The sequence below is a fragment of the Nonomuraea sp. NPDC004186 genome (genome assembly GCF_053603495.1).
On the sequence record NZ_JBSGFQ010000027.1, the window covers coordinates 1 to 57,671 of the forward strand.

Below are 57,671 nucleotides of genomic sequence, written 5' to 3' on the forward strand. Positions count from 1 at the left end.
CTTCTGGACGTCTTCCGCCGCTGAGCCCGAGCCCCGCCGCCCCCCCCCCCCGGCGCGCCCGGCCGGTAGGCGGTTGACACCGCCACACCTTCACCACGAAACTCTCCCGAAACACCGCAAGGTGCGTACTGTAAACGTTTACGGGAGCGGTTGATGCGCAAACCCCGCTGGCTCGCCGTGCTCGCCGTCCTGGCGTCACTGACCTTCCTGGCCGCTCCGGGCGAGACGGAGGTACGGGCGGGCGGCACGCTGGCCGCCGGCTCCGCCCCGTCGCGGGCACTGGGCGAGAACATCGCCTTCAACGTCTACCTGCCCACCGGCTACGACCGCGGCACCGACCGCCACCCCGTGCTCTACCTGCTCCACGGCCGGGGCGACACCATGCAGGCGTGGACCCGGGTCAAGACCCTGCTCGACGACATGATCCGTACCAGGCGCATCCCGCCCGTCATCGCCGTCATGCCGGACGCCCCCTGGAGCGAGCGTGGCAGCTGGTACGCCGACTCGCGCTACACCGGCGCCGACCTGCCGGGAAGGCCGGTCGAGACGGCCCTGACCAGGGACCTGGTGGCGTACGTGGACGCGACGTACCGTACGGCGCCCATCAGGGAGGCCCGCCTGGTCGGCGGGTACTCGATGGGCGGCGCGGGCGCGCTGCGGTTCGCGCTCGCGCACCAGGACCTGTTCAGCGCCGCCGCCGTGCTCAGCCCGGCCGTCTACACGCCGCTGCCGCCGTCCGACTCCTCCGCCCGCGACTACGGGGCGTTCGGCAAGGACGGCGAGAAGTTCTCCGACGAGGTCTACCGGGAGCTCAACTACCCGGCCCTGCTGCCGAAGCTGGATCCCGACCTGCCGGTGCGGCTGTTCGTGGCGGTCGGCGACGACGAGTACGCCAACCCGGACCCCGCCGACGCCCGCCACGACCTGGACTTCGAGTCCGCCGCCCTCTACAACGCCGCCCGGCGCTCGCCCGCGCTCTCCGCGCAGCTGCGCGTCCTGGACGGCGGCCACGACTGGACGGTGTGGGAGCCCGCCTTCGAGCAGGCCATGGCCGAGCTCGGCCCGGGCCTCAGCGTCACGCCGCCGACCGGCCTGCCCGCCCCGCTGTACGGAACGGCCGGCCCCGACTGGGCCGGGGGAGTGGCGGCCCACGCGGACGGCTCCCTGACCATCGGGTACGCGGCCGGCGGGAACGCGGTCCTCACCCGCGTCGGCGGCTGGACCAAGCAGCTCGGCACCGCGGCCGACGAGCGGTTGTACGGTGTGGCGGCCCTGCCGGACGGCGGTGTGCTGGCGGCCGGCTATACCAAGGGCGACCTGGACGGGCGGCACGCGGGCAACACCACGGACGACGCGTTCGTGGCCAGCCTCGACGCCGGCGGGGCCGTCCGCTGGATCACGCAGTTCGGCGTGCCGGGCGTGGCCGACCGCCTCTACGGCCTGGCCGCCGCGCCCGACGGCGGCGCGTACGTCGTGGGCTACACCAAGGGCGCGCTGGACGGCGCCAACGCCGGTGACAAGGACGCCATCCTCGCCCGCCTCACTCCTGGCGGCGAGGTGTCCTGGATCCGCCAGTACGGCGGCGCGGGCGAGGACAAGGCCTACGGCGTCGCCGCGGACGCCTCGAACGTCTACGTCACCGGCGGCGCCGGTGCCGCTCTACCGGGCACGACCACGCCCGGCGGCTGGCTGGCCGCGTTCGCGACGGACGGCACCAGGAAGTGGGCCGCCACTGCGGGCGGCACCGCGAGCGACCGGCTGAACGCGGTGGCCGTCACCACCACGGGCCTGGCCGTGGCCACGGGCGGCGTCGGCGGGGACGGGTACACCGCCGCCTACACCAGCCAGGGCAAGCAGCGCTGGCAGCACACCCTCGCCACCCCTCTTGCCGAGGCCGGCGCCGCCGTGGTCCCGCTCGCGGGCGGCGAGGTCGAGGTCGCCGGCTACACCCGGGGCCGGGTGAGCGTACAGGCGGGCGGCGCCGACGTCCTGACGCTGCGCCTGGACGGCAAGGGCCGGCAGCGCGCCGCGGCCCAGCTCGGCACCGCCAGGGACGACGGCGTGGACGCCTTCGCTGAGCCCAACCTGTACGCGACCGCCACCCCGTCGGGCGAGATGGCGATCACGGGCCTGACCTACGGCGTCCCGAAGGGCGGCGACGCGCCGGGCAACGGCGACGTCTTCCTCGTCAGAACGTCACCAGCGGATCCCCGATGAAGTCGGCGATGAAGTTGACGAAGAAGAAGCCGAAGAACAGGAAGTTGAGCACGAGGATGACGTAGTGCCACGGGCGCGGGCGGGCCGGGCGCGGCAGCTTGCTGTTCAGGTACATGAGCAGGAACGGGTAGATCAGCGCGCCCAGGTTCGACATGTTGGCCGACCACTCCACCAGGCCGACCGGCAGCGACTGGAAGATGATGATCGAGATGAGGACCAGCAGCAGGATCATGAACGGGTAGTAGAACCGGCGCGGGTCCCCCGCGATCAGGGCGCGCAGGCGCGGGCTGGTGGCGTTCGCCGCGTCGGTCGCCACCCGTACCATCGCCTCGAAGATGCCGAGCTGGGTGGAGAAGAGGATCAGCACGCCGATCACGAGCGCGGCGTAGAAGCTCACCTGCCCGTACTGGTCGCCGAGCGCGCTGGCCACGAACGTCGGCACGTTCGCCCGGGTGGGCTTCTCCCCGGCCATCGTGACGGCCTGCGCCATGAGGATCGTGGGTAACAGCATGCCGAGGATGGCTCCGACGAAGAACACGCCCCACATGTCGGTCAGCAGCAGCCGGTACCACCTGCGCCACAGCCCCCGGTTGAGCTCGTCGTCGGGGAACGTCACGCCGCTGGCCAGGATCTCGCGCCGCTCGCCGCGCAGGCCGGAGATGTAGCCGACGCGGTAGCCCATGCCGTAGCCCTTGTCGCGGTAGTGGCCCATGACGTACCAGTTCAGGCCCGAGGCCAGCGCGGTGAACCCGGCCAGGGCGCCGAGCTGCGTCGCCGTGATCCCGGCGGGCGGGGCAGCCGGGGTGAGGAAGCCGCGGATGCCCTCCCACCACTGGCTGAACGGCACCACGAGCAGGTCGACGGCCAGGAGGGCGAGGAGGATGGTGCCGACCATCAGCCAGTTCGCCAGCTCGAGCGCGCGGCTGACGCGCTTGGCCCCCGCGGTGATCAGGAACACCAGCACCAGCAGGCCGATGGCCCACCAGCGCGGCTCGAGGTCGTCGGCCGCGGGTGGGACGCCGTGGACCAGCGCGTACACACCCTGACCCGCCGACGCGGCCCATCCGCCCGCGATGAACGCGAAGATCACGATGAGCACGGACAGCGGCACCCAGAGCGGCCACCCCGGCGGCACCCGCCCCCAGCCGACCACCGGCGTCTCGCCGGTGGCGAGGACGTACCGCGAGCACTCGACGTTGTAGAACGTCTGCAGCAGCGCCGACACGACGATGACCCAGCCGACGCCGACGAATCCGTACTGGCCCACGTTCAGGGGGCCGAGCAGCCATTCACCGCTGCCGATGGAGATGCCGAGCGCGATCAGGCTCGGACCTATGGCGTACTTGAACAGTTCCTTGGTGCCGATCTTGGAGACCTTGAAGACCTCTTCCGGCGTGGGTAGGTCGGTGACTTCGAGATCCGGTCGGCTTACTCCGAGTGGGTGCGACATCTCACTGCCTCCTGCCGCCAGAGTGATCCTCTACTTGGTCGTCTACAAGACCCAAATGCATACAGAATGCGGAATGCCGAACCACGGGGCCATCAGGGTTGTGGGGATACCGGTCGCTGACCCCTGACCCACAAGCCCTGGTTCCTGGCTTCCAAGCCTTTGCTCTCGAAGCCCTGAGCCATAAGCCCTGGGTTCTGCTTTGACCCCCCGGGCTTGCGGTCAGGCGTACTGCAGATCGGCCCGGACGATGCGTCCGTCGGAGACCGTGAAGTCGTAGTGCGCCCGCCACCCGCCGGATCCCGCGGGGGCCCAGTGGACCAGGAGCTTCTGCCCGTTCGACCGCCGCTCGGCGATGGAGACCACCTTCAGGGTGCCGCCGATCACCTCGGCGCGCGCCCACTCGCGAATGGCGTCGTGCCCGCGGATGGGACGGGTGACGTCGACCACCACGCCGTCCGAGGCGAAGGCGGCGACCAGGGCGTCCAGGTCACGAGCGTTCACGGCGTCCACGTAGGCCCGCACCTCCCGCGCCACCCCCGCATGCCCGCCAGTGGCAGCGCTCGGCAATGCGCCCCGACCGCTGGAAGGGCTTCCGGCGTCGCCGTTGTCGGGGTCGGCCTCCGAGCCGCTCGCGGGGCAGGTAGCGGAGCCCGGCGGTATGGACTCCTCGGCGGCGGGGCTCTGCGATGTGGATCGGCCGGTGGCGGGGCTGGTGGCGGGGCTGGTGGCGGGGCTGGTGGCGGGGCTGGTGGCGAGGCCGGCCGTGCGGCAGGTGCTGGGAGCGGTGGCGGGGGTGGTGGCTGGGGTGGTCCCGCAGGCGCTTGCCAGTAGCGCGCAGGCGGCGAGTGACGTCGCCACCGTCCACCGCCCGCGCCGAAGTCGCGTCGTCATGGTGGCGATCATGTGGTGCCCGAGCCCCGCAGGTCCAAGACCTGGGGCCATAACCAAAAGCTATCGCCTTTGGGAACGATCTTCCCAAGATCGACATCACCGCTCAACTGGCCGCATGTGTCATCAGCTGAGGACATACCCGAGCGATCTTGGTTGAGGACGTCGACAAAGTGACGAGAGGTTCCGGGCGTGCCGTTACGCCGCGTTACGGTGATAACTACTTAGAGTGACAAAGTCACCACGTGATAACGGGGGGAGATCATGAAAGGTAACTTCATAGCAGCCGGAGCCGGTGGTGCGTTGATCGTCGCTGCCGCGCTTGTCGGGCTGGCCGGCCCGGCCAGTGCCGCCCAGGGCGACCTTTGCGTATCCGATGCCTGGAGCACGCTGAAGATCGACAAGACGGGCGTGTACGCCGGTCGTCGCAATGCAGACGCCTGTGACAAGCACGACGGTTCGTTCCGTAAGCAAAAGGACGACGAGAAGCAGCACGACTTCGGTCGGGACGAGAAGGACTTCGACTCGCACGACCAGGAGAAGAAGGACTTCGACTCGTACGAGCAGGACGATTCCTACGAGCAGGATGACTCCTACGAGAGCGACGAGAAGAAGGACGACTTCGACCGGTACGAGAAGGACTACGACCGGGACGAGAAGAAGTTCGACGACGAGAAGTTCGACAAGAAGAAGCACGACGAGAAGTCCTACGACTCCGAGGAGTCCGAGCAGTCGTACGACTACGACCGGGACGAGCAGTCGTACGACAACGACTGGTCCGAGAAGAAGGTCGACGACCAGAAGAAGCGCGACAAGAAGTTCGACTACGCCGATTACGACGAGAAGGCGTACGACAGCGACCGGTACGAGCAGGACTACGACTCCTACGACCGGGACGAGAAGGACTACGACAGCGACCGGTACGAGAAGGACTACGACTCCTACGACCGGGACGAGAAGAAGTTCGACGACGAGAAGAAGTTCGACAACGACCGGCAGGAGTGGGACTCCGACTCCTACGACCGGGACGAGAAGTCGTACGACAGCGACCGGTACGAGCAGGACTACGACCGGGACGAGAAGAAGTTCGACGACAAGAAGAAGCACGACGAGAAGTCCTACGACTACGACGAGTCCGAGCAGTCGTACGACTACGACCGCGACGAGCAGAACTACGACGATTCCTACGAATCCTCGCGTGACGAGAAGCAGCGCAACGACGGGTTCGAGAAGAAGAAGAACGACTACGACGACGAGAAGTACGACTCCTACGACAACGAGAAGAAGTACGACTCTTACGACGACGAGAAGTACGAGTCCGACGACGACGACGAGAAGTCTTACGACTCCTACGACGACGACCGGAACGAGAAGAAGCACGGCAAGAGGCACGACGACAACGACGACGACCACAAGCACCACCACCACTGGGGTTGGCCCTACAAGTGGGACAACACCCACGGTTGGTGGCCTTGGAACGGTGACTGGGGCTACTACTGGCCTTGGGGCGCTCGCTACTGACGGACAGTTTGATTCGGGCTCTCGGGGACGCGTCGCGGCGCGCCCCGGGACCCCACCCCGCCGCACATCCCCACCCCTGTGAACCGATCTCCGCAGCCGGGTGCCAGATCTTCGCACTCAGCGCTTGATGGGAATGTGCGCCCCTCCTCACACTTGTCCGCGCCACTGCTCGCGCAGTCGGACGCGGCAACCCTCCCCCCTGAACGGCCAGGCAAAGGGCGCTGCTCGCGCTGCCGGATGTGGCGCCTTCCGACCCCTGTACGGTTTGGGCAAGTGCATTCAGATGCCGTTTCCTCCGACGCCTGTGCGGCCGGGCGAAGAATGCTGCTCGCGCGGTCGGACGTGACGTCTTCCGCCCTCTGCGCGCTGAGTGAAGTGCGGCCAGGTGCTACGCCCTTCGACGTTTCTGTGGCCGTGGGAAGAGTGCTGCTGCCCGTGTATTCGGATGTGACGTCTTCCGGCCTCGTGCGGCGGGCGACGTGCATTCGGGCGCCATATCTTCCGATCCCTGGTGCGTCCGGGCAGGGAGGCCCTGTGCGGGCGGGGCGGAGGGTTGGGTGGGGCCAGTGTCCTGCGCGGGCGGGCGGATGGAGGGTCGGGTGGGAGTGCCCTGTGCGGGCGGGCGCGGGGAGGGTCTCCTGTGGGGCGGAGAGGGGCCTGTGTGGGCGGGCGGAGGCGTCGTGTGGGCGGGGTGGAGGGTGAGGTTATGTGGTTTGGTGGTGGGCTGTGGCGGCTTGTTCGCCGCGGCGGCCGTACCAGGCGCTCCATGCCGCCACCAGCGTCAGCGTGCCGATCAGCAGGGCCGACGACAGGCCCGCCATGATGTCCACCGGGAGCAGGTAGATCAGCGGGATCCGCACCACCGACTCGGTCACCAGGGCCGCGGCCCAGGTCAGCGTCATGACCATGTACACGCGCCGGAACTTCGGGTCCGCCTGGTAGAGCACGTCCCAGCGGGCCGCGGTGGCCGCGTCGTCGGCGCCGAAGCGTTTGGCCATCCCGTACGCCGCCGGGTGGCCCGCCACGCAGGTGGCCACCAGGACGACCGCCATCACGCCGGTGGTGACGGACTTGACGGCGAGCATGAAGCGTTCGTCGCCGGTGAGGAAGGCGAGTGCGAGCCCGAGGCCGAAGATCAGGCACATGAAGGCGGCGAAGCCGTCCAGTCTGCGTTCCCGGATCCCGACGTGGGCGGCGCGCACGAAGCCGGTCAGGGAGGCGCCCAGCAGGGCGAGGTGCTCGTTCACGCCGAGGGCGCGTAAGGCGTAGTACGCGGCGACCGGAGGCAGGACGTCCCACAGGGCGACCTTGATCAGAGAACGGTTCACGTGCGGCTCCTTTCGTCGGAGCGCCGGCGGATGTGTCCGCTCGCCCCCTTAACGCGAAGAATTTCGCTTCAAGGTAAACACGGCGGAAGTCCTAATGCAAGAGGTCTCGCGTTAAGGTGGGTGCATGCAACCCGCACGACGGCCCGGTGGCCGCAGCGCGAAGGTCCGCGCGGCCGTCCATGACGCGGTCATCGACCTGTTGCGCGAGGAGGACTGGGACACGCTGAGCATCGCCCGGGTGGCCGAGCGATCAGGGGTTCACCAGGCGACGATCTACCGCCGCTGGGGGACGCTGCCCGCGCTGGTCGACGACGCGGTGACCGAGCAGCTCGCGAAGGGCTCGCCGGTGCCCGACACGGGCTCGCTGCGCGGCGACCTGGAGGCGTACGCGATGCAGGCGGCGGCCGATGTGGCCGGTCCGCTGGGCCACCTGTACGTGCGGGCGGCCCAGGTCAGCACGCGCAGTGAGGACTACCAGACGTTCATGGCTGAGCGGGCTGTGCAGCTCGAGGTCATGCTGACGCGGGCGCGGGAGCGTGGCGAAGATCCGCCTGGGCTGCTGGAGCTCATGGAGGTGGTGCTCGCCCCGATCTACTACCACGCGATCTTCTTCAACCGGCCGATCGGGCCCGAGCACGCCAGGACGTACGTGGACCGGTTGCTCAGACTGCGGGCCGGTTAGGTGGGCGGCTGCCAGGGCTGCTGGCTGGGTGGGCGCTCAGGTGGTCAGGCGATGGGCTGGATGGGGCGTGCGTGGGCTGGCTGCTCGGCCCGTGCGTCGGCTCGGGCCGCGGGCCGGCTAAGACTGCGGGTCGGGTCGCAGGCTGCTTGGGCTGTGGGCTGCTTGGGCGTGCGTGACCGGCCGGCCGGCGCAGGCTGCAGGTTGGCGCAGGCTGCCGGCCGGGTGGTGTGCGTGGGGTGGCTCGGGTGTGGGCCGGGTGGTCAGCGGTCGACGATCTCGTTCTTGCCGATCACCACAACCCCTCCCCTGGTCAGGGCGAACCGGGTGCGGTCGTAGTCGAGGTCGAAGCCGATCCTGGCGCCGTCGGGGATCACGACGTTCTTGTCGATGATCGCCTTGCGGATGACGGCGCCCCGGCCGACCTTGACGTTCTCCATCAGTACGGAGTCCTCCACCAGCGAGTGCGAGTGGAGCACGACCTTGGGCGACAGGATGGACCGGATCGCCGTGCCGCCGGAGACGATCACGCCGGGCGACACCAGCGAGTCGATGGCCCGCCCCACCCGGTCGCCGTCGTTGTGCACGAACTTGGCCGGGGGCAGCGGATCGTGGCCGGTGAAGATCGGCCACTTGTCGTTGTAGAGGTTGAAGACAGGGTGCGCCGAGATGAGGTCCATGTGGGCCTCGTAGTACGCGTCGAGCGTCCCCACGTCGCGCCAGTAGCCGCGGTCGCGCTCGCTGGAGCCCGGCACGATGTTGTTCTTGAAGTCGTAGACGTCGGCCCCGCCCGACTTGACGAGCATCGGGATGATGTTGCCGCCCAGGTCGTGCTTGCTGGTCGGGTCGAGCGCGTCCTCCCGCAGCGCGTCGATCATCGACTGGGTCTTGAACACGTAGTTGCCCATCGACGCGTACACCTCGTCGGGGGAGTCCGCCAGCCCCACCGCGTCCTTCGGCTTCTCCCTGAACGCCACGATCCTGCGCCCCTGCGGATCGGTCTCGATCACGCCGAACTGGTCGGCCAGCGACAGCGGCTGCCTGATCGCCGCCACCGTGACATCGGCGCCCGAGTCCTCGTGCTGCTCGACCATCTGACGCGGATCCATCCGGTAGATGTGGTCGGCCCCGAACACGATCACGTGCTCGGGCATCTCGTCATAGATCAGGTTCAGGTTCTGGAACAGCGCGTCCGCGGACCCCGAGAACCACCGCGGGCCGAGCCGCTGCTGCGCGGGCACGGGCGTCACGTAGTTGCCGAGCATCGCCGACAGCCGCCAGGTGCGCGAGACGTGCCGGTCAAGACTGTGGTTCTTGTACTGGGTCAGTACGACGATCTTCAAGAAGCCGCCGTTCGCCAGGTTGGACAGGACGAAATCGACGAGCCTGTATATCCCCCCGAACGGCACCGCCGGTTTCGCCCGATCCGCCGTGAGCGGCATGAGCCTCTTGCCCTCTCCACCTGCCAGCACAACCGCAAGCACCCTCCGGGACCTCATGCCCAGGACGCTACCCTCAAATGGCCGATCTATCGACGAATCCCGGCATGGAGACCTCCCTTCGTGTCCAGATTTGTTGCGCAATGGACGTCGGGAGATCGTCGAGCCGCTCAGGTTGACCTCTGGCGCGAAACTCGCTGCTTGTGGTGGCCCGCCGGCCGCGGCCCACCATAAGGTCGTCTCATGCGTGTTGATCTGCTCAGCCGGGAGTACCCGCCCGAGGTGTACGGCGGGGCCGGGGTGCACATGGAATACCTGGCCAGGGAGCTGCGGAAGCTGGCCGACGTACGCGTGCGCTGCTTCGGAGCCGACCGCACCGAGCCCGGCGTCTCGGCCTACCGGGTGCCCGAGGGACTGGCGGCCGCCAACGCGGCGCTGCAGGTGCTCGGCGTGGACCTGGAGATGGCCGCCGCGTGCGAGGGCGCGGACGTCGTCCACTCGCACACCTGGTACGCCAACTTCGCCGGGCATGTCGCGAAGATGCTGCACGGCATCCCGCACGTGATCACCACGCACAGCCTGGAGCCGCTGCGGCCGTGGAAGGCCGAGCAGCTCGGCGGCGGCTACACGATCTCGTCGTGGGCCGAGCGCACCGCCCTGGCGAGCGCGGACGCGGTCATCGCGGTATCGGAGGGGATGCGCCGCGACGTGCTGTCGGCCTACCCCGAGATCCCGCCGGACAGGGTCAGCGTCATCCACAACGGCATCGACACCGCCGAGTACGCCCCCGATCGCGACCTCGACGTGCTGGAGAAGCACGGGGTGGACCCGCACCGCCCGTACGTCGTCTTCGTGGGCCGCATCACCCGGCAGAAGGGCCTGGTCCACCTCCTGCGCGCGGCGCGGTCCTTCGACCGGGACGCCCAGCTCGTGCTGTGCGCGGGCGCGCCGGACACGCCGGAGATCGCGGCGGAGGTCACCGAGCTGGTACGCGGCCTCGACCGGGACGGGGTGTTCTGGATCCAGGAGATGCTGCCCAAGCCCGAGGTCATCCAGCTGCTGACGCACGCGACGGTGTTCGTGTGCCCGTCGGTGTACGAGCCCATGGGGATCGTGAACCTGGAGGCGATGGCCTGCGAGACGGCCGTGGTGGCGACGGCCACCGGCGGCATCCCCGAGGTGGTGGCCGACGGGGAGACGGGCCTGCTCGTCCCGATCTCCCAGGGGCCTGACGGCACGCCGTACGATCCCGACCGGTTCGCCGCCGACCTGGCCGAGCGCGTCAACGCGCTGCTGCGGGACCCGGCGCGGGCCAGGGCGCTCGGGGTGGCGGGGCGGGCCAGGGCCGTCGAGCACTTCTCCTGGGAACGCATCGCCCACCGCACCATGGATCTTTACGCGACCCTGCGGCCCTGAGGCCCCACGAGGGTTCTGGTGGGGTTGCGGCCGTGGGTTGCTACGTCACGCCGGCCGGCCGGGATGAGGGGAGCGGAACGCACCGCCCCTGATCTCACACCAGGCCGCGGCGGCTGGCCTGGGCGCCGGCTTGGAAGCGGGTCTCCGCGTTGAGCTCGTCCAGGAGATGACGCAGCCGGCGGCGTAGGGTGCGGGGGCTGGTGCCGAGCTGGCGGGCGATGGCGTCGTCCTTGAGCCCGGCCGCGAGCAGCGCCAATAGCCTGCGGTCCTCCAGGCTGAGCGCACCGGCCGCAGGGCTGAGGGCACCGGCCGCAGGACTGAGCGTCCCCGCGGCAGGGCCGGGCGCACCCGCAGTACGGCCGAGCGCCCCCTGCGCAGGACCGGGCGTTCCCTCCGCAGGGCTGAGCGGTGCGGCCTCAGGGTCGAGGTCGGCGACCGGTGATCCGGGATCGGTCGTCTCCAGCCGCGAATCACCGAGCTCCTGCCAGAGCTCCGGCCGTACCGGAAGCGCCTCCCGCCACATCCGCTCGAACAGCTCCACCAACGCCATCACCATGGTGGACCCCGTGATCAGCACGCCGCGCGTCAACGGCGAGTCCATCTGCAGAGGCATGACCGCCCGCCACCGGTCGACGATCGCCATCTTGAACGGCAGCTCCGGCAGGACCCGCGCCTCCTCACCAGCCTTGATGAGGTTGCCCACCTCGTCGAGCGCCCCCGTGTGGTCGAAGGCCTCCGGCACGTAGATGGTCCGGTAGCGGACGCCGCTGCGGAGCAGGCCGGTCTGGAGCGGGTTGTGGTAGTCCAGCACGTACGGGGGCCGGTCGAAGGTCAGCACCTCCTCCTTGGCCTCCTGCTGCAACCGTACGTACCACCGGGCCTGCTCCTCGGGCCCGGCCAGGACCTCCAGCTGACCGCCCTCATCCGTCCCCTGGCCGACCGTGCGGAAGGCGGCCTCCAGCTCGTCGGCGGTGTCGGTGAGCCGGTCGAGCTCGCCCTGCATGCCGCGCACCAGCGAGCGGATCGCGGCGCCCGGGTTCGTCGCCGTCCAGCGGGGCGAGCGTCCCCACAGGCGGCTGACCATCCCCTTGGCGCGCAGCCGGCTCAGGGACGACTGGATGCGCCCCGCGCTCTCGCCGCTGCGCCTGACCAGCTCCTGCACGGTGATGCCGGGACTGGCCAGCACCCCGCGATAGACCCGCTCGTCAAAGGCGCTGATGCCCACGACCTCCAGCGCCCGACCCTCCTCAAGCATGCCCACGATCTTGGCCAATTCCGGCAGTTGCCGCAATAGGCCACATCAACCACCTTGTCGGCAAATTTCACTGACAATTAGAAATCGGGATGTGCTTCAAAGAACCGCCCTTCTGGGCGTCGTGGTAACGGCCCTGATCGCCGCCGCCACGCCGGCCCAGGCGGCCCCCACCCCCGCCCCCTCCGCCAAGGCGACCGCCCAGCCGGACAAGCCGTCCGGACCGCCCAAGACGATCACCCTCATCACCGGCGACAAGGTCACCCTCCGCGAGCTCCCCGACAAGCAGACCCAGCTCGACGTCAAGCCCGGCCCCGGCAGGGAGAAGGTCACGTTCGTGCACCGTCGGGGCAAGGACGGGCTCAGCATCGTCCCCACGGACGCGATGCCCCTTCTGGCCGCCGGCCGCCTCGACCCCCGGCTGTTCAACGTCACCCGGCTCGCCGCGCTCGGCTACGACGACGCCGCCAGCCCGGCGCTCCCGCTGATCACGACGTACCCGGACCAGGCCGGCGCCGCCACGCTGCGCGCCGCGGGCGGGCGCCCGCTGCCCGCGATCAACGGCGTGGCGCAGAGCGAGCCCCGCACCGGCGCGGGCACGCTGTGGAAGTCCCTGACCGGGCAGGCCAGGACGGCCGCGGCCGTGCCCGAGAAGATCTGGCTGGACGGCAAGGCCAAGCTCTCCCTCGACGTCAGCGTCCCGCACATCGGCGCGCCCCAGGCCTGGGCGGCCGGCCACACCGGCAAGGACGTGCCCGTCGCGGTCCTCGACTCCGGGTACGACCCCGGCCACCCCGACCTCCAGGGCCTGGTCACCAAGACCCAGAACTTCACCGACGAGCCCGACGTCCGCGACCTCAACGGCCACGGCACCCACGTCGCCGCCACCATCGCCGGCTCCGGCGCCGCCTCGGGCGGCAGGTACAAGGGCGTCGCCCCCGGCGCCAAGCTGCTCATCGGCAAGGTCTGCGTGCAGAGCGGCTTCTGCCCCGACTCGGCCATCATCGAGGCCATGACCTGGGCGGCCGAGAACGGCGCCCGCGTCGCCAACCTCAGCCTCGGCGAGGCCGACTCCATCGGCGTGGACCCCGTGGAGCAGGCCGTCAACAGCCTGTCGGAGAAGTACGGCACGCTGTTCGTCATCGCCTCGGGCAACGACGGCCCCCAGACGGTCGGCTCCCCGAGCACCGCGGACCGCGCGCTCTCCGTCGGCGCCTCCTACCGCGACGACGACACGGTCGCCCAGTTCAGCAGCACGGGCCCGCGCGTGGGCGACGCCGCGGTCAAGCCCGACCTGATCGCGCCGGGCGTGGCGATCGTCGCCGCGCGCGCCGCGGGCACGGGCCTGGGCTCGCCGATCGACGACTCGTACACCGAGCTGAGCGGCACCTCCATGGCCACCCCGCACGTGGCCGGAGCCGCCGCGATCGTCGCCGGGCAGCACCCCGACTGGAAGGCCGACCGGATCAAGTCGGCGCTCATGGCCTCCACCGCGCCCGGTGACGAGCTGGGCGCCTACGTCCAGGGCTCCGGCCGCGTGGACGTCGCCCGCGCCGTCACCCAGCAGATCACCGCCGAGCCCGCCAGCCTGAACCTGGGCGAGATCGAGCTGCCCAGCCCCGCGCCCCGGGAGCAGACGCTCACCTACCGCAACGACGGCGACGCCGCCGTCCGGCTGGACCTCAGCGTGATCGCCAAGGACGGCGAGGGCGCGACGGTGACGCCGTTCAAGCTCGGCGCCCCGGCCGTGGAGGTGCCCGCGCACGGCACCGCCCAGGTCAAGGTGACCGCCCAGCCGGGCCCGATCGGCATGTTCAGCGGCACGGTCATCGCCAGGAACGCCGGCGTCACCGTCCGCACCGGCATCGGCATGCGGGTCGAGCCGGAGAAGCGCTCGCTCAAGCTGACCTTCACCGGCACCGACGGGCGGCCCGCGCAGGCCGCGTTCGCCGGCGTGATCGACCTCGAGGCCAAGGAACAGGTCAACTACGACATCGCCGGCGGCACGCTGGACCTCAGGCTCCAGAAGGGCCACCGCTACACCGTCGTCACCCTCATGATGGACAGCGACGGCACCATGGTGATGGCCGCCGACCCGGAGTTCACGCTCGACGCCGACCGCACCGTCGCCGCCGAGGCCCGCAAGGCCCGCCCGGTGACCGTCCGCACGGAGGAGCCCACCGCGCGGCTGGCCGTCGGCATGCTCGGCATGCTCCAGCTCGCCGAGGGCGTGCAGGCCATGGGCGTGGACGTCGACCTGGCCGGCATGTGGGGCGCGGAGCGCGTCGAGGGCATCAAGGCCATCCCGACGGCCCGCACCGTGAGCAAGAACTTCGCCTTCTACCGGTGGACGCAGTGGGCCAAGCCGAAGGCCGACGGCAGCTATGACGACAGCCCGTACTTCTACCACCTGATGAAGGCCGAGCCGCGCATCCCCGCCGACCCCGGCTACCAGCCGCGCCGCCGTGACCTCGCCGAGGTCACCTCCACGTACGCCACGCAGCACGACGCCAAGTTCGGCGAGCGCTTCGCCCTGCCGGTGCTGTACGGCAAGGAGCTGGCCTGGATGCCGTACGGCCAGGTCTCGCGCTTCTCGCTGCCGTTCCGCAGGACCGAGTACTACACGCCCGCCGACACCGGCTGGTACCCGTCCTTCATCCAGTACCAGACGCCGCCGGACGGCTGGGACGACGTCGACCAGTTCTTCTTCGGCGACATCACCTCCTACCGGGCCGGCACGAAGACCACCGACCGCTGGAACGCCGGCGTCTTCGCGGCCGCGCTCAACCCCGACGGCGACTACAACTGGCGTGACGAGAACCTGATGCAGTTCTCGGCCGGGCTGTTCGAGGACAGCACGCCGGACCGCGTCTCCTACGGCGACTACATCGCCCCGCAGGCCAAGGTCTACCGCGACGGCAAGGAGATCTATGCCGCCGACTACCTGCCGGGCTCGGTCGACGTGCCCGCCGAGACGAAGGCGAGCGAATACCGGCTGACCATGACCGCCGACCGCGAGGCGAAGCAGACCAAGGTCTCCACCCGGGTCAGCGCCGAGTGGAAGTTCAGGTCGAAGTCGGCCGAGCCGGGCAAGCGCCAAGTGCTGCCGCTGCTGACCGTCAAGATCGCCCCCGAGCTGGACGACCGCAACCGGGCGGCGGTGGGTCTCATGAGCATCCCGCTGAGCGTCCAGCGCCAGGACGGCTCGCCCGACCTGCCGCTCCGCAAGCTCACGGTGGACATCTCCTACGACGACGGCCGCACCTGGCTGCCCACGCTCGTGCACCCGGCGGGCAACGGCACGTGGGCCGCGCAGACGTGGCACCCGGTCAGCGCGCGCGGCGGGTTCGCCTCGCTGCGCGTCAACGCCGCCGACACCGGCGGCAACGGCTTCACCGAGACCGTCATCAGGGCCTACCAGCTCAGATGACGTGATGGAAGCCCCGTCGCGCCCCGACCGGGTGCGGCGGGGCACCCGTCATTTGACGCGTTCGAGCACGACGACCGGGATATCGCGGTCGGTCTTCTTCTGGTATTCGTCGTAGTCCGGCCAGGTGCGGGCCATCAGCTCCCAGAGCTCCGGCTTCTCCTCCTTCGAGGCCGTACGGGCTCGGGCCGTGAACTTGTCGCCCTTGACCTGCACCTCCACCTCGGGGTTGGCCAGGATGTTCTTGTACCACTCGGGGTGGTCGGGATCCCCGCCCTTGGACGCGACGACCACGTAGTCGTCGCCGTGCTTCTGATAGATGAGTGGCGTCGTGTAGGAGCGTCCGGACCTGCGGCCCTTCGTGGTGAGGAGGAGGACTGTCGTGTTGTTCCAGTCGTGTCCCTCCTCGCCGTTGGTCTCCTGATAACGCTGTACGTGTTCCTTGCCGTAGAGCATGATCCACGACTACCCATCGAGGGCGTGACCTCACCGTTACTCGCCGGGGTCTGTACGAGAAGTTAACAACCCTGGCAGGATGCATGTGTGTAAGCGCTTACAGTCCATAGTGGAAGCGCTTACACAACAGGGAGACGCTCGATGGACGTGACCATCTACGAGGTGGCCCAGCGGGCCGGCGTGTCGATCGCGACCGTGTCCCGGGCGCTGCGCGGCACCGGCCCGGTCGCGGCCAGGACGCGCGAGAAGGTGCTCAAGGCGGTCGAGGAGCTCAACTTCACGCCCAGCCGCCTCGGGGTGAGCCTGGCCGAGGGCCGCCACGCCGCCAACGGCATCGTCTTCCCCGACCTCGCGGGCCCCTACTACACCGAGGTCCTGCTCGGCTACGAGGAGGTCGCCTCCGAGCTGGGGCGCTCCGTCGTCATCCTGTCCACCAAGGGGCGCACGCGGGTCAACGACCTGGTCAAGGACCTCGCCGGGCGGGTCGACGGCATGCTGATCTTCGGTCACACCGTTCCCGAGCCGCTGGTCGCCGAGCTGGTGCGGCTCGGCATGCGGCTGGTGTTCATCTCGCGCGACCCGCTGACCGGCGCCGACACGCTGCGCAGCGAGAACCGGGCCTCGGCGGGAGAGCTGGCCGCCCACCTGGCCGGGCACGGCTACGAGCGCTTCGCCTTCCTCGGCGCGCCCATGGCCAGCCAGGACGACGTGGACGAGCGCTGGCAGGGCGTGCGGGCGGTGCTCGGCGGCGCGATCGAGGCCGTGGACACGCGCCACTACACCGTCGAGTGCGGCTTCGAGGCCGCCAGGGACCTGCTCAAAGGCAAGGGCAGGCCCGAGGCGATCATCTGCTCCGACGACGAGGTGGCGCTGGGCGCGCTGCTGGCCGCCGAGGAGCTGGGCCTGAGCGTGCCCGGCGACCTGGCCGTGACCGGCTGGGACGACATCATGGCCGCCCGCCACGCCCGCCCGGCGCTGACCACCGTACGCCAGCCCATGCGCGAGCTCGGCGCCCGCGCCGCCCGCGCGCTCGACGAGCTGATCACCCGCGCCCGCGACCTGCCCCGTCACCAGAGCCTGCCCACCGAGCTGGTGGTCCGCTCCAGCTGCGGCGACCACCCCGAGACGTCACCGAGCCCTGACCGCCGAGCCGGAGATCCGTTCCGGCCGCGGTGACCAACCCCCAGGAGGTAGTCCGTGAACACCACCACCCGGCGCGCCGCGGGAGGCGTGCTGGCCCTCGCGATCCTGGCGGCCGGCTGCGGCCGCAGCGCAGACAGAACTCCTGAGCAGGCACAGAACGTCACGACCGGCAAGATCACGGGGGAGGTCACGGTCTGGGCGATGGGCGAGGAGGGCAAGGCGCTCGGCGCGTTCGTCAAGGACTTCGAGGCCGCCAACCCGGGCGTGAAGGTCAACGTCACGGCCATCGGCTGGGACGTGGCGCACGACAAGATCACCGCGGCCATCGCGGGCAGCGCCACGCCGGACGTGAGCATGGTCGGCTCCACCTGGTCGGGCGAGCTGGCCAAGACCGGCGCGCTGGAGCCGACCCCCGGCAATCTGGTCGACAAGTCCGTGTTCTTCCCCGGCGCCTGGCAGACGGTCGACGTCAACGGCACGGCGTACGGGGTGCCGTGGTACGTCGAGACCCGCGTCCTCTACTACCGCACCGACCAGGCGAAGAAGGCCGGCGTGGAGCCGCCGAAGACGTGGGAGGAGTTCACCGCGTTCGCCAAGGCGCTCAAGGAGAAGGGCGGCGCCAAGAACGGCTTCAACCAGAGCTACACGCAGGGCGCCTCCTGGCAGGAGGTGCTGCCGCTCATCTGGCAGGCGGGCGGCGAGATCGTCAAGGACGGCAAGTACACGTTCGACACCCCCGAGGCGCTCACGGCGCTCAAGCAGTACGCGTCGCTGTTCACCCAGAAGCTCGCCCCCAACAACACCCCGGAGGGCGCCTTCCCGCAGAGCTTCATCAAGGGCGAGGTCGGCGGCTTCTTCTCCGGCCCGTGGATGGTCGGCGTGCTGAACAACGACGGCGGTCCCGGCTTCAAGGACCAGTTCGACGTCGCGCCCTACCCCAAGGGGCCGGTCTCGGCGACCAGCTTCCTCGGCGGATCCGACATGGTGGTCTTCAAGAAGGCCAAGAACCGCGACGCGGCCTGGAAGTTCATCCAGTGGCTGAGCGAGCCGAAGGTCCAGGCCAAGTGGTACACGACGGTGAAGTCGCTGCCCGCGGTCGCGGCGGCCTGGCAGGAGCCGGAGCTGACCGCCGACAAGCAGCTCGCGGTCTTCGGCGAGCAGCTCAAGGACGCCAAGACGCCGCCGCCGTTCCCGACGTGGGAGCAGGTGGCCAGGGTGCTGGAGACCGAGCTGGAGAAGCTGGCCCGGGGCGCGCAGACGCCCGAGCAGACGCTCAAGGCGATCCAGTCGCAGGCCGACACGATCGGCACCGGTCTGTGAACAGGAGGGAGGGCCCATGAGCGTGGCGGTCCCCGCTCGCCGGGTGGCGCCGATCAGGCTCAGGGGCACGTTACGCCAGACCGGCATCGGCTGGATCTTCATCCTGCCGTTCGTGGTGCTGTTCGCGGTCTTCTACCTGGGCCCGCTGCTGGTCGGCATCGGCATGAGCTTCACCGACATGCGCAGCACCGACGTGAGCGACCCGCTCGCCGTCAACGTGGTCGGGGTCGACAACTACCTGCGGCTCATGAACGACGGCGCCATGCGCAAGGCGGCGCTCAACACCGTGGTCTTCGTGGTCACCGCGCTGCCGCTGACCATCGGGCTCGGGCTGGCCGCGGCCGTGCTGCTCAACTCGGGGATCGCCCGGCTACCGGCCGCGTTCTTCCGGCTCGGCTACTACCTGCCGAACATCACCAGCATCATCGGCATCGCCGTGGCCTGGAAGTTCCTGCTGGAGCCGGAGGCCGGGCTGGTCAACCGGCTGCTGGAGCTGGTGGGCGTCCAGGGCCCCAACTGGCTGCAGAGCACGTCCACCGCCCTGCCGTCGATCATCGTGATGACGGCCTGGCGCAGCTTCGGCTTCAACATGGTCGTGCTGCTGGCCGCGCTGCAGAGCATCCCGAGGGAGCTGTACGAGGCCGCCGAGGTGGACGGCGCCGGACGCTGGGCCCGCTTCCGCGCGGTCACCGTCCCCTCCCTGCGGCCCGTGCTGCTGTTCTGCACCGTCTACAGCTCGGTCGGCTTCATGCAGTTTCTCGAAGAGCCGCTGGTCATGACCAGGGGAGGCCCGCTCGACTCCACGCTGTCGGCCTCGCTGGCCATCTTCGGCCAGTTCGGGGTCGGCAACTACGGCTACGCGGGGGCCGCCTCGTCCGTGCTGTTCGTGGTGATCGTGGCGCTGGCCGTACTGCAACTGAGGCTGGGGAGGCGCAGATGAGCCGGACCCGCCGCCAGCGCGCGGTCGTCTACCTGGGGCTGAGCCTGGGGCTGGCGCTGGTCGCCGGGCCGTTCCTGTGGACGGCGCTCAGCGCGGTCAAGCCGGAGCGGGAGATCAGGCGCGACCCGCCGACGTTCTGGCCGGAGACGTTCACGCTGGACAACTTCGCGGAGCTGTTCCAGCGGGTGAACATCGGCAACGCCTTCGCCAACAGCATGCTCATCGCGCTCGCGCTGGTCGCCACCAACCTGCTGTTCTGCTCCATGGTCGGGTACGCCTTCGCCAAGCTGTCCTTCCGCGGCAAGAACCTCGCCTTCGGCCTGGTGCTGGTGCAGCTCGCGATCCCGGCGATCGTGCTCGTGGTGCCGCAGTTCGTGCTGATCGCGAAGCTCGGCATGGTCAACACGTTCATCGGGATCATCCTGCCGACCGTGGTGACGCCGCTCGGCGTGTTCATGATGCGGCAGTTCATCGCCGACCTGCCGGACGAGCTGATCCACGCGGCCAGGGTGGACGGCGCGGGAGAGTTCCGGATCTTCTTCACGATCATCCTGCCGCTGTGCGGGCCGCCGCTGGCCACGCTGGGGCTGATCACGTTCCTCGGCTCGTGGAACAACTTCCTGTGGCCGGCCGTGGTCGCGCAGAGCGAGAACATGTACACCCTCCCGGTCGCGCTCAACATCCTGAACGGGCACGAGGCCACCCACTACAACCTGCTGGTCGCCGGGTCGGTCGTGGTGATCGCGCCGATCCTGTTCCTGTTCGTCTTCCTGCAGCGCTTCTTCATCCAGGGCATCGCCACCACCGGCCTCAAGTAGAGGAGCCCCCCATGCGCAAGACAGTCCTGTCCGGTGTGTTCGTGCTGGCCCTGACGGTGCCGGCCACCCCCGCCCTCGCCGACGCCTCCGCGAACGCCACCCTGCTCCGTTACGCCAAGGACACCTGGCGGTCGATGGCCGCCATGGTGGAGCCGGCCACCGGCCTGCCCGCCGACAAGGTGACCGGCGACCTCGCGACCAGGGCGAAGGTCACCTCGCCCACCAACATCGGCACCTACCTGTGGAGCACCCTCGCCGCCCGCGACCTGCGCCTGATCAGCGGCGGGGACGCCGTCGCCAGGATCGGCAGGGTGATCAAGGCGCTGGAGGGACTTGAGCGGAACACGCCCACCGGCCAGTTCTACAACTGGTACGATCCCGGCACCCTCCAGTTGATCCACACCTGGCCGGAGACCGGCGATCCGGTGCGCCTGTTCGCCTCCAGCGTGGACAACGGCTGGCTGGCCGCGGCCCTGATGATGGTCCGCAACGCGACCCCGCAATACTCCGCCCGCGCCAACCGTCTGCTGACCTCCATGAACTTCGCCTCCTACTACGACCCCGCCGCCCGCCCCGACGCGGGCACCGGCCTGATCCGCGGGGGCTTCTGGCCCGAGCCGCCCGACGGCTGCCACGTCGCGAGCGACTACGCCGGCACCGGCACGACCGTCTACTCGACCTGCCACCACTACGGCGCGCCCGCCGAGACCCGCATCGGCCAGTACGTGGGCATCGCGCTCGGCCAGCTCCCGCGCGAGAGCTACTTCGGCCCGTACCGCACCTTCCCCGACAACGGCTGCGACTTCGGCTGGCAGGACCAGAAGCCGGTCGGCTCGTGGAAGAAGTACCTGGGCGTGAACGTCTGGGAGGGCACGTACGCCTACCGAGGCATGCGCTACGTCCCCAACTGGGGCGGCTCCATGTTCGAGGCCCTCATGCCGGACCTCGTGGTCCCCGAGGCGAAGTGGGCGCCCAAGAGCTGGGGCCGCAACCACCCGGTGTTCGTGCGCGCCCAGATCGAGCACGGCATGAACGAGGCCAAGTACGGCTACTGGGGCTTCTCGCCGTCCAACGACCCGCACGGCGGCTACCGCGAGTACGGCGTGGACCCGCTCGGCATGGACGAGCCCGGCTACACCACCGACCGCGAGCGCACCAGCACCGACCCCGGCTACGAGGGCTGCCGCCCGGCCAAGCCGGAGCCCACGGCCTACGGCGACGGCGTCGTGACGCCGCACGCCAGCTTCCTGGCGCTGCCGTACGCGAAGGACGCGGCCATCGACAACCTGGACAAGCTCCGCCGGAACTTCGACGCCTACGGCCCCGGCGGCTTCTACGACGCCGTCGCCGTCCGCTCGGGGGCCGTGTCCAAGTGGTACCTGGCACTCGACCAGGGCATGGTGATGGCCGCCCTGGGCAACGTGCTCACCGGCGGCGACCTGCACCGCTATTTCGCGGGCTCGGGCGTGGAGGCCAAGCTGCGCCCGGTAATGGAAATCGAGGAATGGAACGTCACTTCATGAACATGGCTGCCCACCGCGACTGGCAGGAGCGCATCGGCCAGGAGTCCGGTGCGATCACCCCGGCCTCCCGGCCCGAGCTGCCGGCCCCGACGGGCCTGTCGGCGGTCCCGGGAGCGGGCCAGGTGACGCTGACCTGGGACGCCGTGCCCGGGGCCATCGGCTACGTGGTGCACCGGGACGGGTCGCCGGCCACGCCGCCGGACGTGGACGTGCCCGCCGTCCCGTCCTGCCGGTACGTGGACACCGGACACGGAGCGGCGTCCTACCAGGTGGCCGCCGTCGCCGCCGTGGACCACGCCGGCCCGCTGTCCGAGCCCGTCCAGGCCGCTCCGCTCGAAGGGCCGGCCGGGCTGTCGGTCCACGTGGACGCGGGGCGGGTGACCCGCGAGCTGCCGCGCCCGTGGGCGTACATGGTGGGGTCGGAGCACCTGTCGCACCTGCTGAGCACCGACGAGAGCGGCGGCCGGCCCATCGGCGAGGAGCTGGCCGAGGCGCTGCGCGTCATGCGTGACGAGCTCGGCGTCCAGACGGTCAGGGCCCACGCCATCCTCTGCGACGACCTGGGCGTCTACCGCGAGGTCGACGGTCAGGCGGTCTACGACTTCAGCCGCGTGGACGAGGTCTACGACAAGGTCGTGGCGCTGGGCCTGCGGCCGATCGTGGAGCTCAGCTACATGCCGCGCGACCTGGCCGCCGACCCCTCCAGGACCGTCTTCGGCTACGACGCCGTCGTCTCGCCGCCGAAGGACTTCGAGGCGTGGAGCGACCTGGTCAGGGCGCTCGTGGAGCACCTGGCCGAGCGGTACGGGATCCACGAGCTGATCGACCACTGGGCCTTCGAGGTCTGGAACGAGCCGAACCTGGCCGTCTTCTGGACCGGCACGCCCGAGGAGTACTTCCTGCTCTACGACGTCACCGCCGCGGCCGTGAAGAACGTCCACCCGGACCTGCGCGTCGGCGGCCCCGCCTCGGCGGCCGACGGCTGGGTGGAGGAGCTGCTCGCGCACGTCGAGGAGTCGGGCGCGGCGCTCGACTTCGTCTCCAGCCACACCTACGGCAACGCGCCGCTCGACTGGCGTCCCGTCCTGGCCAGGTACGGCGTGGACGTCCCCGTCTGGTGGACCGAATGGGGGCCCACGCCCACCCACTTCCACGGCATCGGCGACGGGCCGTTCGGGGCGGCGTTCCTGCTGCACGGCATGAAGTCGGCCGCCGGCCGGATCGCCGCGCTGTCGCACTGGGTGGCCTCCGACCACTTCGAGGAGCTGGGCCGGCCGCCGCGGCTGTTCCACGGCGGGTTCGGCCTGCTGACGGTCGGCAACCTGCGCAAGCCCCGCTTCCACGCGCTCACCCTGGCCTCCCGGCTGGGCGACGCGGAGCTGGCCGCCACGCTCGACGGCGACGTGGCCGGCGTCGAGGCGTGGGCGGCCCGGCACGAGGACGGCAGGATCGGCGTGCTGGTCTGGAACGGCACCCTCAACCACGCCCAGGCCGACGGCGCCCCCGAGCTCACCCGTACGGTGTCCCTGACCGTCGACGGGCTCGCCGGCGGGGAGTACACGGTCACCCACCACCGCATCGACCGCGACCACTCCAACGTGCAGGCGGCCTGGCAGGCGATGGGCGGCGGCGACTGGCCGGCGGACGAGGAATGGGACAAACTTCGCACCGCCAACACCCTGGACGAGCTGACCTCTCCGGCCACGGTCGCCGGGAGCACGGTCACCCTCGAGTTCGATCTGCCCATGCCGGGCGTGTCCTTCATCGAGCTGACACCGTAAAGAGCGATACCGTACGGGGCGATGTGGAGGTCTGAGGCACGGTTCTGTACGGGCGCGCACGCCGGTGAGAGCCTGTGCCCATGACCGAACCGGCTCGGGCGCTGGCCGCCCGCATCGAGCGGTTCGAGCAGGCCGCGGATCCCGGCCTGATCTGGGATCCCGCGGCGCTGGTCGAGGCCGAGCAGGCGATGCGGGCGTGCGCCGGCGACCGGACCGACGCCGTCACCTGGCGCCTGATCGGCATGCTCCACCTGGCCCGCTACCGGCTGGACCAGCGGTTCACGCAGGACGCGGCGGTGGCGGGCACGTACTTCGCCGCCGTGGCCGTGGTCGATCCGGCGCGGCTCCCGGAGCGGCTGCGCGGCTCGAACGTGCCCCCCGGCGACTCGGCCGAGACGTGGGCGGGGCTCGTCGAAGAGGTGTTCCAGCACGTGGACCCGTCGGCGTACCCGCACGTGGGGCTGCTGATCCACGCCCTCGTGCGGCGCGCCATGGCACAGCCGACGACGGAGGTGGCCGACCGGCTCGGCGAGCTGCTGTTGCGGCAGTCGACGGGCTCGCCCGACCCCGCGTGGGCGCCCGGCGCGCTGGCGCTGCTCGGTGACGGGCTGGTACGGCTGTTCGGGGCCACGGGGGAGCTGGAGGTCGTCGACGACGCCGTGCACGTGCTGTTCAGGGCGGCGCTGGCGGAGCCGGCGTACGTGGACGAGCTGGGCACGGCGCTCGGGCTGGCGGCGTTCGGCGACGAGGAGCTGGCCGGGGCGTACGTGGCGGCCGCGCAGGCGCCGCCGGCCGGCCAGGACCGGTCGCAGGCGCTGCTGGCGCTGGTGGAGCTCACCTGGGCACGCTCGACCGGGTCGTACGCCGACCGCGACCTGCTGGCGTTCATCCGGGTCGGGCAGTGCGCGCTGGACTTCTGGCACGAGAAGTGGGCCCATCCCGGCGTGCTGGCGCCGTACGCGGCCGGGCTGGTCGAGTGGTTCGTCGTCACGGGGGACGAGCGCTCGCTCGAGGCCGGGACGGAGATGCTGGAGGCCCTGCACATCACGCCCGGCGAGACGGCGCGCGGGCTCGGCGCCGACCCCGTCGTGCGGCTCGGGCTGCTGGGAGACCGCCGCTGGAACCGGTACGGCGTCACCGGCGACTCCGACGACCTGGAGACCGCCATCGAGGTCATGCGCGAGGCGGCCGGCCAGGCTCCGCGCGGGCACCCCGACCGCGCCAGGCTGCTCGCCAACCTGGCGAACGCGCTGCTCAGGCGGGCCGTCGTGACCGGCGGGGACCCCGCGGAGCCGATCGCGGCCGCGCGCGCCGCGCTCGCGGCCCACGGGGAGCGGGACCCGGCCAGGCCCAGGGTCCTGATGCTGCTGGGCCAGGCGCTCAAGCTCGACCTCGACGCCGGGCACGCCGACGAGGCGATCGCCGCGTTACGCGAGGCGCTGGCGGCCGGTGAGCGGCTGTCGCCGCGGGCGGAGGCGTACGGGCTCGTCTCGGAGGTGCTGCGCTGGCGGGCCGCGCGCTCGGGACGGGTGGAGGACCTGAACGAGGCGGTGGCGTCCGCGCGCCAGGGCCTGGAGGTGGCCGTGAAGTCCGCCCAGGACCCGGCGCCCGCGCAGCGGGTGCTGTGCGGGGCGCTGCTGGCGCGCTTCTCGGCGCAGGGCGACCCGGGGGACCTGGGGGAGGTGCTCGAACTCGCCAGGGAAGGGGACCCGGAGCTGCTGTCGCAGCTCGGCGCGGCCCTCGACGGGACGCCGGTGCCGGACGAGCGGCTCGCGGGGGTCGCGACCGAGCTGGCGCTGGCCACGCGGAACGACGAGGTCACGGTCGAGCTGCTGCGTTACGCCGAGCGGCAGGCCGAATCGCCCGGCGAGTTCCTGCTGGAGTCCGGGCTGCGGCTGGCCTCGCTCGGGCGGCTGCGGGTGGCCTGCGCCGTGCTGGGGCGTTCGGCGGAGGCGTTCGGCTCCGGCTTCGAGGAGGGGGCTCGGACGGCGTACGCGCTGGCCGAGCAGGGGCGGGCTTATCAGGAGCTGGGCGAGCTGGGCTCGGCGCTGGAGTCGTTCGCGCGGTCGGCGGCCGGCTACGGCTCGCTGGGCGAGGTCCGGGCCGAGGCGCTCCAGCTCGGCAGCATGGGCGTCGTGCTGCTCAGAGCCGGCGACCCCGTCCGCGCGCTCGAACACCACCACCGCGCCATCGCCCTGTGCGAGAGCGCCGGGCTGGCGGCGGAGGAGGCGGCCCAGCAGGGGCACGCGGCCGAGGCGTTCCTGGCCGCCGGCGACCCGGACGGCGCCGTGGCCTGCGCGGTCCAGGCCCGTGAGCTCTATCGGGAGCTGGGCGAGACCGTGCCGGCCGCCATGGCGCTCGTCCACGCCGCCCGGGCGGCCGTCGACCAGGACGACCTCACCGCGGCCGCGGAACGCATGGCCGCCTGCGCCATCGAGCTGGAGGCCGCCGGGGCGTGGGAGGACGCGTGCCGGGCGCTCGACGCGCACGCCGTCCTGCTGGTGGAGCGCGGTCACCCCGGGCAGGCCGCCGCCTGCGAGACCCGGCTGGTGGAGATCGTGCGGCGCAGGGGCGAGCGGCGCGAGCCCGCCGACGAGTGGTACCGCATCGCGGGGCGCCGCCGGGGCCGTGGTGACTCCGACGGTGCCCGGACGGCCTTCGAGCTGGCCGAGCGCGAGTACGAGTCGCTCGGCCACTACGACGGGGCCGCCTCGGCGCGCTACAACCTGGGCGCGCTCTCGTACGCGGAAGGGGATCCAGAGCGGGCGCTGGAGGAGTTCGGGGCGGCGGCGGAGGCGTTCGCCAGGCTGCGTGCCCCGGTCAAGGAGGCGTCCGCGCTGACCATGCGCGCCTCCTGCCTGACCGCGCTCGAACGCTACGACGACGCGCCGGCCGATCTGGAGCGGGCGCTGGAGCTGGCCGCCACCGAGGGGGACGCGGGGGCCGTCCTCGTCGCCATACTGGGGCGGGTGGCGCTGGACCTGCGGCTCGGCTCGTGGGACGAGGCGGCGGAACGGCTGAACTCGGCCCTGGGGCTGTCGGCCGGGGACCCGCTCAAGGAGGCCGTCGTCCGCGACCGGCTGGCCGCGCTGGCGGCCCGTACCGGGGACCTGGACGCGCAGGTGGAGGCGCTGGAGTTGGCGGTGGCCGGATTCCACGCCGGTGACCAGCCCCGGCTGGCGGCGCTCACCTCGATCAAGCTCGGCTTCGCGCTGGAGGAACGCGGCGAGTTCCGCCGCGCCCGAGCCGCCCTCGAAGCCGGCCTTGCCACCCTCACCCCACCACCCACGCCTCCCGACCGACCCGCGCCTTTCGACCGGCCCGCATCCTTCGACCCGCCCACACCCCTGGGCCCGGCGTCGTCCGGCGGCTCGGGGGAGCGCGGCGGCTCCGCGCAGGCCGGCGGAGCGTTTGAGCTCATCGCGGTCATGGGCGGGGGCCTGGACGCGGAGCTGCTGTCGCGCCTGGCTCGCATCCAGCTCACGCTCGGCGAGGCGACCCGCGGCCACGCGACCCTGAACCAGGCGATCAGAGCGGCGGACGGCGACCGGGCCGAACGGCTGGAGACCTGGCTCCGCATCGAGGAGGCGGAGGCCGCCGGCGACCTGGAGACCGCCCGAGCCCTCGCCGAGCAGACGCTCGCCGCGAACCCCGTCAACGGCCGCCCCCTCGCCTCCGACTACCACTCGTTCCTGCTGGTCAAGCTCTCCTCCTTCTGCCGGGCGCTGGGGGACCTGGAGGCCGCCCGCGCGTACGCCGCCCGCGGCTACGAGCTGCGCGACGCCCTCGTGATCGACCACCTGCGCAACCTCGGCGCGGCGGCCCGGGACCTGGGCCGCCTGGACGAGGCCGCCGGCCACCTCACCGAGGCGGTCGCCCTGGCCCGCGACTCGGACGCCGCGCTTCCCGCGGACCTCGTCCAGGCGCTCGACCTGCTCGGTCGCGTCCGCGCCGACCAGGCCCGCTGGGCGGAGGCCGCACATGCCTTCGACGAGGGGCTGGAGCTGCTGTCCTCGCCGGTCTGGCGCGCGCTGCGGGCCCCGTTGCTGGCCGGACGGGGCGCGCTCCACCTCAAGCTGGGCGAGCTGGCCGAGGCCGAGGCTCTCTACCGGCAGTCCATCGCGATCGTGGAGGAAGCCGGTTCCCGGACGGACCTCGCCGACAGCTACGCCGACCTGAGCCTGGTGTGCGCGCTGCGGGACTCGACGGACCAGGCCAGGCTCTTCGCCGAGAGGGCCCTGGACATCGAACACGCCCGCGGCCGGACCCGTGGCGTGGTTCTGGCGCTCATCCTGCTCGCCCGCCTCGAGGACTCCTCCCGCGCCGAGGTCGACCTGGCGGAGGCCGCGGCCCTGGCCCAGGAGATCGGATATCGGGCAGGAGAGGCGCTCGCCCTCGGCCGGCTCGGCGCGCTGTACGTGGCCACCACCTCCTACGCCCGCGCCCACCGGCACCTGTCGGAGGCGATCGGGCTGCTGGAGGAGCTCGGACACGAGCTGGAGCTGGGGATCGCCCTGCATAACCGCTCCGTCGCCGCCGAGCATCTGGGGGACCTGCCGAGCGCGCTCGCCGACGCCGAACGGGCCTGCGACCTGGGCCACGCCTCCGGCCGCGACCGCGCGATCCGGCTCGCGGTACGCCTGGGCCGCGGCCTGGCCGCCTGGCGGCACCTGGAGCACGCCAAGGCCCACACCCTGACCACCCACCTCGGCCACCGCCGCTGGCCAGGGCAGGCGGGGCGTTGGTCCGAGCCCGTGGGGGATGGTGATGACGACCGGTTCGGCGCGGTGGGGGGTGGTGGCGAGCGCTGGTCCGAGCCGGCGCGTCAGGGTGAGGAGTCCTGGCCCTGGACGGTCGAGGACCGGCCGACCGCCGCCGACCTCAGCCATCGGCGCTGGCCCGTGCCCGACGGCGTGCCCCCGGAGCTCGTGGAGGCGGAGCGGCGCGGACTCGACACCACGCGGACGCTCAGGTCGGCCGCTGGGAACACCCGGGACCCGTCGGAAGCCGCGACGCTGCTCGGACGCGCCCGCACCGCCGAGGCCGAGGTGGAGGCGCTGTGGCGGCGGATGGAACCCCTCGCCCCCGGCTACGTCGCCCTGCACCGGGACCCGCCGCTCGACCAGCTCCACCTCGACGCCCTCGTCACCCCAGAAGGCAGCCCGGGCAGCGGGATCGCCGTGGTCGGCTTCCACGTCGGCGAGGAGAGCGTGACGGTGCTCGCCCACCGCACCGGCTGGTCCGAGCCGCGCGCCTTCCCCACCACCGTCGGCCACGACCTGCTGGCCGACTTCACCGCCACCACCGTCGGCCGCCGTCCCGGGCTGCTGGACATCGAGGCGCGCCGCCACCGCGCGGCCGTCTGGCGCCGCCTGGCCGACCTCCTGCTGTCAGACGTCCTCGACGCGCTCGGCGACGACCTGGACCACCTCTACCTGGTCCCGCACGCCGAGCTGCACCGGATCCCGCTCCACGCGCTGGCCCCGGACGGCCGCTCGCTCCTCGAACGCGCCCTCGTGACCTACGCCCCCTCCGTCGCCGCCCTGACCCGCCTCACCCGGCGGGGCCCCGCGACGGGCACCCGGTCACTGGTGCTCGGGTACACCCCGGATCCCGAACCCGAGGCCCGCGGCGCGCTCGAAGCGGCGGCGCGGGACGCCGGCGCCCTGCTGGACGCCCCGCCCCACACCGGTCCGGCCGCCACCGCGACCCGGCTCCCCGGCACCTGGGACGTGGTGCAGCTGTCGTGCCCGGGCGTGTTCGACCCGGACGACCCGTTCGGCTCGGGCATCGGGCTCGCCGACGGCCTCCTGACCGGCAGGCGGCTCATGAGCATGGCCGTGGACGCCCGGCTCGTCGTCCTCGGCTCCCACGAACGCGACCCCACGCCGGGTGGCGGCGACGACGTGGCCGCCCTGGCCCACGCGTTCCTCCACGCGGGCGCCAGGTCCGTGCTCCTCCCGCTCTGGCCGGTCTCCGACGAGGTCACCAGGGCCCTGATGCGCGACGTCCACACCAGGCTGCGCTCCGGCATGGGCCCGGCACGGGCGCTGCGGGAGGCCGTACTGGAGCTGCGCGACCTCTACGGCCCCGCCGAGCCCGACCTGTGGGCCCCGTACGTCCTGGTGGGCCTGCCCTCCTGACGAGCGGGCGAGCAGCCTCTACGGTGGGACGCAGCAGAACGCGAGGGGGACGATGGACAGCCGGCGGCCGACTCGCGCTGGACCTGCGCCGGGCCTTCGCCGAGTTGCTCGCGCGGGCCCAGGAGGCCGGCACCGTCCGGGCGGACGTGGACGCCGAGGACGTGCAGGCCGTCGTCGTCGCGGCGATCACCGCCGAGCGGCATCGCGCCGACCCCGAACGGCCGGGGCGTATCGCCGCTGTGGTGCTCGACTGCCTGCTGGTCGCGTAGGACCGGCTCAGTCGCCCAGCCATTTCGAGTCCGGCATGAGCGTGGCCGCGACCAGGTAGCCGAAGAAGCCGATGGCCAGGCCCACCGCGTACGCTCCGAAGACCTCGGGGGTGCCCACCAGCGCGGTCACCGCCCCACCGCCCACAGCGGCCAACACTGGAGCCAGCACCGCCGCGAGGTCGGACAGGCCCGCCGCGCCCTGCCTGCGGCGCAGCGTCCCGTACGTGATCCAGCCGATCACCAGCCCGAAGCAGATCGCGCCGAGCACGGCCATGCGAGGACCTCCTCGTGGTCAGCCGCAACCGTGTCGCGCGGCGGCGGCCCGTGGGTCTGATAGCCGTTCACGATCGCACGAGGCGCGCCCGCCTGGCTAGAGGTAGCTCCTGGTCGCGCTCACCAGATCGGGGGTGGCGTCGCGGGTGTCGAAGTAGAGGGCGGAATCGGGGGTGCGCTCGCGGACATCCTGGTCGCGGATCGCGAACACGGCCGGGACCACCCCCACGTCGCCGTAGCGGCCGGTGACGGCCTCGCCGATCGCCCGGCGTACGTCGCCGACCACGTCACGCGAGGTGTGGCCGGGACCGGAGGCGGCGAGATAGCCCAGCATGCCCGCGAAGCGCAGCTCCGCCTCGGCCGCCGGGCGCTGCTCGGGCAGCACGGGACGGTCCAGCCAGAACACCTTGCCCGCGAGGAACGCCTCGTAGTCGTCGCCCTCGTGGCGGAGCACGCGCGCCGTCTCGGCGAGCAACTCCCCGAACTCGGCCAGCTCCGACTCGGGCGGCAGATCCGTGGTGACGAACAGGGGCACGATCAGCGCGTCGAGCATTGGACTATCCCTCCGTGAGGAGGCTCATCGTAGGACCCGCGACCGACAATCCCGGGTCACGCCACTCTCCGTGGCGGTCTAGCGTTCGGTCCACTCGTCCTGTAACGCCGAGTGCACGATCGAGTCGCGCCACCCGTTCGGCGTGTGCACGTGGTGCCGGATGCGGCCTTCCTCGACCATCCCGGCGGTCAGCATGGCGAGCTGGGCGGGTAAGTTCGCCGGGGAACGGGCGCCCCAGACGCGGTGCAGCCCGAGCTGTTTGAAGCCGAACGACAGTAACAAGCGCACGAGGTCCGTGCCGACCCCGCGTCCCCACTGGTCGGGGTGGAGGCCGAAGCCGATCTCGGCGCTGTGCGGGTGGTCGGCCTCGATGTGCAGGCGGGCCACCCCGATCACGTCGCGGCGGGCCGTGTCGATCACGGCCAGCACGTACAGGCGGCGTGGTTCGGTCGCGGCCGCCTCCTGGGCCTGGGCGACGAGCCCCGCCACCTCGGCCAGGCTGCGGGGCGCGAACGGCATGTGCTGCGTGGCCGTGGTGTCGCCGTAGACCGCGTGCAGCGCGGTCACGTCGGCCTCCGCGACGTCACGGAGGCCGAGCCGTTCGCCGTTGTACACCACCCGCCGCATTTGCAGACGGTAACGCGATTCCTGTGATCTCTACAAGCCCATGTCAAGTGGCGAGTTGACTCCCGTAAGCCCGCGCCACAAGCTCGGCGACGGCGCTGTGCGCGCCGAGCGGCTCCGCGTGCCCGGCATTGATCGAGGCGGCGGCCTGCTCGACGATCCCCGTGGAGGCCTCGTGGCCGATCATGCAGGGCGCGATGGCCAGGCGCTCGGCGCCCGCCGCGCGCAGCCGCTGGGCCGCCATCGCGATGCCCGGCTCGCTGTCGAGCGAGGCCGAGACGACCGGCAGCGTGAGCCTGGAGGCCAGGAGCACCGCCGTGGCCTGCACCGCGTGCACCGCGCGCTCCCCGCCCACCGTGGCCATGATGACGGCGTCCACGGGGCTGGAGACGTTCAGCAGCCGTACGCGGTCGGCCCTGGCCAGGCCGCGCTCGGCGAGCCTGATGTGCAGGGCCTCGGCCAGCAGCGGGTGCGGGCCGAGCGCCTCGGTGACGACGGCGCCGCTGCCGCCGGCCGCGACCGCCTTGCCGATCTCAGCCAGGACGACCGGATCGTCCCAGGTGAGCAGCGGCACGATGACGGCGTCGCGGCCGGAGGGCAGGGAGTCCGCCAGGTCGGTGACGCTCGTCAGCCGCACCTCGATCTGCGGGTGGTCGAGGCGGACCACGGCCGCGATCTCTTCGGCCACGCCGGCCGCCGCGCCGGGGGTGGCGAGCACGAGCATGGGGGCGTCCGGCGGCAGGGACGTGGGCACGGGACGGCGGTGGCGACCGCCGCCCGGCCGGGGGGAACGTTCACGTACAGGCAGGCTCACAGCCGCGCAGTTTATGCGTATTAGGTGGAGGTTGCTCTGTGAATAGGTGGCGATTCCGTCACAACCCAGACGCTGCGCGCAAAAAGAGTCAACCACATCTTGACTACCGCGACGGAACCACGACCGACTGGGGATTCCCGGGGGCGTACACCGTGATGCCCTGCGGCAGCGATTTGAGCTTCTCGATCTCCGCGCACGCCGGGCACTTGTCGTAACCGTCCTGCCTTGCCCGGTTCGCGTCAGCCTCCGCCTTGGCCTGGGCGACCTTCGCCTGCGCCTCGGAGACGGCCGCCGAGGCGGCCAGCGAGCGGTCCACGGCCTGCTGCACCTCGCCCGGCAGCGTCACTTTGGCCAGTGTGAAGCGCAGCCCGGTGAGGAAGTCGCCGCCGAGCGTGGCCGGCAGGTCGCGGGTCAGCGAGGCGTCGACCGCGTTCTGGACCTTGACGATGTTGGCGTTGCTGTCCTGCGGCTTGAGCGTGGAGCTCTCCAGCAGCGAGCAGGACGGCACGAGCTCGGCGCAGCGCATGGCTCCGATCTGGCCGCGCAGCGCGTTGTCGATCACGGGGCGGACCGCCTGGCCGAAGAACGCCGACCAGCCCTCGTCGCCGTCCCACGCGTAGAGCGAGCGGTCGTCCTGGGCGCGGAAGGTGCGGGTGCCGTACTTGTCGTCGAACGTCTTCAGCGTCTGATGGTCCAGGTTCAGCGTGAAGTAGAGGGTGCCTTCGATGCCGAGGTTCACCCCGTCGCTGCTGGGCACCGTCACCACGTCCACGCCGAGCGTCGTGGCCCGCTTGGGGTCGGCGGTGATCGTGTAGAAGCGCTGCTGCGCCGGGTAGAGGTGGGTGGACGACCACATGCCGGTCCAGGTCAGGCCGGAGCCGGGGTTGATCACCTGGCGTACCTGGTTGTCGTCGAGCGGGCCGCCGTCGCGGATGACGGCCACCTCGCCGCCGCCGGTGCTCTCCAGGCCCCCCAGGCCCCCGATGAGCAGGGGGACGGCGATGAGCGCGGCGATGACGATCAGGGCGATTCTCATCAGTACCCCTTCCGCGCGGGCGGCGTTGGCAGCCGCCGCCCGCGGCTTCTCGCGGCGTTTTCCGGCTGAGCTCAGAGCCTCCGGCTCAGGCGAAGGGTCCCACCTGGCCGGGCAGGGAGGCTTTGGCCTTGGGGCCGGGGTCGGGCTGCGCGGCCAGGTCCAGGTCGCGGGTCTCCGGGGCGATGGCCAGGCCCAGGGCCGTGACCGCCAGGGCGACCACCACGTAGATCGACACCGCGACCGTGGTCTGGTACGTGTCGAACAGGCTGAGGGCGATGATCGGGGCCAGGGCGCCGCCGACGATGCCCGCCACCTGATAGCCCATGGAGGCGCCGCTGTAGCGCAGCCGCGTGCTGAACAGTTCGGCGATGAAGGCCGCCTGCGGCCCGTACATGGCGGCGTGGGTGACGAGCGCGACCACGGCGGCCAGCGCGATCAGCGGGAACGATCTGGTGTCGAGCAGCGGGAAGAACGCGAACGCCCACACCGCCGCGCCCACCACGCCCGCGAAGTAGACCGGCCGCCGCCCGAACCGGTCCGACAGCGCGCCGGCCAGCGGGATCAGCACGAGCTGCAGCGCCGACCCGATCAGCACCGCGTTGAGCGCGTACGAACGCGGCAGCTTCAGCACCGTGGTGAGGTAGACGATGATGTACGCGGTGAACGTGTAGAAGGCCACGTCCACCCCGATCCGCGCGGTGAAGGCGGACAGCAGCGCCCGCGGGTGCGTACGCAGCACCTCCAGCAGCGGCATCTCCGCCTTGGCGCCCTGCTCCTTGACCTGGGCGAACAGCGGCGACTCGGTCACCCGCAGCCGCACCCACAGGCCCACGAACACCAGCACGCCCGACAGCAGGAACGGCACCCGCCAGCCCCACGACAGGAACGCCGCGTCGGACAGCGTGAACGACAGGAGCGTCAGCAGCCCGGTGGCCAGCACGTATCCGGCGGGCACGCCGACCTGCGGCCAGCTCGCGTTGAAGCCGCGCCGCCGCCCGTCGCCGTGCTCCAGCGACATGATCACCGCGCCGCCCCACTCGCCGCCGAGCCCCAGGCCCTGCACGAACCGGAGCGCCGCCAGCAGGATCGGCGCGAGCACGCCCGCGCTCGCGTAGCCGGGCAGCACGCCGATGAGGAACGTCGAGACGCCCATCACCAGGAGCGTCACCACCAGCACGGTCTTGCGCCCCGCGCGGTCGCCGAAGTGGCCGAACACGACGCCGCCGAGCGGCCGGGCGACGAACGCCACGGCGTTGGTGGTCAGCGACGCCAGCGTCGCGTTGAACGGGTCGAGCGCGGGGAAGAACAGCTTGGGGAAGACCAGGGTCGCCGCCGTGGTGTAGAGGAAGAAGTCGTACCACTCCAGCGACGTTCCGATCAGGCTGGCGAGGATCACCCGCCGGGTCTGTTGCGCGGAGCCTGTCATTCGATCGCTCCTTGTTCGTCTAGGGGGTCCTCTTCAACATAAGAATCGTTGAACAATTCGACAAGAGGTTTGCTCCATGATTCGCTGTCAAATGTGGATAACGTGGTTGCCGATCTCGCTCAGGACCGCCCCAGGCTGGGCCGCAGCAGCACCGCGGAACGGGTGGCCGACATCCTGCGCGACCGCATCAGCGAGGGCTTCTTCCGTCCTGGGCAGCGGCTGTCGGAGGAGTCGATCTCGGAAGGGCTCGGCGTGTCGCGCAACACGCTGCGCGAGGCGTTCCGGCTGCTCGGCCACGAGCGGCTGCTCGACCACAAGCTCAACAGGGGCGTGTTCGTCCGGCTCCCGTCCGCCGAGGACGTCGCCGACCTCTACCGCGTGCGCCGCGTGCTCGAAGGGGCGGCCGTACGGCGCGGCCCGGCCCCCGAGGCGCTGGCCGTGATCAAGGAGGCCGTGCTCGACGCCGAGCGCGCCGCCGAGCAGGACGACTGGCAGGGCGTCGGCACCGCCAACATCCGCTTCCACCAGGCGCTCGTCTCGCTGAACGAGAGCCCCAGGATCGACGAGGCCATGCGCCAGCTCCTGGCCGAGCTGCGGCTGGTCTTCCACGTGATGGAGAACCCGCGGGCCTTCCACGAGCCGTTCGTCGACCGCAACCGGACCCTGCTCGGGCTCCTCGAGTCGGGGCGGCCCGAGAAGGCCGCCGCGTACCTCGACGACTATCTCGACCACGCCGAACGGCTGCTCATCGAGGCGTACACGCCGTAACGTCTGTGGCATGGACCGGATCTTCACCCTTGACGAGGCCCGCGAGCTGCTTCCCGGCGTCATGCGTGACGCCCGCGAGGTGATCGCCGCCCGCGCCGACCTGGCCGAGATCGACTTCGACCGGCGGGCCACGGGGAGCTCCCCGCTCGGCGGCCTGCCCGAGATCAAGGGGCTGCAGGCCCGCATCGAGGAGATCCTCAGCGGGTGGAACGAGCGGGGGATCGAGGTCAAGGGCATCGCGCCGGTGCTGGTCGACTTTCCCGCCGTGATCGACGGGGTGTCGGTGCGGCTGTGCTGGATCGAGGGCGAGCCGGAGCTGGCCTGGTACCACCGTACGGAGCTCGGCTTCGCGGGCCGCCGCCCGCTGGACCCCGGGAGGGAGTGAGCCGCAGCCGTGGCCGATCTGTGACCAACCGGTCACGTCAAGCGGGTGTCTAACGGGGTGAGCGAAAGGATCACACCGATGAGGCACCCCTCAGCGACCGCGGCCCTGCTGGCGTCGGCGGTCATCGGCGGACTGGGGCTCTCGCCCGGCGCCGCCCACGCCCAGTCGAAGTCCCCGGAGGCCCGCGCCGCCTGGGTCAAGACCTGCACCCACAAGAAGGACGACCTCGACTACCCCTGCGGTCACTGGCAGCTGATCATGCGCGACGGCCGCAAGGTCGCCGTGCCCGGCGCGGCCACCTCGCAGATCGACGCCAAGGGCAACGAGGTCCACGACACCGTCACGTTCGCCATCAGCGCCGACGGCCGCGTGATGGCGTACGAGCGCAAGAGCGACCACCGCCTGGTCGTCCAGCCGATCGCGGGCGGCCCGGCCAGGACGCTGCCCAAGGCGGCGGTCCCCAAGGGCGTCGGCACCTCCGACATCGGCGTCTACCTGTCGCCCAAGGGCGACACGGTCGTGATCGACTACGGCGACGAGCCCGTCCGCCTGCCCGCCAAGGTCATCACGGTCGCGACCGGCAAGATCACGACGCTGCCCCTCGGAGAGGGCATGGGCGGGTTCAGCGGCGACGGCGACGAGGTGCTGACCAAGCGCTACCTGAGCGACAACACGCTCCGCCTGACCGCGCGCCGGCTCGGCGGCGCCTCGGTCAAGGCGACCCCGCCCCAGCTCGTCGCGAACGCCCCCACGCTCGCCCTGGCCCCCGACGGCCGGACGGTGGCCGTGTTCACCTCGGGCAACGCCGACACGAAGAAGCCGCCGAGGGTGCGGACCTACGACCTGGCGACCGGGCAGCTGTCCGGCGGCGCCGACCTGCCGCTCTCGCCCGGCGTGCCGCCGGACCTCGCCTGGTGGGGGCCGGACGGCCTGCTCCACGCGGTGGTGGAGAGCGGTGACGTCGGGGAGACGGCGGTGATACGGGAGCTCACCGTCGATCCCGACTCCGGGGCGCTCAACCGGACCGGCCGATACACGATCAGCAAGACCAGGTACGCCTATGTGAAGGCGGGGGAGTGAACGACATGAAAGCCAAGATCTTCGCGGTCCTCGCGGCCGCCGTCGTCGCGGTGCCGGGGGGCGTCGCGTACGCGGAGCCGCACGCGCACGCGCAGGCACATCGGGGGCACGACAGCGTCCGGTACGCCGCCATCAAGAGCTGCGGCAAGGACGGGGACGCCAAGCCGTGCGGCGACTGGCGGCTCGTCATGCACGACGGCAGCCAGAGCATGCTGCACGACGCCCAGACGGTCGCGCTCGACGTGAAGGGCAAGAAGCTCGTGTACGCCTCGGCGCCCATCGCGGTCAGCGGCAACGGCCAGCGGATCGCGTACCTCACCAAGACCGGCAAGCTGGCCGTGCGCACGCTCGGGGGCGGCGTCAAGCTGTTCGCCAAGGGCGCGCTGCCCCGGGTGGACCAGAACAACATCACCCTGCGCCTGTCCGACGACGGCGCCCGGCTGGCCGCCGTCATCTCCGGCGAGAAGGTCCAGAGCACGCGCGTGTTCGACACCGCCACCGGCGGCCGGCTCGGCTCCGTGCCGGGCAACCTGACCGTGCTGGGCTTCAGCGGCGACGGGGACGAGGTGCTCACCAGCGCCGACGGCGACGAGGGCGTCACCGACCTGGCCGTCTACAGCGACACCGGCGAGCAGCTCGTACGCGGCACGCCGCCGCAGGTCGTGTCGTCCAACTCGCCGCAGGCGCTGTCCGCCGACGGCCGCACGGTCGCGGCCCTCGTGGCGGGGAACAAGCCGCAGCTCGTCCTGTACGACATGCAGAGCGACCAGGTCGTCGGCCGTAAGAAGCTCAACCTGCCGGCCGGGGACGTCGACATGGTCGACTGGACCGGGGACACCCAGGTGACCGTCCACCTGGTCCAGTACCAGGAGAGCGGCAACAAGATGACCATCGTCCAGATCGACACCGAGACGGGCGCGGTCAAGGTCCGGGACCGGTATCGGATGCTGAAGGGCATGTTCGTCTTCGCGGCGTGCGGCGGCTGACGCGGCGCGGGGCCCGGGGAGGCGGCGGGGATTCCCCGGGCCCGCACTGGCATAACCTTCTCGAGATGGAGGTTCACTCGACCAAGGCGATGGCCGCCAGGGCCGTCGACCTGTGCGTGGCACTGCTGCACGAACGGCCGTCCGTCGAGTCGGTGTCGCGGGTCCTGCGCGACCACGGGGAGAGCGGGGACCTCGACCTCGGTGAGGCCGACGTGACGGCGATGCGGGCGGCGGCGGCGCGGCTGCGCGAGGTCCTGGGCGCGGCCACCGTCGGCGAGGCGGCCGACCTGCTCAACCGGCTGCTCGCCGGATCGGCCCGAGCGCCCAGACTCACCAGCCACGGGGGCACGACGAGCTGGCACGTGCACGTCGACAGCGAGGACGACGCGCCGTGGGGGGAGTGGTTCCTGGCGTCGTCGGCGATGGCGCTGGCGGTGCTGCTGGCCGACCATCAGCGCATTCCGGGCGGGCTGTGCGCCTCTCGGGGGTGCGGGCGGCCGTACCTGGACCTCGGGGGCGGCAGCCCGCGACGCTACTGCAGCACCCGCTGCGCCACCCGCGAACGCGTCGCCGCCCACCGCTCCCGCACCTCACCGCCCGCCTCGGGCTGAGCGCGACGCTTCTCCCGGGGATCCCTTGTCGCGGCGCCCGGCCGTGAGTACGGCCACGGCGACGGCCTGCAGCACAGCCCCCGCCACCAGGGCCGAGCTCGCCGAGTACGCCGCCAGCGGTCCGGCCAGCGCGGACCCGATCGCGAACGAGGTGATCTTCAGGCTGGCCCCCGTGGTGAACACCTGGCTGCGCAGGCGGGCCGGCGCCTCGCGGTGCCGTACCGAGAACAGCGCGGTGAGCTGCGGCCCCTCGCCCGCTCCCGCCACCGCCGCGGCGACCACCGCAGCCCAGAACGTCCCGGCCCCGGCCGCCAGCGCCATCCCCGCGCCGAGCACCGCCGTCCCCCGGACCAGGACGCGGTCCCACCGCCGCACCCGGCCCCACGCGGCGATCACCGCGTTCGCGGCCAGCCCGGACGCGGCGGTGACGGCCAGCAGCAGCGCGCCGTGGCCGCTCTGGCCGGTGAGCTCGGCGCCGAGGACGGGAGCGGACACGACCAGCATGGCCAGGCCGCAGCACGAGACCGCGGACCCGGCCGTCGCCCGGCGCAACGTCGCGTTCCGCCAGATGACGGCGAACCCCTCGATCAGCTCCACCCGAATCGCCCGCCCGCGACCGGCCGCGCCACCGTCGCCGGGCGAGCCGGGCGAGCCGGGTGCGGCGGGCGAGCCGGGTGCGGCGGGGTGAGCGCACGCGGTGGCGGGCGAGGCGGGTACGGCGGCGGGTGCGGCCGAACGGGCTCGTACGGGAGGCAGGCTCCAGGCGGCCGGCAGCGCGGCGACGAGCAGTCCGGCGCACACCAGGACCGTCGCGGTGCCTCCGCCCGCGCTCGCCACCAGCCCCACCACGGCGGGACCGGCCAGCCCGGCCACGTTGTAACTCATGGAGTCGAGCGCGTTGGCCCTGCTCAGGCGTTCGGGACCGGCCACCCGGGGCAGTTGCGCCGTCCAGCCGCCGGTCAGCGCGGGCCCCAGCAGCCCGGCCACGACCGCCACGCCGATCAGGGCCGCGTCCGGCACCCGGCCCAGCCCGTACAGGACCAGCAGGAGCCCGGTCGCGTACCCGAGGAGGCAGCACGCGAGCAGCCGCCCCGGCCGCCGCGCCCGGTCGAGCAGCACCCCGAGCAGCGGCCCTCCGAACGCGGCCGAGACGGTCAGCCCTGCCAGCAGCCAGGACGCCGTCAGGGGAGACCCGGTGACGGCCAGCCCGGTGACCAGGAGCGCGGGCCCGGACATCTCGTCCCCGGTGCGCGCGGACACCGCACCGGCCATGTAACGGTATAACACGGTGAAGACGTTACAGGACGGCGAGCGCGAGCCGGCCCGGCCCGTGCGCCGCGCGGACCGGGCCTGTGGCCGGGGTCAGGCCGAGCTGGTGATGACCGCGAAGCGGGCGCCGTAGGGGTCGGCGAGGAAGGCCATGCGCCCGACTTCCTCCACGTCCGTCGCGGGAGCCCGCAGCGTGCCGCCGAGCTGCTGCGCCAGCGCCGCCGTGGCGTCGCAGTCGGGCACCTCGAAGTACGGCAGCCAGTGCGGGCTGTCACCGGGCTGGAGCTGGACGATCCCGGCCATCGCCGAGGCCTCACCGCCGTCGGCGGGTGAGACGACGGGGTAGGAGATGTCGCCCATCGGCAGGTCCTCGACGCGCCAGCCGAAGACCGACTGGTAGAAGGCCCGGATGCCGGCGGGGTCGGGAGTGTAGAGCTCGATCCAGCCGAGCGAGCCAGGCTTGGTGACCATGCCGAGCCCCTTCGTCCGGCCCGGCTGCCACACCGCGAACGCGGCCCCCGTGGGGTCGGCGAAGACCGCCATGCGGCCCTGGCCCTCGACATCGCTCGGCGGGAAGAGCACCGTGCCGCCCGCCTGCTCGATCGTCTTGGCGATCACGTCGACGTCGGGCACCTGGAAGTACGTCAGCCACGCCGGGGTCCAGCCCTCCTGCGTCACCTCGCTGATCCCGGCGACCGTCTTGCCGTCGACCTGGCAGAAGCGATACTGCATGTACTCGGGGCCCAGCGTGACGGACTCCCAGCCGAACAGCCCCGTGTAGAAGACGTTCGCCGCCTCCGCGTCGGGGGTGTTGACCTCGATCCAGCAGGGGGCTCCCGGCAGGTAATCGGTGGTGAGCATGGCCTGCTCCTTCGTGTGACGAAGCGATGGGTGGCCTCTTCGCCTCACGGTGCGGGCTGAGGGCGGCGATGCCACTCGTATCCGGCGATTGCCAGCCTCGCACGACCCCTCGGCAAAGGCGAGCCGACACCCCAGTCGAATGCGTGTTTGAACAAAGGCATACACTTGACCGCATGACAGCCTCGTTCCAAGCATCTCTGCTCGGCCTCGACGAGGAGCTCGGGGTCGGGCCACTCGGCGTCACGGTCCGCAGGACACACCTCGACCACGGCGCCTGGATCGACCTGCGGCCGGGCTGGCTCACGGGAGCCGACACGCTGTTCGAGCGGCTGGCCGGGACGGTGCCGTGGCGGGCGGAGCGGCGGCGCATGTACGACCGGGTGGTGGATGTGCCGCGGCTGCTGAAGTTCTACGACGAGGACGAGACCCTGCCGGATCCGGTGCTCGAGGACTGCCGCCGGGCCCTCGACGATCACTACGGTGCGGAGCTGGGGGAGCCGTTCCGTACGGCGGGGCTCTGCTTCTACCGCGACGGGCGCGACAGCGTGGCCTGGCACGGCGACACGATCGGGCGGGGGAGCACCGAGGACACCATGGTGGCGATCATCTCGGTCGGCACCCCCCGCCCGCTCCTGCTCCGGCCCCGCGGCGGAGGGCCGTCCATCCGGCGGGATCTGGGACACGGGGATCTGATCGTGATGGGCGGGAGTTGCCAGCGCACGTGGGAGCACGCGATCCCGAAGACCTCCCGCCCGGCGGGGCCGCGCATCAGCATCCAGTTCCGCCCCCGCGGCGTACGCTGACACCCCCCCTACGCGGTTATCGGAGGGTCAGACGGGCGAGGCGGCCCTGGTCGCCGGAGGCCCAGCAGGAGAGGTCGCGGGTGCAGGACACCGTGTCGAACGATCCGTTGTCGAAGGTCTCCCAGGCGCGCCCGCCCGACCACGTCACGTCGCTGCCCGAAGGCCCCACCGCGATGGCGGCGAACGGCAGGTGGGGGAGCCACGCCACGCCGGAGCGGTAGGCGGGCGGCGGGGTGGTGGCGGGTTGCCAGGTGGTGGCGCCGTCCCGGGTGAGGGCGGCGGCGCTGGGGGAAGGCTGGTCGGGGCGGTAGTCGCCGCCGACCGCGAGGCCGTGGTGACGGTCGCGGAAGGCCAGGCCGAAGACGCCGCGGGCCGGGTCGCCCGCGGGGATCGGGGTGTCGGAGACCGTCCAGGTGCGTCCGCGGTCGCCCGAGTGGAACACCCGTGACCGCTCCGCCCCGCCGGTGGCCAGCCAGGCGTCCCGGCCGCCCGCGGTGACCAGGCACTGCCCGCTCGCCGCGAACCCCGCCTCGCCCGTCAGCGCCTGCGGCATCCCGTCGGCCGGCAGCACCCGCCAGCTCCGCCCGCCGTCGTCCGTGGCCAGGATCCGGAACCTGCCGTCCACCGGGTCGCTCATGGCCAGCCCGTGCCGCCGGTCGAAGAAGGCCAGGCAGTCGTAGAAGGCCCGGGGCTCGTCGTTCCTGAACGTCTCCGTCCACGTGCGCCCGCCGTCCTCCGTCCGGTAGACGCGCGAGTCCGTACCCTCCCCGATCGACAGCGCCACGGCCCTGCGCTCGTCGAACGCCTCGATGTCGCGGAACTGGAGCGCGGAGGTGTCGGGCGGGGAGACGTTCTGCCAGCTCCGCCCGCCGTCGACGGTCCTCAGCACGGTGCCGCCCGAGCCCGAGGCCCACACCACGTCCCGGCTGACGGGCGACAGGCCGCGCAGGCGCGCGGTCACCCCGGTCTCCTTGAGCTCCCAGCCGAGCTTGGGGGTTCCGGCGTGGGCGGCGGGGACCGGGGCGGCGAGTACGGCGGCGGCGGCTGACAGCGCACTCAACGCGATTCGAAGCTTCATGTCGGGCAAACTAGTCCAAAGGATCAACACCGTCCATGGTGTCCGCCCGGGCTTCGGTCAGGCGGACTCGCGGGCCGCACCCCACGACAGCAGCGCCTCCGCCGTGTCGAAGCGGCGGCTGGAGTCCGACTCGCCGAGCAGCACGCCCACCAGCGTGTGGCCGCGCTTCTCGCCCGCGAACGCCAGCGTGAACCCGGCCGCCCGGGTGAACCCGGTCTTCAGCCCGATCGCGCCCGGCGTCCCGAGCATCTTGTTGGTGTTGCGCCAGCTGTACGAGCGGTGCTCGGAGGTGGCGTCCAGCGAGTGGTACCGGGTCCCGGCCACTTCCTTGATCAGCGGCACCAGCACGGCCTTGGCCGCCAGCATGCTCTGGTCGCGGGCGGTGGAGTAGCCGTCCCCGCCGCGCTTGGGCAGGCCGTCGGCGTTGACGTACTCGGTGTCGTTCATGCCCAGCTCGCGGGCCGTGGCGTTCATCTTGCCGACGAAGCCGCCGACGCCGGGGCCGTAGGTGCGGGCGAGCGCGTGGGCGGCGTCCGCGCCGGAGGGGAGCATGAGGCCGTACAGGAGCTCGCCGACGGTGAGGCGGTCGCCGGGCCGCAGGTCGGCGGTGGTGCCGCCGCCGTCCTCCGCGTACTGGACGTCCTCCCGCTTGACCTGCACCACGTCCGTGGGCTTGGCGGTCTTCAGGACGACGTACGCGGTCATCATCTTGGTGACGCTGGCGATCGGGAGGCGGTCGTCGGCGTTCTTGCTGAACAGTTCCTTGCCGGACGAGACGTCCATCAGGTAGGCGGCGCTGCCGTACACCGAGGGCGCGTCCTGCTGGACGGCGTGGACGGGTCCAGCGGCGGGCGCGGCGGCGGGGGCGCTGGCGTGTGCGGGTGCGGTGAGCCCCGTGACCAGGGCAAGGGCACCTGCCGCAGCGGCCAGGTGGGCTTTCCGGATACGCATCGCTCCAGATTGCCGCGCCCTTTGAGATGCTTTTGCCGAAATGGGCGATATTTCGTGACAAAGGGCGCGGAAAGCCCGGCCATGTCGAAGGAATCGGTCAGGTAAATCTTTTCCCGGACGTCCAGAAGTTGTCGGCCACGCGCTCACCCGCCAGCAACTCCGAGAACAAATCCTCCCACAATGGCATCACCAATTCAGGCGCGTACGCACGCGACGCTTTGTGCGCCGCCTTCCCCATCCGCACCCGCAGCTCCCGGTCACCCATGACCCGGCTCAGCGCGGCGGCCAGCGCGTCCACGTCCCGCGGCGGCACGAGCACGCCGTCCACCCCGTCCGTCAGCACGTCCCGGGGCCCGGTCGGGCAGTCGAAGGCGACCACGGGCAGCGCGTGCGTCATGGCCTCGATCATCACCATGGGCAGGCCCTCGAACCGGGAGCTCAGCGCGTACACGGAGGACTCCGCCAGCTCCCTGTCCAGCCGGTCGGTGCGCCCGGCCAGCGACACGTGCTCGCCCAGCCCGAACCCGTCGATGAGCCCCTGCAACTGGCCCTTGCGCGGCCCGGTGCCGAAGATGCGCAACCGCCATTCCGGATGTTCCCGCACCACCTGCGCGAAGGCCGTGATGAGCAGGTCGAACCCCTTCTGCGGCACCAGCCGCCCGGCCGCGACCACGACGGGATTGACCTGCTGGGAACGTTCCTGGTCGGCCTGATGGGCCGCGTTCGGGATCTGCACGATGGGGGTCGAGGGCAGCAGGCGCTGGTACTCGAGGCGGTTGGTGCGCGTCAGCACGGTGACCGCGTCGAACCGGCCGTAGTGGCGGGCGATCTCCCTGCGGATGGTGTCGGGGTACGCCGACAGGTTCATGTGCTCCTGGGCGACCCTGACGACGTCCTTGGCGGCGCGGCGGGCGGCGATCAGGTTCAGGGCTGGCCTGGTGGTCACGAGGACGCCGTCGCGCAGGCCGGAGACGTACTCCATCGCCGCCCACTCCACCCGCTCGGTGAAGTAGTCGGCCGCGAACTCGCCCCTCGGCACGATCTGGCCGCGTACCTTTCGCCAGGCCCGGCGCCCGAACGAGTCCGGCACCCTGCCGCCGCGCTGGTCCACAAGCGCGTTGATCCCGACCCGCGGGTCGAGCGCGAACTGGGGGGTGTCGCGCCGCCGCACCAGGCTGACCAGCTCGACGTCGTGGCCCGCGGCGGCCATCGCGTTGGCCTGGTTGACGACGGTGCGGATGGTGCCGCCCATGCCGTACGCGTGCAGCATGAGGTAGCGGATCTTCACGTGAGGTACCCCCAGGTCCGGCACATGGGTTTCAGCGCGTCCGGGACCTGGTCCGCGGAGGGGAGCTCCCGCGCGGGCTGCACGGCGCCGGAGCGGATCTTGTCGCGCCAGTCCCCGAGGCCCTTCTCCAGGACGGACTGCTTCCCGTAGGCGAGCATCCCCGCTTCCCACTCCAGGCCCAGGAAGTCGCAGATCTCGCGGGTCACCTTCTCCGGGTCGGCGCTCAGCTCCTCGTACCTGACGGTCAGGCCGGGCAGGGCTGACCTGGCCCGTTGCACGGCCTTCATGTACCGCAGCGCGTCCAGCGCGGCCTCCTCGGGGGTGCGCCTGTCGGGGCTGGCCTCGTGCCAGGACGCGGCGATCGAGGCGGGGTGGCGGAGCAGGAAGACGAAGCGCGCGTCGGGCCAGCAGGCGGCGATGCGCTGGTAGGCGAAGGCGTTCGCGGGGGTCTTGTCCACGATGAACCGTTTGCCGCTGCGTACCAGCTCCCGGTGCAGGACGCGGTCCCACAGCAGATGCTCCAGATCGGCCTGGTTGTGCCCGAGGGCCGCCATCGCCTTGGCCGCCAGGCTCGTGTCGAACTGCACGCGGAGGCGGCGTACGTGCAGCTCGTGAGGGGCGTGCAGGGCGGAGTGGGCGTTCAGAATCGCGCGCAGGAGCGTCGAACCGGACCGCACGGGGGACAGGAGGAACACGGGGGAGTCGAGCAACCGGTCGGTCACCGGATCCGCGGGCGGTCTGATCTCGGGAACGGGCTGGGGAGGAGCCGCTTTTCCTACACGTTCGATCTGGAATCCGGTGAACCTGACCAGCGCTTTGTTCATTTTGCGCTGCCAGTTCATGCCGAGGGAGACTACCCATCGTTCCTGGCAATTCCCTGGCAACGGTAAACGGCGGACGTAATCTGATATTTACCGATACGCTCGCGCGCGTGGACGATCTCGATCGCGTTTCCTGGGGCAAGCTGAAGCACGCCTACGGCCGGGCCACGGACGTGCCCGGCCAGATTCGGGCGCTCGCGTCCGCCGACGAAGGCGAGCGCCAGAAAGCCATGTCGGCGCTCTACGGCAACATTTTCCACCAGGGCACGCGCTTCCCGGCCACCCCGCACGCGGTGCCGTTCCTGGCCCGCCTGGCCGCCGACCCCGCCACGCCCGATCGCGAGCTGATCCTCCATCTGCTCGCCTCCCTGGCCCTCGGCTACGAGGAGGGCCACCTGCCGGAAGGCGTCGGCATCGCGCGCTGGCGCGAGGAGAGCGCGGGCGTGCAGTCCAGGAGCAAGGAGGAGGCCGACGCCCACCTCGAGCAGTGGGTGGCCGAGGCGCCGAACGACGCCGTCCGCAGGGACCGGGCCTACGTCCGGCAGACGTACGACCACAAGCTGGAGCGCATGTTCGACGCCGCCATGCTGGCCTCCTACGACGCCGTCAGGGAGAACCTGCCGATCTCCCTCCTGACCGACGGGGATCCGCACGTCAGGACGGCCGCGGCGTACCTCGTGAGCTGGTTCCCGGAGGAGGCGGACACCACCGGGCCCGCGCTCGCCGGCCTCGTCGAGGCCGACGCCGAGCCGGTCACGGTCGCGACGGCGATGTTCGCGCTCTCCCTGCTGCCCTGGCCGACAGAGGCGTCGGCAGGCGCGCCGACAGGGGCGCCGGCAGGGGCGATCGAGCCCGGGCTCGGCCACGCCGACGGCCTCGTGCGCGACGCCGCCGCGCTGGCGCTGGTCAACCTGTACGGCGAGGACGCGCCCCCGAAAGCTCGCGACGCCGTCGTCAGGCTGCTCACCGCCACCGGCGACACCCCGCTCCCGTACGCCGAGGGCGACCTGGCCACGCTGGCCGCCCGCGTCAGCAAGCGACGCCTGCCCGGTGAGGCGCCCGCCAGGGCCCGGGCCCTCATCGCCCGCCTGGCGGCCGCCAAGCCCGTGGACGCCTTCCCGATCGCGGGCGACCTCCTGGAGACCGTCGCGGACGCGCCGGAGCTACGGCGGGCCGCCCTCACGGCCATCGCCGACCTGAGTGACGACGCGTGGAGCTGGATCAACCTCCAGGAGGTCCTGCGCGCCCACGGCGTCCCGGACGACCGGGACGCCCTGCGGGCGCACCTGCGGGATCACTGACCGGCCAGGCCGGTGTGGGCGACGCCGCGTACGATCTGCCGCTGGAAGAGCACGAACACCACCAGCAGCGGCAGCCCGGCCAGCACGACCGAGGCCATGATCTGCGCGTACCGCAGCCCGAACGTCCCCTGCACCACGTTGGCCAGCCCGACGGGCAGCGTCATCGTGTTCGGGTCGGTGGAGACCAGGAACGGCCAGAGGAAGTTGTTCCAGGTCGTGATGAACGTGAAGATCGACACGGCGGCCAGCACCGGGCGCGACAGCGGCAGCACGATCGTGAAGAACACCCGCCACCGCCCGGCCCCGTCCACGAAGGCCGCCTGCTCCAGCTCCGGCGGCACGTCCTGGAAGAACTTGAACAGCACGTACACGATCAGCGGCGCCGCCACCTGCGGCAGGATGATCGCCCACCAGGTGTCGACCAGCCCGAGCGCCACCATCTCCGCGAACAGCGGCGCGATCAGCACGTGCGGCGGCACCATGATCCCGGCCAGGATCACCGCGAGCAGCACCCGCTGCCCCTTGAACTGCGTGCGCGCGAACCCGTAGGCCGCCATCGCCGAGAACAGCACGGTCAGGAACGTGACGATCACCGCGGTGACGGTCGAGTTGATCGCCCACTTGACGATGCCGCCGGTGCCCAGGACCAGCCGGTACGAGTCCAGCGTGATCTCGCTGCCGAACCACTGCAGCGGGACCTTCGTGGTCTCGGTCTCCGGCTTGAGCGAGGTGGCGATCGCCCAGGCGATGGGCGCGAGCCAGACGACCGCCAGGGCCAGGGCGACCACCAGCAGGACGAGCTGGCTGAAGCTGAACCGCTTGGTCATGACGAGACCTCCGTCCGCTTGCGGAACAGCCGCAGCTGCGCCAGAGAGACGATGACGATCAGGACGAACAGGATGTACGAGACGGCCGAGGCGTAGCCGGTGCGGTAGCCGGTGAAGCCGACGTCGTAGGCGTACTCGATGATCGGCCTGGTGGAGTCCTGCGGCCCGCCGGCGGTCATCAGGTAGATCTGGTCGAACACCTTCAGCGACGCCAGCAGCTGCAGCACCACGATGAGCGCGGTCGTGCGGCCGAGCAGCGGCAGGGTGATCGAGCGCAGCCTGTCCCAGGCCGAGGCGCCGTCGATGGCGGCGGCCTCGTACAGGTGCTGCGGGATCGACTGCAGCGCGGCCAGGTAGAGCAGGAAGTTGAAGCCGACCGTCCACCAGACCGTGGTCAGCACCATCGACCACATGGCGACCGACGGGTCGCCCAGCCACAGCGTGTCGGTGCCGAGCGTGCCGTTGAGCAGGCCGTAGTCGGGCGGGTAGATCATCTGCAGCCACAGCAGCGACACGACGGCGGACGGCAGCAGGAACGGCCCGAAGAACGACAGCCGCCACAGCCACTGCACGAACCGCAGGTGGTGCACCAGCAGCGCGAACCCGAGGCCGAGCAGCACCAGCGGGACCGTGCTCAGCACGGTGAACACCAGCGTGTTCCACAGCGAGTGCCACATGCGCGGGTCGGCGAACGCCTCGGCGTAGTTGGCGAACCCGACCAGGTGGTTGTTGCCGCCCGCGATGTTCACGCTCGACAGGCTCATCCGGAAGCCGAGCACCGTCGGCCAGACCAGGAAGGCCAGGTAGATCAGCAGGAACGGCGCCACGAACAGCAGCCCGTGCTGCGTCCAGCCACGCCGGACCTTCGCCTGGGCGACGGGGGCGGCGGTCGCGCGGGCCGCGACGGTTGTCATGCGCCCTCCTTCGTCGGTCGCACGACCAAGGTGCCGTGTTCATTGGTGACCTCGACAAACCCGGTCATTGGCGCTCCTCGGCGGGGAAGGGGTTCGGGGCGGACAGCAGCCGGTCGAGCGCCGCCTTGGCCGCGGCCAGGCCCTCCTCCGGCGTGTGGTCCCCGGTGATGACCGGGGAGAAGGCCTGCCCGAACTCGAGCCACAGCCGCGACGCCGACCCGGTGAACCACACCTGCGGGTCGAGCGCGACGTCGGTGATGACCGAGCGGTACTCCGACTGCGGCTGGAGAGACAGGTACTCGGGCTCCTCCAGCGCCGGCAGGTACGCGGGCACGTGCCCGGCGACCGCCCAGTCCGCGCTGTTCTTGACCAGGTAGGCGATGAACCGGTACGTGGCCCGCTCCACCTCGGGGTCGCGGTTGCGCTGGTGCGGCAGCACGAACGAGTGGCAGTCGGCCTGCGCCGCCCCCGAGCCGAACACGTTGGGGAACCGGGTCATGCTGAACGGCGTCTTGCGCTCCTTGAGGCCGGTGGTCTCCCAGTCGCCGTTCCACAGGAACGCGGCCTGGCCGTTGGTGAAGTTGGCCACCGAAGCCCCGTAGTCGGTGCGCCGGTCGCACAGCCCCTCCTCCCCGAGCCGGCGCATGAACCGCAGCACCTCGAGCGCCTTGGCGTCGTCGATGGCGATCTTGGTGCCGTCGTCCGACAGCAGCGTGCCGCCGCTCTGCGGGTAGAGCGAGTACCACACGCGCCAGGGGCCCACGGTGCCGATGCCGAGCGCGTCGTAGGCCAGCGGGGGCTTGCCGCCCATCACCTCCTTGGCCTTGTTCAGCGCCGCCACCAGCTCGTCCACGCCCGTCGTGGGCTTCAGCTTGCCGTCGGGGCCGAGCAGCCCGGCCTTCCCGCAGATGTCGGTGTTGTAGTACTGCACCATTGGGTGGGCGTCGAACGGGATCGCGTACAGCACCCCGTCGAGGTGGGCACGCTCCCAGATGGGCGGGCTGAAATCGGCGGCCCGCAGGCCGGCCTCCTCCAGCAGCTTCACGTTGATGGGGTCGAGGATCTGCCCCGCGCCGATCCCGGCCAGGCGGGCCAGGTGGAAGGTGGCCAGATCGGGGGAACGGCCGCCGGAGCCGGCCATCGCGATCTTCGTGTAGTACGGCTCGCCCCAGGCGAGCACGTTCTCCTCGACGAAGACGTCCGGGTTGTCCTTGGCGAACGCCTGGACCATCTTGTTCATGATGATCCCGTCGCTCGCGCCGAGGAAGTGCCAGTACTGGACCCGGGTCTGGGACGAGCCGAGCCCGACGGGGATGGCGCATCCGGCGGCGGCGCCGGCGAGTGCGAGGCTTCCGCCGAGAAGCAGGCGGCGGGAGATGTGAGGGGGATCTTGCACGGTGGCCTCTCCTGCGAGCTGTCGCTTTCCGCTGAGGTCGGGGGCCGTTTGTTTCGTTGGGGTTACCCGAGTGTTAGCGGTAACAACCGGCGTGTCAAGTCCCCTCCCTGACCAGCGCCACCTGGTGGTGCACCCCTTGACCGGCCTCCTTGTTATCGCTAACAATCTGGATCACGTAACGCCCGCGAAACCCAGGAGATCTCTCCGTGCACCAGGCAAAACTCACGCTCGATCCCGCGTTCAAGGTCGCCCCGGTCCGGCGGCGCACCTTCGGCACGTTCGTCGAACACCTCGGGCGCTGCGTCTACACCGGCATCTACGAGCCGGGCCACCCGTCGGCCGACGAGGACGGCTTCCGCGGCGACGTGCTCGACCTGACCCGGGAGCTGGGGGTGTCCACGGTCCGCTACCCGGGCGGCAACTTCGTCTCCGGCTACCGCTGGGAGGACGGCGTCGGTCCCGTCGATCGGCGCCCCCGCCGGCTGGACCTGGCCTGGCACAGCACCGAGACGAACGAGGTCGGCGTGGACGAGTTCGTCCGCTGGTGCCGCAAGGCCGGCGTCGAGCCCATGATGGCGCTCAACCTCGGCACCCGCGGCATCGAGGCGGCCCTCGACCTGCTGGAGTACTGCAACCACCCGTCCGGCACCGCGCTGTCCGACCAGCGCATCGCCAACGGCTCCAAGGAGCCGCACGCGATCAGGATGTGGTGCCTGGGCAACGAGATGGACGGCCCCTGGCAGACCGGGCACAAGACCGCCCACGAGTACGGCCGGCTCGCCGCGGAGACCGCCCGCGCCATGCGCATGGTGGACCCGTCTTTGGAACTGGTCGCCTGCGGCAGCTCCAGCTCCAGCATGCCGACCTTCGGCGCGTGGGAGGCCACGGTGCTGGAGGAAACGTACGACGTGGTGGACTACATCTCCTGCCACGCGTACTACGAGGAGAAGGACGGCGACCTGGGCAGCTTCCTGGCATGCTCGACCGACATGGAGTACTTCATCCGCTCGGTCGTGGCCACCGCCGACTCCGTCGGCGCCAGGCTGAAGTCGCGCAAGCGGATCGACCTCTCCTTCGACGAGTGGAACGTCTGGTACCTGTCGCGCTTCCAGAACGCCGCGCCGCCCGCCGACTGGCCGATCGCGCCGAGGCTGCTGGAGGACCACTACCACCTGGCCGACGCCGTCGCCTTCGGCGGCCTGCTGATCACCCTGCTGCGCAACAGCGACCGGGTCACGGCAGCGTCGCTGGCCCAGCTCGTCAACGTCATCGCGCCCATCGTGACCGAGCCCGGCGGGCGGGCGTGGCGCCAGACCACCTTCCACCCGTTCGCGCAGGCGTCCCGGCTCGCGGCCGGCGACGTGCTGCGGGTGGAGCCGGTGTCGCCGTCGTACGAGACGGCGCAGTTCGGCGAGGTGCCGCTGCTGCACGCGGTGGCCACGCACTCGGAGGAGGGCACGACGCTGTTCGCCGTCAACCGCTCCACCGACGGGCCGCTCTCCCTGGAGATCGACACCCGGGCGCTCGGCGGCGCCCGCATCGTCGAGGCCACGACCCTGACGGACCCGGACGTCTACGCCCGCAACACGGCCGACGACCCGGACCGGATCGCGCCCCGGGCCAACCCGGACGTGGAGCAGGACCCGGCCCGCGTGCTCCTGCCCCCGGTCTCCTGGAACGTGATCCGCCTGGCCCGCCCGTAACCACCACCCCACCGGGCTGACCACTGGCGCTCAGCCCGGCACCTTCGCGGGGCTGACCGCTCATGCTCGGCCCCGCACCTTCCCGGGGCTGACCGCCGATGCTCGGCCCGGCACCTGCGCCGGGCTGAGCACGGGACCACGCCGCAGACTTCACCGGCGGATCCTCGCCTCCGGTCCTTGCCGCCTCCTACGCCTCCGGGGCCGGGGCGGTGCTCTCCCTCACGACCAGCTCGGGCTCCACCAGCCGCCGCGCGTCGACCGACGCTCCCGCCATCCGGTCCAGCAGCAGGTGGAAGGCGTGCCGGCCCACCTCGTGGAAGTCCTGGCGTACGGTCGTCAGCGGCGGCCAGAAGTAGGCCGACTCGGGGATGTCGTCGAACCCGACCACGCTCACATCCTCCGGCACCCGCCGCCCGGCCTCACGCAGGGCGCGCAGCACGCCGAGCGCCATCTGGTCGTTGGCCGCGAACACGGCGGTGACCTCCGGATTCGGGGCCAGCTGCTGCCCGAGCTGGTAGCCGGAACGCGAGCTCCAATCACCCCGCAGCACGTCGGGCACCGGCCGGTCGGCGGACTCCAGCACGCCCTGCCACCCCTCGATGCGCCCGTTCGCGTCGAGCCAGTCGGCGGGCCCGGCCACGTGCCACACCGTGCGATGGCCGAGGCTGAGCAGGTGCCGGGTGGCCCTGGCCGCGCCCGTACGCTGATCGACCTTGGCCACGGGCACGGGGATGTCGTCCCCGGCGTCGACCGCGACCACGGGCATCTCGGCCGGCAGATGCCGCAGCCCGTCGGCGGCCGACTCGTGCGGCGCGACGATGATCACGCCGTCCACGGCCTGGTCGCGCAGCCGTTCCACGCCCTCCTCCATCGACTTACGGCTGAGCGAGGGCAGGCTGGCGATGCTCACGTTGAACCCGGCGTTCCTGGCGGCCTGCTCGATGCAGTAGAGCGTGGAGGCGGGCCCGTACAGGGTGGTGTCGATGCTCACCACCCCGAGCACCCCGGACCGCCCGGTGACGAGCTGGCGCGCGGCCTGGTTGGGCCGGTAGTCGAGCTCCTGTACGGCGGCGAGCACGCGCGCCCTGGTCTCGGCCCGCACCCGATCCGGCGCGTTGAGCACGCGCGACACGGTCATGGCCGAGACTCCGGCGAGCACGGCTACGTCCATGAGCACCGCAGGCCTGCCGTCCCTGGATCTCACGGAGGCTCACCCCCTTGCCGATAACGCTAACAGCCGCCGACCCCGAACGCGCGGACCATTATCACCGCCCGGCCCGCCTCCAGAAAAGCACGGCCTTCCACGACGGGGCCGCTCCGCACCCGGGATTCCAGCCAGCGCCTCCCAGGGAGCTTCCGCCCCCTTCGACCCCCGAAAACCTCCGCTCGTCGGGAGCCCCCCGATACGTGGTTGCCGAGCGGGCCTGCTGGAGCCCGCCCGGATACCCCGCTCGCCACTCCCGTGGGAGCGCGCCCCGATCCCGACGAGATTGCGCTGAGCACCACTCAGGGACGGCGCTGTTTCAGGCGCCTTCGACGATGTTCCACAGCATGCTGTGGAACTTGGCATGCTCGGAAGCCGGGATGGCGGCGAGGCGTTCGCTGATGGCCGCGTCGCGGGCCACGGCGACCTGGTTCTTCACCTCGACGCCCCTCGGCGTGGTCGCCGGAATGCGGACGCGCCGGTCGCGTTCGGAGACGTTGCGGACGATCAGGCCGTCCTTCTCCAAGCGGTCGATGATGGCCACCAGCGTCGTCTTGTCGATGTCGAGCTCGCGGGCGATCTCGAGCTGAGTGCGTTGCGAGCCGTCGCTGACCAGGGCGAGGACGAGCCAGTCCCGCAGGTCGGCGAGGCCGGCCGCGCGCGACACCCTGTTGAAGGCCTCCTTGAGCGCCTCGGCGGCGCGATGGGCCAGCCAGGTCAGGTCTTCGGCCGGCACGGAGCGGTCACTGTCTCGGGGCACGAGGGGATGCTATCGCATGCTCCTCGGATAGTCCTGTCTCATATCGTCTTTCTTCGGATAATCCATCACCGTATGGTTGAGCGCTCAGAGACCGCCCTCAACGGCTGGGAGAACGTGCATGGCCACCGACCTCGGAGCCCGGATCCGCCGGCTCGAAGACCGCGTCGAGATCGTCGAGCAGGTCACCAAGTACGCGATCAGCGTCGATCGCCGTGACTGGGAGCTGTTCGCCGCCTGTTTCACCGACCCCGTGTACACCGACTACTCCGAACTGGGCAGCCCGGCCGGAAGCTTCGCCCGCGACGAGGTCGTCCGCCGCATCAGCGAGGCCCTCGACGGGTTCACCGCCACGCAGCACATCAGCCCGAACCATGTCGTCGAATTCGACCCGGACGATCCCGACCGGGCGATCTGCCACTCCGCCATGTACGCGCAGCACCTCCTCGAAGGGTCCGAGGGCGGCGACTTCTACCTGCTGCGCGGCTCGTACACCAACCACATGCTCCGCACCCCGGACGGCTGGCGCATCGAGCGCATCGTCCAGCACGTCGGCTGGGCCGACGGCAACCACGGCGCGGTCGCGGAAGCCGTGGCCCGGACCCGGGCGAAGAGGAGCAGGGGATAGCCGTGGCCCGGTCCCGAGCGAAAGGGACCAGGGATAGCCGGCGCCCAGCGGGTGCTATGGTGTGAAACGCTCGTGATCAGAAGCTAGGAGACCAGACGTGGCAGGTGACGACGACATCTCCGGGTGATACCGGAGATTGACCGGCCCCGGCAGGCGCACATGACCGCCGCCGATGTGGCCCTCGTCGTCATTCCCGAACCCCTGTCCCCTTTACCGGGCGGCTTCGGCGCGCCCGCGTTCTCTCACGAGGTCTTCTCGCATGTCCGACGCGTTCATCATCTGCTCCAGCCTGTCCTTCTCCTGGCCTGACGACACGCCCGTCTTCAGCGACCTGTCCTTCACCGTGGGCGGCGGCCGTACGGGCCTCGTCGCCCCCAACGGCGCGGGCAAGAGCACGCTGCTCAAGCTGATCGCCGGCGAGTACCGGCCCGGAGGCGGGAGCGTGTCCGTCAGCGGGCTGCTCGGTTACCTGCCGCAGAGCCTGCCCCTCACCGGCGACCTGACCGTGGCCGAGGTCCTCGGCATCGCCCCGGTGATCGCCGCGCTGGACGCCATCGAGTCGGGCGACGCCAGTGAGGAGCACTTCACCACGATCGGCAACGACTGGGACATCGAGGAGCGCACCCGCGCCCAGCTCGACCGGCTGGGGCTCGGCGATCTCGTGTTCGACCGCACGCTGCGGACGCTGAGCGGCGGCCAGGTCGTCTCGCTCGGCCTGGCCGCGCAGCTGCTCAGGCGGCCCGACGTCCTGCTGCTCGACGAGCCGACGAACAACCTCGACCTCGCCGCCCGCCGCCGGCTCTACGACGTGCTCGGCGACTGGAGCGGCTGCCTGCTCGTGGTCAGCCACGACCGGGCCCTGCTCGACCGGATGGACCGCATCGCCGAGCTCGACCGGGGGGAGTTGCGCTTCTACGGCGGCGACTTCACCGCGTACGAGGAGGCCGTACGCGCCGAGCAGGAGGCCGCCGAGCGGAACGTGCGCAGCGCCGAGCAGGAGCTCAAGCGCGAGAAGCGGGAGATGCAACAGGCCCGCGAGCGCGCCGACCGCCGGGCGAGCAACGCCGCCCGCAACCTCAAGAGCGCCGGGCTGCCGCGCATCTTCGCCGGGAACATGAAGCGGGGCGCCCAGGAGTCGGCCGGGCGGGCGGGCCAGATGCACGCCGCCCGCGTCAGCGACGCCAAGGCCAGGCTCGACGAGGCCGGGCGGGCGCTGCGCGACGACCAGAAGATCACGCTGGAGCTGCCGGGCACGAACGTGCCCGCCGGGCGCACGGTGTTCCACGGCGAGCACCTGCAGGCCCGTGGCCTGTTCGCCGAGCCGGGTGTCGACCTGACGGTCCGCGGGCCCGAGCGCATCGCGCTGACCGGCCCCAACGGCGCGGGCAAGTCGACCCTGCTACGCCTGATCAGCGGCGACCTGGCGCCCGACGGCGGCACGACCAGGCGGGCCGACGGCCGGGTCGCCTACCTGTCGCAGCGGCTCGACCTGCTCGACGTCGAGCGCACCGTGGCCGAGAACCTGGCCGCGTTCGCCCCCCGCATGCCGGAGGCGGAGCGGATGAACCTGCTCGCCCGCTTCCTGTTCCGCGGCGCCCGCGCCCACCTGCCGGTGGGCGTGCTGTCGGGCGGCGAACGGCTGCGCGCCACGCTGGCCTGCGTGCTCTGCGCCGATCCGGCTCCCCAGCTCCTGCTGCTCGACGAGCCCACCAACAACCTCGACCTGGTCAGCGTGGGGCAGCTGGAAAGCGCGCTCGGCTCGTACGAGGGGGCGTTCGTGGTGGTCAGCCACGACGAGCGGTTCCTGGCGGAGATCGGGGTGGAGCGCCGGCTGGAGCTGTCCGGCGGCCGGCTGCTGGAGACCGGAGGGCCCATCGGTGAGTGACGCGCTGCTCGCCCGCGACCTCGTACGGACGCTGGGCACGCGGCGCGTGCTCGACGGCGTCACCCTCACCGCCGCCCCCGGCCGCCGGATCGGGCTGATCGGCGAGAACGGCGCGGGCAAGTCCACCCTGCTGCGGCTGCTGGCGGGGGTGGACCAGCCCGACTCCGGCGCCGTCCTCCGCCCCGCCGACCTCGGCTACCTGCACCAGGAGCTGCCGTTCGACGGCGATGCCACGGTCGCCGACGTGCTCGACGACGCCCTGCGCGAGGCGCGCGCCGACCTGGCCGAGCTCGACCGGCTCACCCGGGCGCTCGCCGGGGCCCCGGACGACGCCGCTCTGCTCGAAGCGTATGGGGCCCGGCTCGACCAGGCCCAACAGCGCGAGTCCTGGGACGCCGACCGGCGCGCGGAGATCGTCCTCGACCGGCTCGGCCTGGGTGGCGTGTCGCGTTCCCGTTCGCTCGCGTCGCTGTCGGGCGGGCAGCGCGGGCGGCTCGCCCTGGCGGCGCTGCTCATCAGGCGGCCCGCGGCACTCCTGCTGGACGAGCCCACCAACCACCTGGACGACGCCGCCGCGGTGTTCGTGGAGGAGCAGCTGCGCGGCATGACCGGGGCCGTGGTCGTGGCCAGCCACGACCGGGCGTTCCTGGACGCGGTCTGCACGGACCTGATCGACCTCGACCCCGCGGTGGACGGGCCCGTCCGGTACGGGGGCGGGTATGGCGCGTACCTGGCCGAGAAGCGGGCCGAGCGGGAGCGTTGGGAGCAGCGGCACGTGGAGGAGCAGGCCGAGCTCGGCGAGCTGCGCCGGTCCGTCGCGGTGACGGCGCGGCGGGTGGCGCTGGACGGGCTGCGGCGCGACAACGAGAAGATGGGGTACGGGCACCGCGGTGGGCGCGTGCAGAGCCAGATTTCGCGCAGGGTGCGCAACGCCGCCCGGCGGCTGGCCGAGCTGGAACGCGACCAGGTCCCCGCCCCACCGCCGCCACTCCGTTTCCACCCTCCGGCCCTGGCCTCCCACGCGCCGGACGACGCCACTCCCGCCCTGAGCACCCCCGCGCCCGAGGAAGCCGCACCCGACGCGCCGGAGAATGTCGCTCCCCACGCGCCCCTGCTGTCGTTGCGGGACGTGCGGGTGCCGGGACGGCTCGCGATCGACCGGCTCGACGTGCCGCCAGGGGAGCGCCTGCTGGTCACCGGGCCGAACGGAGCGGGCAAGTCGACGCTCCTGGCAGTACTGGCCGGCCGGCTCGACGCGGAGGGCGAGGTGCGGCGGCGGCGCGGCCTGACCGTCGGGCTGCTGGCCCAGGACACCGTGTTCGAGCGGCCGGAGCGCACGGTGCGGGAGACGTACGAGCTGGCACTGGGAGCGGAGCGCGCCGAGGCCGTGCCGCTGCGCTCCCTCGGCCTGATCGGCCG

At 71.5% G+C, this 57,671-nt stretch carries 47 protein-coding genes (1 of these 47 running past the window's edge); 24 read left to right on the forward strand and 23 right to left on the reverse strand.

Annotation, left to right across the window (positions count from 1 at the left end):
- Positions 1-153: 153 nt before the first annotated feature.
- Positions 154-2,217 (forward strand): alpha/beta hydrolase-fold protein, encoded by a 2,064-nt coding sequence (locus tag ACWEPL_RS22345; protein WP_452437342.1) that lies wholly within the window; start codon positions 154-156, stop codon positions 2,215-2,217.
- On the opposite strand, the gene ACWEPL_RS22350 is transcribed toward ACWEPL_RS22345, so the two are convergent.
- Positions 2,189-3,667, reverse strand: coding sequence for an Nramp family divalent metal transporter (locus ACWEPL_RS22350; protein WP_452437343.1), 1,479 nt, complete (start codon positions 3,665-3,667; stop codon positions 2,189-2,191). The genes ACWEPL_RS22345 and ACWEPL_RS22350 overlap by 29 nt on opposite strands.
- 219 nt (positions 3,668-3,886) lie before the next feature.
- Positions 3,887-4,558 (reverse strand): nuclear transport factor 2 family protein, encoded by a 672-nt coding sequence (locus ACWEPL_RS22355; RefSeq protein WP_452437344.1) that lies wholly within the window; start codon positions 4,556-4,558, stop codon positions 3,887-3,889.
- A gap of 261 nt (positions 4,559-4,819) precedes the next feature.
- Between ACWEPL_RS22355 and ACWEPL_RS22360 the strand changes: the two genes are divergently transcribed.
- A complete protein-coding gene (locus tag ACWEPL_RS22360) occupies positions 4,820-6,076 on the forward strand; it encodes a hypothetical protein (protein ID WP_452437345.1) in 1,257 nt (418 codons plus the stop codon).
- Between the two features lie 704 nt (positions 6,077-6,780).
- On the opposite strand, the gene ACWEPL_RS22365 is transcribed toward ACWEPL_RS22360, so the two are convergent.
- Positions 6,781-7,404, reverse strand: a complete 624-nt coding sequence (locus ACWEPL_RS22365; protein ID WP_452437346.1) for a VC0807 family protein — start codon at positions 7,402-7,404, stop codon at positions 6,781-6,783.
- 124 nt (positions 7,405-7,528) lie between these two features.
- Between ACWEPL_RS22365 and ACWEPL_RS22370 the strand changes: the two genes are divergently transcribed.
- Positions 7,529-8,086 carry a TetR/AcrR family transcriptional regulator C-terminal ligand-binding domain-containing protein gene (locus ACWEPL_RS22370; protein WP_452437347.1) on the forward strand — a complete coding sequence of 186 codons (558 nt, stop codon included), beginning with the start codon at positions 7,529-7,531 and terminating at the stop codon, positions 8,084-8,086.
- Between the two features lie 260 nt (positions 8,087-8,346).
- Here ACWEPL_RS22370 and glgC read toward each other — a convergent pair whose 3' ends face one another.
- Positions 8,347-9,567, reverse strand: coding sequence for a glucose-1-phosphate adenylyltransferase (gene glgC / locus ACWEPL_RS22375; protein ID WP_363972472.1), 1,221 nt, complete (start codon positions 9,565-9,567; stop codon positions 8,347-8,349).
- A 198-nt stretch (positions 9,568-9,765) separates the two neighbouring features.
- Here glgC and glgA point away from each other — a divergent pair, with 198 nt between their 5' ends.
- A complete protein-coding gene (gene glgA / locus ACWEPL_RS22380) occupies positions 9,766-10,938 on the forward strand; it encodes a glycogen synthase (protein WP_452437348.1) in 1,173 nt (390 codons plus the stop codon).
- A gap of 94 nt (positions 10,939-11,032) precedes the next feature.
- On the opposite strand, the gene ACWEPL_RS22385 is transcribed toward glgA, so the two are convergent.
- Complete coding sequence (locus ACWEPL_RS22385; RefSeq protein ID WP_452437349.1) at positions 11,033-12,193, reverse strand: TrmB family transcriptional regulator; 1,161 nt, start codon at positions 12,191-12,193, stop codon at positions 11,033-11,035.
- A gap of 91 nt (positions 12,194-12,284) precedes the next feature.
- On the opposite strand from ACWEPL_RS22385, the gene ACWEPL_RS22390 reads away from it, so the two are divergent.
- The gene (locus ACWEPL_RS22390; protein ID WP_452437350.1) at positions 12,285-15,620 is read left to right on the forward strand and encodes a S8 family serine peptidase; all 3,336 of its coding nucleotides are present in this window, start codon (positions 12,285-12,287) and stop codon (positions 15,618-15,620) included.
- Between the two features lie 48 nt (positions 15,621-15,668).
- Here the strand turns inward: ACWEPL_RS22390 and ACWEPL_RS22395 are convergent, their stop codons facing one another.
- Positions 15,669-16,073, reverse strand: coding sequence for a nitroreductase family deazaflavin-dependent oxidoreductase (locus ACWEPL_RS22395; RefSeq protein WP_363972461.1), 405 nt, complete (start codon positions 16,071-16,073; stop codon positions 15,669-15,671).
- A 141-nt stretch (positions 16,074-16,214) separates the two neighbouring features.
- Between ACWEPL_RS22395 and ACWEPL_RS22400 the strand changes: the two genes are divergently transcribed.
- The 8 genes from ACWEPL_RS22400 (at position 16,215) to ACWEPL_RS22435 (ending at position 30,010) form a co-directional block, all read left to right on the forward strand.
- Complete coding sequence (locus ACWEPL_RS22400; protein ID WP_350727006.1) at positions 16,215-17,249, forward strand: LacI family DNA-binding transcriptional regulator; 1,035 nt, start codon at positions 16,215-16,217, stop codon at positions 17,247-17,249.
- A 21-nt stretch (positions 17,250-17,270) separates the two neighbouring features.
- Complete coding sequence (locus ACWEPL_RS22405) at positions 17,271-18,536, forward strand: sugar ABC transporter substrate-binding protein (RefSeq protein ID WP_363972457.1); 1,266 nt, start codon at positions 17,271-17,273, stop codon at positions 18,534-18,536.
- Positions 18,537-18,552: 16 nt separating this feature from the next.
- Positions 18,553-19,476: a carbohydrate ABC transporter permease gene (locus ACWEPL_RS22410; RefSeq protein ID WP_363972454.1), complete on the forward strand. Its 924-nt coding sequence runs from the start codon at positions 18,553-18,555 to the stop codon at positions 19,474-19,476.
- Positions 19,473-20,294, forward strand: a complete 822-nt coding sequence (locus tag ACWEPL_RS22415) for a carbohydrate ABC transporter permease (protein WP_363972451.1) — start codon at positions 19,473-19,475, stop codon at positions 20,292-20,294. Before ACWEPL_RS22410 ends, ACWEPL_RS22415 begins: the two co-directional genes overlap by 4 nt.
- An 11-nt stretch (positions 20,295-20,305) precedes the next feature.
- Positions 20,306-21,817, forward strand: a complete 1,512-nt coding sequence (locus tag ACWEPL_RS22420) for a glucoamylase family protein (protein ID WP_363972448.1) — start codon at positions 20,306-20,308, stop codon at positions 21,815-21,817.
- Entirely contained in the window at positions 21,814-23,598 is a 1,785-nt protein-coding gene (locus tag ACWEPL_RS22425; protein WP_452437351.1) for a GH39 family glycosyl hydrolase, read from the forward strand. Before ACWEPL_RS22420 ends, ACWEPL_RS22425 begins: the two co-directional genes overlap by 4 nt.
- Positions 23,599-23,678: 80 nt before the next feature.
- Complete coding sequence (locus ACWEPL_RS22430; RefSeq protein WP_452437352.1) at positions 23,679-29,741, forward strand: CHAT domain-containing protein; 6,063 nt, start codon at positions 23,679-23,681, stop codon at positions 29,739-29,741.
- A gap of 23 nt (positions 29,742-29,764) precedes the next feature.
- Positions 29,765-30,010 carry an SbtR family transcriptional regulator gene (locus ACWEPL_RS22435; protein WP_452437353.1) on the forward strand — a complete coding sequence of 82 codons (246 nt, stop codon included), beginning with the start codon at positions 29,765-29,767 and terminating at the stop codon, positions 30,008-30,010.
- Positions 30,011-30,017: 7 nt separating this feature from the next.
- Here the strand turns inward: ACWEPL_RS22435 and ACWEPL_RS22440 are convergent, their stop codons facing one another.
- The 6 genes from ACWEPL_RS22440 to ACWEPL_RS22465 form a co-directional block, all read right to left on the reverse strand.
- Positions 30,018-30,284: a hypothetical protein gene (locus ACWEPL_RS22440; protein WP_363972436.1), complete on the reverse strand. Its 267-nt coding sequence runs from the start codon at positions 30,282-30,284 to the stop codon at positions 30,018-30,020.
- Between the two features lie 96 nt (positions 30,285-30,380).
- Entirely contained in the window at positions 30,381-30,836 is a 456-nt protein-coding gene (locus ACWEPL_RS22445) for a hypothetical protein (RefSeq protein WP_363972433.1), read from the reverse strand.
- A gap of 78 nt (positions 30,837-30,914) precedes the next feature.
- On the reverse strand, positions 30,915-31,463 hold the full coding sequence (locus tag ACWEPL_RS22450) for a GNAT family N-acetyltransferase (protein ID WP_363972430.1): 549 nt from the start codon (positions 31,461-31,463) through the stop codon (positions 30,915-30,917).
- 43 nt (positions 31,464-31,506) lie between these two features.
- Complete coding sequence (locus ACWEPL_RS22455; RefSeq protein ID WP_363972427.1) at positions 31,507-32,214, reverse strand: sirohydrochlorin chelatase; 708 nt, start codon at positions 32,212-32,214, stop codon at positions 31,507-31,509.
- A 163-nt stretch (positions 32,215-32,377) separates the two neighbouring features.
- The gene (locus ACWEPL_RS22460) at positions 32,378-33,310 is read right to left on the reverse strand and encodes an SPFH domain-containing protein (RefSeq protein WP_363972424.1); all 933 of its coding nucleotides are present in this window, start codon (positions 33,308-33,310) and stop codon (positions 32,378-32,380) included.
- A gap of 85 nt (positions 33,311-33,395) precedes the next feature.
- The gene (locus tag ACWEPL_RS22465; RefSeq protein ID WP_355198201.1) at positions 33,396-34,736 is read right to left on the reverse strand and encodes an MFS transporter; all 1,341 of its coding nucleotides are present in this window, start codon (positions 34,734-34,736) and stop codon (positions 33,396-33,398) included.
- A gap of 93 nt (positions 34,737-34,829) precedes the next feature.
- Here ACWEPL_RS22465 and ACWEPL_RS22470 point away from each other — a divergent pair, with 93 nt between their 5' ends.
- The 5 genes from ACWEPL_RS22470 to ACWEPL_RS22490 all read left to right on the forward strand — a co-directional run bounded on the left by ACWEPL_RS22470 (position 34,830) and on the right by ACWEPL_RS22490 (position 38,566).
- On the forward strand, positions 34,830-35,504 hold the full coding sequence (locus tag ACWEPL_RS22470) for a GntR family transcriptional regulator (RefSeq protein WP_350727020.1): 675 nt from the start codon (positions 34,830-34,832) through the stop codon (positions 35,502-35,504).
- Between the two features lie 10 nt (positions 35,505-35,514).
- Positions 35,515-35,889: a DUF2203 domain-containing protein gene (locus tag ACWEPL_RS22475; RefSeq protein WP_350727021.1), complete on the forward strand. Its 375-nt coding sequence runs from the start codon at positions 35,515-35,517 to the stop codon at positions 35,887-35,889.
- A 78-nt stretch (positions 35,890-35,967) separates the two neighbouring features.
- Positions 35,968-36,969 (forward strand): WD40 repeat domain-containing protein, encoded by a 1,002-nt coding sequence (locus tag ACWEPL_RS22480; protein ID WP_363972411.1) that lies wholly within the window; start codon positions 35,968-35,970, stop codon positions 36,967-36,969.
- A 5-nt stretch (positions 36,970-36,974) separates the two neighbouring features.
- Positions 36,975-37,955, forward strand: a complete 981-nt coding sequence (locus tag ACWEPL_RS22485; protein ID WP_363972408.1) for a WD40 repeat domain-containing protein — start codon at positions 36,975-36,977, stop codon at positions 37,953-37,955.
- Positions 37,956-38,020: 65 nt separating this feature from the next.
- The gene (locus ACWEPL_RS22490) at positions 38,021-38,566 is read left to right on the forward strand and encodes a CGNR zinc finger domain-containing protein (protein ID WP_452437354.1); all 546 of its coding nucleotides are present in this window, start codon (positions 38,021-38,023) and stop codon (positions 38,564-38,566) included.
- Here ACWEPL_RS22490 and ACWEPL_RS22495 read toward each other — a convergent pair.
- A complete protein-coding gene (locus ACWEPL_RS22495) occupies positions 38,546-39,853 on the reverse strand; it encodes an MFS transporter (protein ID WP_452437355.1) in 1,308 nt (435 codons plus the stop codon). The genes ACWEPL_RS22490 and ACWEPL_RS22495 overlap by 21 nt on opposite strands.
- A 75-nt stretch (positions 39,854-39,928) precedes the next feature.
- The gene (locus ACWEPL_RS22500; protein ID WP_355198209.1) at positions 39,929-40,696 is read right to left on the reverse strand and encodes a VOC family protein; all 768 of its coding nucleotides are present in this window, start codon (positions 40,694-40,696) and stop codon (positions 39,929-39,931) included.
- Positions 40,697-40,869: 173 nt separating this feature from the next.
- Here ACWEPL_RS22500 and ACWEPL_RS22505 point away from each other — a divergent pair, with 173 nt between their 5' ends.
- Positions 40,870-41,499, forward strand: coding sequence for an alpha-ketoglutarate-dependent dioxygenase AlkB (locus ACWEPL_RS22505; protein WP_363972399.1), 630 nt, complete (start codon positions 40,870-40,872; stop codon positions 41,497-41,499).
- Positions 41,500-41,515: 16 nt separating this feature from the next.
- On the opposite strand, the gene ACWEPL_RS22510 is transcribed toward ACWEPL_RS22505, so the two are convergent.
- From ACWEPL_RS22510 to ACWEPL_RS22525, 4 genes are all read right to left on the reverse strand, one after another.
- Positions 41,516-42,577: a WD40/YVTN/BNR-like repeat-containing protein gene (locus ACWEPL_RS22510; protein ID WP_452437356.1), complete on the reverse strand. Its 1,062-nt coding sequence runs from the start codon at positions 42,575-42,577 to the stop codon at positions 41,516-41,518.
- 57 nt (positions 42,578-42,634) lie between these two features.
- Positions 42,635-43,528, reverse strand: a complete 894-nt coding sequence (locus ACWEPL_RS22515) for a D-alanyl-D-alanine carboxypeptidase family protein (protein WP_452437357.1) — start codon at positions 43,526-43,528, stop codon at positions 42,635-42,637.
- 97 nt (positions 43,529-43,625) lie between these two features.
- Positions 43,626-44,816: a glycosyltransferase family 4 protein gene (locus ACWEPL_RS22520; protein ID WP_452437358.1), complete on the reverse strand. Its 1,191-nt coding sequence runs from the start codon at positions 44,814-44,816 to the stop codon at positions 43,626-43,628.
- Positions 44,813-45,658, reverse strand: a complete 846-nt coding sequence (locus tag ACWEPL_RS22525) for a sulfotransferase family protein (RefSeq protein WP_452437359.1) — start codon at positions 45,656-45,658, stop codon at positions 44,813-44,815. Before ACWEPL_RS22525 ends, ACWEPL_RS22520 begins: the two co-directional genes overlap by 4 nt.
- Before the next feature lie 89 nt (positions 45,659-45,747).
- On the opposite strand from ACWEPL_RS22525, the gene ACWEPL_RS22530 reads away from it, so the two are divergent.
- Positions 45,748-46,938 (forward strand): hypothetical protein, encoded by a 1,191-nt coding sequence (locus tag ACWEPL_RS22530; RefSeq protein WP_452437360.1) that lies wholly within the window; start codon positions 45,748-45,750, stop codon positions 46,936-46,938.
- On the opposite strand, the gene ACWEPL_RS22535 is transcribed toward ACWEPL_RS22530, so the two are convergent.
- The 3 genes from ACWEPL_RS22535 to ACWEPL_RS22545 form a co-directional block, all read right to left on the reverse strand.
- Positions 46,932-47,765 carry a carbohydrate ABC transporter permease gene (locus tag ACWEPL_RS22535; RefSeq protein WP_350727033.1) on the reverse strand — a complete coding sequence of 278 codons (834 nt, stop codon included), beginning with the start codon at positions 47,763-47,765 and terminating at the stop codon, positions 46,932-46,934. The genes ACWEPL_RS22530 and ACWEPL_RS22535 overlap by 7 nt on opposite strands.
- Complete coding sequence (locus ACWEPL_RS22540; RefSeq protein ID WP_363972379.1) at positions 47,762-48,679, reverse strand: carbohydrate ABC transporter permease; 918 nt, start codon at positions 48,677-48,679, stop codon at positions 47,762-47,764. Before ACWEPL_RS22540 ends, ACWEPL_RS22535 begins: the two co-directional genes overlap by 4 nt.
- Positions 48,680-48,743: 64 nt before the next feature.
- Entirely contained in the window at positions 48,744-50,075 is a 1,332-nt protein-coding gene (locus ACWEPL_RS22545; protein WP_452437361.1) for an extracellular solute-binding protein, read from the reverse strand.
- 206 nt (positions 50,076-50,281) lie between these two features.
- Between ACWEPL_RS22545 and arfA the strand changes: the two genes are divergently transcribed.
- Positions 50,282-51,778: an arabinosylfuranosidase ArfA gene (arfA, locus tag ACWEPL_RS22550; protein ID WP_452437362.1), complete on the forward strand. Its 1,497-nt coding sequence runs from the start codon at positions 50,282-50,284 to the stop codon at positions 51,776-51,778.
- A 187-nt stretch (positions 51,779-51,965) separates the two neighbouring features.
- Here arfA and ACWEPL_RS22555 read toward each other — a convergent pair whose 3' ends face one another.
- Both ACWEPL_RS22555 and ACWEPL_RS22560 read right to left on the reverse strand, forming a co-directional pair.
- Entirely contained in the window at positions 51,966-52,982 is a 1,017-nt protein-coding gene (locus ACWEPL_RS22555) for a LacI family DNA-binding transcriptional regulator (protein WP_452437363.1), read from the reverse strand.
- 319 nt (positions 52,983-53,301) lie between these two features.
- The gene (locus ACWEPL_RS22560; RefSeq protein WP_452437364.1) at positions 53,302-53,742 is read right to left on the reverse strand and encodes a MarR family winged helix-turn-helix transcriptional regulator; all 441 of its coding nucleotides are present in this window, start codon (positions 53,740-53,742) and stop codon (positions 53,302-53,304) included.
- A gap of 118 nt (positions 53,743-53,860) precedes the next feature.
- Between ACWEPL_RS22560 and ACWEPL_RS22565 the strand changes: the two genes are divergently transcribed.
- The 3 genes from ACWEPL_RS22565 to ACWEPL_RS22575 form a co-directional block, all read left to right on the forward strand.
- Positions 53,861-54,367: a nuclear transport factor 2 family protein gene (locus ACWEPL_RS22565; RefSeq protein WP_452437365.1), complete on the forward strand. Its 507-nt coding sequence runs from the start codon at positions 53,861-53,863 to the stop codon at positions 54,365-54,367.
- A gap of 259 nt (positions 54,368-54,626) precedes the next feature.
- Positions 54,627-56,252, forward strand: coding sequence for an ABC-F family ATP-binding cassette domain-containing protein (locus tag ACWEPL_RS22570; protein WP_452437366.1), 1,626 nt, complete (start codon positions 54,627-54,629; stop codon positions 56,250-56,252).
- A protein-coding gene (locus tag ACWEPL_RS22575) for an ABC-F family ATP-binding cassette domain-containing protein (RefSeq protein WP_452437367.1) crosses the window boundary here: on the forward strand, positions 56,245-57,671 show its 5' portion. The gene runs 259 nt beyond the window's last position; only the first 1,427 of its 1,686 coding nucleotides appear in the window; its start codon is at positions 56,245-56,247; its stop codon lies beyond the right edge, outside the window. Before ACWEPL_RS22570 ends, ACWEPL_RS22575 begins: the two co-directional genes overlap by 8 nt.

Coding starts and splice junctions, on each gene's coding strand:
- ACWEPL_RS22345 (WP_452437342.1), top strand. CDS start 154: ATGCGCAAACCCCGCTGGCTCGCCGTGCTCGCCGTCCTGGCGTCACTG.
- ACWEPL_RS22350 (WP_452437343.1), bottom strand. CDS start 3,667: ATGTCGCACCCACTCGGAGTAAGCCGACCGGATCTCGAAGTCACCGAC.
- ACWEPL_RS22355 (WP_452437344.1), bottom strand. CDS start 4,558: ATGACGACGCGACTTCGGCGCGGGCGGTGGACGGTGGCGACGTCACTC.
- ACWEPL_RS22360 (WP_452437345.1), top strand. CDS start 4,820: ATGAAAGGTAACTTCATAGCAGCCGGAGCCGGTGGTGCGTTGATCGTC.
- ACWEPL_RS22370 (WP_452437347.1), top strand. CDS start 7,529: ATGCAACCCGCACGACGGCCCGGTGGCCGCAGCGCGAAGGTCCGCGCG.
- glgA (WP_452437348.1), top strand. CDS start 9,766: ATGCGTGTTGATCTGCTCAGCCGGGAGTACCCGCCCGAGGTGTACGGC.
- ACWEPL_RS22385 (WP_452437349.1), bottom strand. CDS start 12,193: ATGCTTGAGGAGGGTCGGGCGCTGGAGGTCGTGGGCATCAGCGCCTTT.
- ACWEPL_RS22395 (WP_363972461.1), bottom strand. CDS start 16,073: ATGCTCTACGGCAAGGAACACGTACAGCGTTATCAGGAGACCAACGGC.
- ACWEPL_RS22400 (WP_350727006.1), top strand. CDS start 16,215: ATGGACGTGACCATCTACGAGGTGGCCCAGCGGGCCGGCGTGTCGATC.
- ACWEPL_RS22410 (WP_363972454.1), top strand. CDS start 18,553: ATGAGCGTGGCGGTCCCCGCTCGCCGGGTGGCGCCGATCAGGCTCAGG.
- ACWEPL_RS22415 (WP_363972451.1), top strand. CDS start 19,473: ATGAGCCGGACCCGCCGCCAGCGCGCGGTCGTCTACCTGGGGCTGAGC.
- ACWEPL_RS22420 (WP_363972448.1), top strand. CDS start 20,306: ATGCGCAAGACAGTCCTGTCCGGTGTGTTCGTGCTGGCCCTGACGGTG.
- ACWEPL_RS22425 (WP_452437351.1), top strand. CDS start 21,814: ATGAACATGGCTGCCCACCGCGACTGGCAGGAGCGCATCGGCCAGGAG.
- ACWEPL_RS22430 (WP_452437352.1), top strand. CDS start 23,679: ATGACCGAACCGGCTCGGGCGCTGGCCGCCCGCATCGAGCGGTTCGAG.
- ACWEPL_RS22440 (WP_363972436.1), bottom strand. CDS start 30,284: ATGGCCGTGCTCGGCGCGATCTGCTTCGGGCTGGTGATCGGCTGGATC.
- ACWEPL_RS22445 (WP_363972433.1), bottom strand. CDS start 30,836: ATGCTCGACGCGCTGATCGTGCCCCTGTTCGTCACCACGGATCTGCCG.
- ACWEPL_RS22450 (WP_363972430.1), bottom strand. CDS start 31,463: ATGCGGCGGGTGGTGTACAACGGCGAACGGCTCGGCCTCCGTGACGTC.
- ACWEPL_RS22460 (WP_363972424.1), bottom strand. CDS start 33,310: ATGAGAATCGCCCTGATCGTCATCGCCGCGCTCATCGCCGTCCCCCTG.
- ACWEPL_RS22465 (WP_355198201.1), bottom strand. CDS start 34,736: ATGACAGGCTCCGCGCAACAGACCCGGCGGGTGATCCTCGCCAGCCTG.
- ACWEPL_RS22475 (WP_350727021.1), top strand. CDS start 35,515: ATGGACCGGATCTTCACCCTTGACGAGGCCCGCGAGCTGCTTCCCGGC.
- ACWEPL_RS22480 (WP_363972411.1), top strand. CDS start 35,968: ATGAGGCACCCCTCAGCGACCGCGGCCCTGCTGGCGTCGGCGGTCATC.
- ACWEPL_RS22485 (WP_363972408.1), top strand. CDS start 36,975: ATGAAAGCCAAGATCTTCGCGGTCCTCGCGGCCGCCGTCGTCGCGGTG.
- ACWEPL_RS22490 (WP_452437354.1), top strand. CDS start 38,021: ATGGAGGTTCACTCGACCAAGGCGATGGCCGCCAGGGCCGTCGACCTG.
- ACWEPL_RS22500 (WP_355198209.1), bottom strand. CDS start 40,696: ATGCTCACCACCGATTACCTGCCGGGAGCCCCCTGCTGGATCGAGGTC.
- ACWEPL_RS22505 (WP_363972399.1), top strand. CDS start 40,870: ATGACAGCCTCGTTCCAAGCATCTCTGCTCGGCCTCGACGAGGAGCTC.
- ACWEPL_RS22510 (WP_452437356.1), bottom strand. CDS start 42,577: ATGAAGCTTCGAATCGCGTTGAGTGCGCTGTCAGCCGCCGCCGCCGTA.
- ACWEPL_RS22515 (WP_452437357.1), bottom strand. CDS start 43,528: ATGCGTATCCGGAAAGCCCACCTGGCCGCTGCGGCAGGTGCCCTTGCC.
- ACWEPL_RS22525 (WP_452437359.1), bottom strand. CDS start 45,658: ATGAACTGGCAGCGCAAAATGAACAAAGCGCTGGTCAGGTTCACCGGA.
- ACWEPL_RS22535 (WP_350727033.1), bottom strand. CDS start 47,765: ATGACCAAGCGGTTCAGCTTCAGCCAGCTCGTCCTGCTGGTGGTCGCC.
- ACWEPL_RS22540 (WP_363972379.1), bottom strand. CDS start 48,679: ATGACAACCGTCGCGGCCCGCGCGACCGCCGCCCCCGTCGCCCAGGCG.
- ACWEPL_RS22565 (WP_452437365.1), top strand. CDS start 53,861: ATGGCCACCGACCTCGGAGCCCGGATCCGCCGGCTCGAAGACCGCGTC.
- ACWEPL_RS22570 (WP_452437366.1), top strand. CDS start 54,627: ATGTCCGACGCGTTCATCATCTGCTCCAGCCTGTCCTTCTCCTGGCCT.